Below are 57,671 nucleotides of genomic sequence, written 5' to 3' on the forward strand. Positions count from 1 at the left end.
GAAGAAGCTGAAGAAGCTGAAGAAGCTGAAGAAGCTGAAGAAGCTGAAGAAGCTGAAGAAGCTGAAGAAGCTGAAGAAGCTGAAGAGTTCGATCACAGCAAAATCCGTTTGTTTTTCTTAACAAGAACAATTCCATTAATTTCAAGCAATAATATAATTATTCCTAGAAAATATGAAGAATTAAAGGGAATGGTAACTCCTAATATCTTGATTTCTTGCCCTCCAAGTATGGAAAAGAGCATACAGGAGCAGTTTACTGATATTAATGGTGTGTGTAACTCTTATCTGGGTGATTTCGATTTGTCGATTAACTTTCCGGATAAGGTATCTACAAGTCTTCTGATAAAGAAGTTGATAAATTTCCGTGAAGACTTAGATCATAAGCCCGCCCTCATAGATACAAATACTTTTATTCAATGTGATCTTCCTTCTGATAAGTATATAGCTCCGTATAAAGTAGTAGAACCAGAAGAATATCCACCTGTTCAAGGTCTCTTGTATAGGGAGCGAAAAGCTCTTGCAGTGAGAATTCAGGCGTTTATTTATCAGTTATTTGCCAATTTGAATTTAGGTAGCGTTTATCTTGATGTTATAGATATGAAGGATTTTCCTTTACGTTTATTAGGTGAGGTAGATCAATATTTAGAAAATCCTTCGAGTAATTTTATGCAGATAGGTTATGCGATTCGAATGCTGGAATGTGCGGAAACTGGTTTATTACAAAGAACTTCTTCAGGATTCAATCCTTCATTATTTCTTCAGGACTCACCGGTAAATTTATCAAATGGGGTATTAAATTCAATAACTAGCATTAATCACACGGTCAAGTTTATATTTAATAGATTATTTTTGACAGATAAAATGCCAGATAAAAAATGGACTGGGTTTATAATATTTAATGATATTTTTAACTTCCAGTTATTACCAGGAGAGGTAATTAGTCTTCCTTATAGTGCAGCACTATCTCCAATATCACGATCAACGTCTTGGTTAATACTTACTCATGAGATTTCCCACTTTGAATGGACAAATTTGGATATCGATAACAAAGAAGAGAAACTTATTTTTGAGGCTGTAAGGTCTCTTGTGGAGAGGGAGAATGTTGATGCTTCAAAATTTGACAAACCAGATAAATTAAAAGAAATAATTGAAAGTGAGTTTCTGGTTGAGCTGGATAATGTTGCTGGTCAATTATGGGAGTTATTTGCACATTGGTATGATTACTTTCATTTTTTTGATGGGGATCATGATCATTACCAAAAGTTTATTTGGGATTCCTGGTTAAAAGTTTCGATTGGCCCAAATCACTTGGCAGATTATTTATTTAGATCATTTGTAATTTACTTAATTAATAATGAGGTCGAGTTTGATAAATCAATTAAGGAAGGAAATGAGGATAAGTTTTTAACTGAAACGTGGCGTAGTTTTCTTAAATTCCTTATCGAGGATCTAAATATACCAATTTCTCAAAGTGATTTAGACACATATTATTATGATGTTATGGAAGGATATGAAATTGTTGGTGGTCCTTTTATTGAAATGAAGGAGAATTACAAATCACCTGATTTTAAAAGAGAAATTAATAAGACGTATGATAATCTGGATAGCCATATTGAGATGATAGAAAACGGGATAGTTATTACTGATAAAATAGATAACCCCTATCTATTGTTGAGGGAGTCTAGAAGAAGAATATTAGATAAAAAAAATGTTGCGTATTTCTATAATAATTCAGCATTTATTTTAAGTATTATAAATCAAGTAAGATTTCTGCATATGAGTTCATGAAGATGAATGCTGAGCTAGTATTCATAAATCTTGGGGAAGTTAGTAATCAAGGCATATCTAACCATATAAATGCTTTAGAGTGTAATTTACGAATAAAAGAAGAGCAATCTTATGAAGGTGTCACAGTAGACGCTAAAAGAAATATTGATGCATCTTTATTAATCGATGAGTTCGATAATAAAACAGGTATCACTAAAGATAATAAAGTCCTTAGGATTGTTATATGTAAGTACTCTATTAAACAAACTCATAGATGGTTTTATCAAAAGAGTTCTAATACATTATTGATATCTTTAACTCGGCTAGAAAGCTTGGATGTCGGCACTATAGCAACAATTATATTGTCAGCTTACTATTGTAATTTAGAGTATGACAATCTATCTAATCACAGTGGTGACTGTTGCTTCAACTTGAAAACACATCAAAGGGTTACGAGTTCAATTTGTGATAATTGTAACAATAATATAGGTGATGATATTTATAGTATTCAAAATATCATGAATTCCTGTTGCAATGTTGAGAGACCCTCTAAGAATTATTCTTCTAGACAACTTGACGGTTCTTCTACTAATGAATCACACAAAGTAAATAGTGTAGCTAAAAGTAAGTGGGCTATATTTGAGGAGTGGTGGTTTAGAAGTTTTCTCTTGGCATTAATAATTGGATCATCTGTTTTTATTTATACAAGTTCTTACCCAATTTCAACATTTTCGTTTTTTCTTTCATGGTATTTGATTTATATTCTAAACCCGAAACGGAGATATTTTAGAACGGCACTATTTATATTGGGGATTTTAGGGTTAGGGGGTACCTCAATCTTTTCTGGAAAGTTTAGTTATAGTGAAAAGTTAGCTGATGGTGATGTGAATATTGAGTTAGCTTGGGGAGAACCAGCGTCGTTGATCTTTGTTGTGTTGCTGATTCTATTCGCTGGGTATTTAGTTTGGCTGGACAACGGGCAGAAATAATGAATAGTAGTTGTCAGGGCTGATTACAAGAAGCCATACAAACGTTAAACTATATAAACTCTGTTTGATTTCGTGCCGCATTCTAATCTTCGAAAAATTACAATTCCATCGGTTGCGTATGCATTTAAGCCCCGACACACACTTATAGGCACTTTTCCAAAACAACTAAGATTCTTCCTCCAGCAATCTAAAACACCAACCTAAATCATAATTTCACATAAATTTTCATTCCTCCCCTGATTTTTATGAGATATTCCTGTCTTGTACTATTAACAAAATTACTACTTCCTTTCTTTATCAATGAAGTTATATAAGTATTAATCGGCAATATAATCAGGACTATAAAATGTCAAAAAAATCAGATATGGGTTTAATCGGACTTGCGGTGATGGGGCAAAACCTGGCACTTAATATTAATGATCATGGGTTTGCATTGTCGGTTTATAACCGGACTGCGGCGAGGACGGATGATTTTTTGTTGGGGGAGGCTAAAGATACGGCTATAACGGCTCACTACTCTCTTGAAGCACTGGTTAGTTCGTTGGAATCACCGCGTCGAGTGATGTTGATGATTCAATCGGGTAAGCCTGTCGATCTTACGATTGATGCGCTTCTGCCTTTGTTAGATGAAGGCGATATTATTATTGATGGGGGTAATTCTCACTATCCTGACACTATTCGTCGTACTCAAGCGTTGAAGGAGAAAGGCATTGCTTATCTCGGTGCGGGGATTTCTGGGGGTGAAGAAGGCGCGCGTTTTGGGCCTTCTATTATGCCCGGCGGAAATCCCGATGCGTGGCCGCATGTTAAGCATATTTTTCAAGCAATCGCTGCTGAAGTGGATGGCGAGCCTTGCTGCCAATGGATTGGCGAAGGTGGCGCGGGTCATTATGTGAAGATGGTTCACAATGGTATTGAGTACGGTGATATGCAGTTGATTGCCGAGGCTTATCAGTTTATGCATTTGGGTTTGGGGCTAAGCCATGCCGAGATGAAAGAGACCTTTGCGGAATGGAATGAAGGTGAATTAAATTCGTATTTAATTGAAATTACCGCCGATATTATGGGCGTTGCCGATAAGATGAATAACTCTGAGGATCCTTTGCTAGAAAAAATTCTGGATACAGCGGGGCAAAAAGGCACGGGTAAGTGGACGGCAATCAGCGCATTAGAACAGGGTATGCCGTTAACCTTGATTAGCGAAGCGGTGTTTGCGCGTTTTCTGTCTTCTTTGAAGGATTCCCGTGTTGAGGCAAGCAAAATATATCCGCATGAAGTACCTGCGTTTCAGGGTGATCGTAAGCTTGCATTAGAACAACTTCGCGATGCGCTTTATGCGGCAAAAATCATGTCTTACTCTCAGGGTTTTATGTTGATGCAAAGCGCTTCAGAGCATTATGAATGGAATCTTGATTACGGCAATATCGCACTGACTTGGCGCGGTGGCTGTATTATTCGCAGTCGCTTTTTAAACGATATTAAAAAAGCTTACGAAACCAATCCTCAGCTAGAAAATTTATTGCTGGATCAGTTTTTCATCGATGCCGTGCAAAAATCCATGAACGGATGGCGTCAAACAGTCCAGACTGCAGTAGGTATGGGTATTCCTGTGCCCGCTTTCACTTCGGCATTAAGCTTTTTTGATGCTTATCGTTCCGAGAAATCATCCGCCAATTTGATTCAGGCACAACGTGATTATTTTGGTGCGCACACCTATGAGCGTATTGATCAGCCCCGAGGGACTTTCTTCCATACTGACTGGATAAAAGAAAAATAAAAGCTAGCTGTGTTTAACCCTCTGAACGAGGCTTTGTTTCTTCATAGATATAGTCAACGTAGTTATCTATCAGGTGGTCGCTGAAGTGATCAATTTGTTTATTCTTTAAACCGATAACAAAGCCTTTCCAGAGATCAGCTTTGCGTTGTACTGCGTTTAATTCTTTTAACCTTCCTTGCGCATCGAGATACATTTCTTTGCCCGCATGACGGTAGCCGAGCCACACCGGTGGCGTGCGTGTAACGATGTCATTGTTGTTTACCCAGCGGTAGTAATCGACTTTAGCGTGGTTTATATAACGTTTTGTGCCGACTCTTGGGCTACCGAAGGTATGTACTTGTTCTGGTCGTGTATCGATATGCGACAACAGGCAACGCCCCGCACAAATAGATGCCATCGCGCCACCCAGTGAATGGCCGGTAAACCAGAGTTTTTTATCCAGATTTTGTTTGTGTGAGATCAGCATTTTTTCTAATAGCGGCCACACATCATCCACTTCTTTTTTAAAGCCACGGTGTACGTGCCCAACGGTTTCGGCCAATGCTTTGGTCGCATCGATATCGGCTTTTATATCATTCCATTCGTTGGGTTCGGTGCCACGAAAGGCGATCACGATGTCCTGATCGTTGGCAAATGAGTAGGCTTGGGAGCCGTCGTTATTGTAGAAAGTGGTTCGGGTAAACCCAAGACGCAACGCTGCTTTTTCAGTTTCTTCAGGCTTTAGATAAGCAATCATGGAAAGCTCAGCAAACAACAGGGCTTTGTTGATCAAATCTTTTGAGTTTATGTCATGTCCGTTTTCAGGATCACAAGGAGCCGAACGTAGAGTGATTTGGTTAGCCTGTTGATTGGCTATGACGGGTGTTTGTTGGTCCATATTGATGTGCTTTGTGATACAGAAAGGCGTGTATTTTATAGATTAATGACCTAGGTGTCTGCGCTACATTGCTTACTTTCGATTAATGGTTTTGTATTGTGGGCTTTTCTTGTCGAAATTTTAATACTGTGATTTTCATCACAGATTTTGGCGGTGTTAAATGTTCCAATTGAATCACTGAACATTTAAACGTTAGGAGTCGAAATGAAATTCACACAATTAATGAAAAATTCTGTATTGGTATCAATGCTGACGATAGCACCAATCTTGAGTGCGCCTGTTTTCGCAGATGAAGTTTCGGATCAAATCACGGTGGCTCTGGAAGCGTATAACGAGAAAGACTATAAAGCAGCGGTTGAAGAGTTAAAGTTTGTCACGGCTCAAGTGCAACAACTGTATCAGGCAGAAATTCAACAGCTAATGCCCAAGGCTCTAGATGGCTGGAAGGAGAAGGAGCAAAAAGGTAATAACAATGCCGCAATGTCTATGCTGGGTGGAATGGGGGGCGGAACTGGCATGAAAAGCGAGTTTCAGCGTAGCAGGGAAACAGTGACTGTCGAAGTGATGGCAAACTCACCGATGATGGGCATGATGACAATGATGCTTAAAAACCCCGCAATGATGGCTGGCCAACAAAATACCAAACCATTCCGCTACAAAAAAGCCAAAGGTATGATTAAAACGGAAAAGAACAGATCAGAAATCACCTTGGTGCTTGCTGGTCAAATACTCATTACAGTGAAGGGAAGACAGCTAGAAGACGATGCTGTGCTAAAGGAATACTTAGAGCAGTTAGATTTTGCTAAGTTGAAAGACGCGTTGCTATAAAAAGTCGCGAGTTGGAGATGGTGTAGCGTAATCGTCATTAATTGGCGGTTACGCTCGCACCTATAAAGTCGTTAGTTATAACTAGATAATTATTCTGTACCCCGATCATTTGTTGAGTGAGTGAAACGTCTTATTTTAGAATTGGAAACACACACCCTACTTGAATGATATTTATGCAGAGCTAGCATATATTAGCTTCTTGTCGATTATTGACAGATAACAACGTAGCAATTAGCCTGTTAAAAAAATATTAGAAAATACAGGTGACAAAATGCGAAGCAGTATCAATTTATCCTTAACGAATGAGCTTCGAAATTTTATTAATGAAAACTCAGGTGGTGGAACCTTGTATTCAACGCCTAGTGAATTTCTACGAGATATTCTTCGTGAAAAAAAACAGCACTTAGAAACTTCAGAATTACGTGATTCTATTTTAGAAGGTCTTCAAGATGCAGTTAAAGATAGGACATTAGAGTATTCTGGTGATTTACGTGCAGATATGAAAAAGCATCGACAAACCCAGTAAAAATTAGGTTTATATTTTCAAAAACTCAGAAGTATTTGTTTATTGACACCCCCTACTTGAATGATATTACGTTTTCGTTATTTGAAAACGTTAATAGAATTTATGCAGAGCAAGGCACTTTTTTAAGCCCTTACTTCTAGTATCAATCAATAACAATGTAAGCAAATCCAGCAGAATCCGGCTAAATTTGCACATTTCGCCGTGCCTGCAACACTAGCGCTACATCACTTTACACTTCTTTACTTTCTCTATACCCAAGCTTGCATTTAGCTGGTGCAAACTACATCCATCGTTTGAACAAAAACAACAAACGGCTTTGAACCCACTAATTAAACAAAGGATGTATAAAATGAAAAACGTAAAACTAACTTTAGCGACAACTCTTTCGGTATTGGCTTTAACTTTTGCTGGTGTAGCGTCTGCGGATAACGGCAGCCGATACAATAATTATAAAAAACAGAATGAAGTTTCTTTTAACAAGAAAGCCAATAATCAAAAGACAAGCAAGCAACTGACAAACAAGCAAAAAGTCAGCAACAAGAGCTATACAAAAAACGCGAACAACTCGAATACAACCGCTAAGCGAGTGGTTGTGAAAAAGACAGTTATCAAAAGCCCGACCAAGAAGGTCGTTTTCACCAAGAATGTGAAGAAGCCAGCGAAAACGCAATACGTTTCGAAGAGTCGCGCCAATACAAAATACGTGACAAAATACGTGACAAAAGGAGTAACAAATAAAGTCGTTAAAAGAAACGTAAAACCTTTTGCTTACACAGTGCGCTCTGGTGATACTTTGTATCGTATATCGTTAAAAACAGGTGTTAGTGTGAATAAATTAGCTAAATTGAATCACATAACAAACTGGAATATCAATAACATCCGCATTGGTCAAATCTTGAGAATTTCATAATTCTGCAGCGACCGTATTGATAGGATTTAACTTAATCAAAATGTGTAACACACCCCCGTACTTTGGGGGTGTTTTTTTGTCTGCTATGAATCTTCCTTCTTCTGCACAAACACGCTAATCAGCGCCAACACTCCTGAAACGATCATTAGCAATAAAGATACCGCATTCAGTTCTGGTGTAGAGCCTTCGCGCAAGCGATCGAACATGGTGATGGTGAGTGGTGAGTCGGAGCTTGTCAGCATCAGAGTAGTGTTGAAGTTTTCGAAGCTCATGAGGAAGGCAACAATAGCTGCCCCAACCATTGCTGGTCTCAAATAAGGTAGTGTAATCGTTCTTAAAACTGCGGTTTTACTGGCACCTAAATTGTAAGCGGCTTCTTCTAATGAACGATCCATTTTGCGTAAGCGGGCACCGATAACCATTGTGGCGATAGTGGTGATAAAGGCGAATTGTCCGAGTATCACCAGCACTAAGCCCGGCCTGAGGAATTCAACTTCGAGATTAAATACTTCATCCATATAATTCGCCATGGAGTTGGATGAGATGAGTATCGAGATGCCTAGAATTACACCCGGAATAACCAGCGGCAATAGCATCAGCATGTAGAGAAATTCTTTGAAGCGAAAGTCGTAGCGTTCAAATAGAAATGCATTGGTAGTCGCGACAAAGATTGAAAGGGCGGTTACAAAGAAGGCGATAAAGGCAGAAACTCCAACACTTTCGAGCATTGCCGAATCACTAAACACACCTAAGCGTTGAGGCGTATCGCCAGTAAACCAATCAAGGGTAAAACCATTCCACGGTAGCGATGGGAATAGCGAGTCATTAAAGGCAAAAGTGGCGACCACGGCTAAAGGTGCAATCAGGAATATATAGAACAGCAATATATAAGCACGGTAGGTCCAGCGAAGTGAGGGGGGCTGTGAGATTGACGGTATCATGTCCTTCTTGTCTCGATTAAAAACATTCTCATGTCATGGTACTCGTTAGCGTTTGTCTGCTGAGTTTAAGCCCAAGCCAGACAATCAAAGATGATAGTAGTAGCAATAAAATACCAAAGGCTGAGCCAAGCTCCCAATTAAAGCGCGTAATGAATTGGGTGTAAATTTGTTCGGTAAACCACAGGCTATCTTTGCCGCCTAACAGGTTTGGCGTGAGGTAGTTACCCAAGGTCATCATAAATACGATAATACAACCAGAAACGATACCAGGCATCGCGTGCGGGATAACGATTTGGCGCATCGTCGTCCACATATTGCCGCCAAGGTCATAACTGGCTTCGATGATGTCATCGTCCAGACTTTCCAAAACGGTCACTAGCGGAACCACCATAAACAGCATCGAGGTATAAACCAGCCCAACCATAATCGCGGCATCGTTATAGAGTAATTCAACAGGCCCAGAAACCAAGCCTGCCCATTGGAGTGCGTTACTGATAACACCTGTTTCGCGCAGTAGAATCATCCAGCCGTAAGTGCGTACTAATTCGCTCACCCAGAATGGAATCAGGCAGAGTAAAAACAGGAATGATTTTGATCTGCCACGTAGCATTTTGGCGATGTAATAGGAGACGGGAAAGGCAATTAACAACGTCAGTGCAGTCGCTAGAATCGACATAACTGCGGTGCGCATAAAGGTGCGCCAATAGAGCGGTTCGGTAAAGAATTCGATAAAGTTTTTAAAGCTGAATGCGTACTCTCTGGGCGCTGTTTGCTCACGTAACGCGATGCCAAGCATATCAATATGTGGAATGATAACTAGCAGTATTAGCCATAACGCGAAAGGCGCTAATAACAGCCAGAAGAATATGGAGGTGTGTTGCTTCACTTTGAGGTGCTCTTTGAGCGGGCACTAAAGCAATGTGTCTGATCTTGAGACCAGGCGATCGTAAGACTTTCTCCCTTTTGCAGACCAATGTATTCGCCGGTTTGCGGTAACGCTACGTGGAGTTCTTTGCCCGTGGCGATATCTTCTAACAATGCCGCGCTATTGGCGCCGTTGAAAAGCAGGTCAACGACTCTGCATTGCAGACTATTGTCGCTTTCTTGCGGCTTATCTTCACCTTGGATAATTTTAATCGCTTCAGGTCGCACAAATACATCAACATCATCGCCGACAGCAATAGGTTTAGTGCCGGTGATTTTACCGCGTAAGGCAGGGCCATTAGCCACTTGTGTGGTGCAACGAACATGATCAACCTGTGTGACTTTGGCTTTCCAGCGATTAGCATCACCAACAAAACCTGCGACAAAAGAGGTTTCTGGGTGATAGTACAAATCGGATGGTGTGCCGACTTGCTCGAATGCACCGTTGTTCATTACCGCAACTTTATTCGACATTACTAACGCTTCTGACTGATCATGGGTAATGTAAATAAAGGTGGTACCGACGCGGCTTTGCATTTGCTTGAGTTCGACCTTCATGTGCTCGCGCAGTTTTAAATCGAGTGCGCCGAGCGGTTCATCAAGTAAGAGTAATTTGGGTTCGAGAACCAGACAGCGAGCGATGGCGATGCGTTGCTTTTGACCGCCTGATAACTGCGAGATTTTCTTCTTTCCTGAATCGCCAAGATCAACGCTTTCGAGCGCGTTTTTGACGCGTTTGCTGATTTCGGCAGGGTTAACTTTTCGTTGTTTTAAACCGTATGCGACGTTATCCGCCACTGACATCATCGGGAATAGCGCGAGGTGCTGAAACACCATATTCGCTGGGCGTTTATTTGCTGGTACGCCGAGCATTGAATTGCTTTGAATAAGAATATCGCCAGAATCTGGCTCATCAAAACCTGCAATCATGCGAAGCAGGGTGGTCTTGCCACAACCCGATGGGCCAAGAATGGAGAAGAATGAGCCTTTTTCGATTTGCAGGCTGACGTTATCGACTGCGGTGAAATCACCGTAATGCTTGTTAACATTGCGGGTTTCCAAGTCGATTATGGTGCTGGTGTTTGAATCTTTCGCTGTTACGTTTTTTGTCATTTATTAGCTCAACGTTTACCTCAGAAAAAAATACCCCTCTCAGTATAAACCTGAGAAGGGCGATTCGTCCTGCAAAAGTAATAATTTAAAACAGATTTTCTACGTTTTCTTCTTATCTGCGTTTTGTTATAAATTACTTCTTAATTATTTTGCCGCTTTAACGCGATCCAGAACTTTTCCTTCGATTTCTTCTAAGCCAGCAGGTACTGGTGGGTACCACTTAACGTTATCCAGTGCTGCTTGTGGGAAACTGCTCTGAAATTGTGCTTTTAAAACGTCATCAGCAAATGCATCAGCACCTTTAGATGCAGTGAAGTTACCCGCTGCTGCGGTGATTTTTGCTGCGATTTCTGGCTTCATGACAAAGTTAATCCACTTGTAAGCGGCTTCGTCATTCTTACCTTTACGTGGGATGGTGAAAGTATCAATCCAACCCAATGCGCCAGATTTAGGAGCTACAAATGTGATGTCTTTATTTTCTTTATTAAGCTTCCATCCGCCTGTATCCCAAGCCATTGCTGCTGTTACTTCACCTGAACGAAGAAGGTTTAATAATGCATCTCCACCTGTCCAGTAAGTTTTAACGACTGGTTTACACTCAACCAATTTTGCTTCAACTTTAGACATTAGCTCTGTGTATTTCTCTTTGTCCGCATAAGCTGCAAATGGATCTAAGCCCATTGCGAAGGCAAAACCGATTAGCGTTGGACGCTTTAAGCGGTAAGACACTTTGCCCATCAAATCTTTGCTACAAAGGTCGGTGTAATCTTTAACCATGCCCGCAGTTTTAGTGTTTAAAACTAATCCGCTGGTGCCCCAAATGTGCGGCACACTGTAAACGTTATCTTTCAACGTGGTGTTTGCTTTGGTTGCATCTAGCATTGAAGTGATGAACGAGCCTGCTTCAATTTTCGATAAATCCATTGGCTTGTAGATGTCATGATTTTCTTGTGCGCCTGTTACACGGTCCTGACTTGGTTGTGCTAGGTCGAATCCTGAACCGCCAGTTGCACGAAGCTTTGAGATCATGTCTTCGTTGTTTGACTTGGTAACTTTTACGTCAATACCTGTCTCTTCTTTGAATAGCTTGATCACATCATCTGGTGCGTAGCCGCCCCAGGTAAGAAGTCTCAATTCATCAGCATAGCTTGATGTACCGGCGAATAAGGTTGCACTGATAAGGGGTAATGTAAGAAGTATTTTTTTAAATTTTAGGCTTTTCATAAAATTCCTTTTTATTAGTTTGGTCGTAATGTAGACATAAAAAATAATGCGTAACATAGAGATTATAGGAAAAAATTATTACAGAAACATGAAAGACTTTGACTAAATTTAAAATCGTTGAAAAGTTGAGCATGTATAGGTGATTCTGGTAAGCGGGTTTTGAGGTGTAAAAGCTTATGGTTGAGCCTAGCCTGGCAGAAATGACTACATGTATAATTGTCTTAACTTATGACATTTGACTCCGAAACATTATCAATCAGAAAGCCCCTCTGGGTGGCGCTGTCTGATTTATTTCTGGATACAGAATTGCAGGAATATGATTTGGCATTCATCGCCAGGAAAATGCATGAGTCTGGTTATTCTATTGATGAGATTTACGATATTCTGATGCTGGAAGTGTTTCCCGTGTGTATCGCGAATTTGTATTTTGTCGCAGGAGAGTGGGCGGGATTTGATGAGAACTGGGTGGTTAATACTATTCTGTCAGCTAAGCGCCCAAATCGCTTCCGACGCTGGATGAATAACCGTCATTTTTGGATGATTGAGAAAAATTGGGAAGACTTGGTGAAGCGATTTAATGAATTACAAATAAAATAGGTCACCCCCTACCTTTTGAAGCGTTTTTCCGCTATCCGCATTATTTGAATAATTCTCTGTATGTGTTTTCATGCATTCCCAACAAAAGCAGACATTCATTTACATTTCTTTACTAAGTTACTACCCAATTTTTCATTTGGCTGTTGCAAACTTTATCCATCGATTGAAAACAACTTCAAACGGTTAAATTTTTAATTATTGTAATAACAACATCAAGGGTGAGAACCATGAAAAATATTAAATTAACATTAGCAACAACACTGTCAGTTTTAGCTTTATCGTTTACCGGTAATGCATTTGCAGATGGCGATAGAGAGCACAATAACTTTGAACGTCAGGTTAATAAAAGCCATGTCAAAAATGTTAAGAATAAGAGATACGCGAATCACAAAAGAATAACGAAAAGAGTTGTAGTCAAAAACTCACCGACTAGAAAAGTCGTTGTTACTAAGACGAAATTTAGAAGTCATGCTAAAAATGGATATGCGAAAAACAAACGTTTTCAGCATGTTAAGCGCTTCAATAAGCAATACAACAGATACCAGAAGCAAGCGAATTACCAGAGCAGTAACAAGCACAAGCGTTATAACCAAAAGAGAGTCAGTAAGCAGATTGCCTATTCAGTTCGCTCTGGCGATACATTGATTCAAATCTCTTATAAAACAGGCGTTAGCGTTCAGAGACTTGCTAGATTGAATCGTATTAAAAATAGAAACTTAAACCACTTGGTGGTTGGTCAGGTATTACGTTTGATTTAGATTATATGGAATCATAGATATACATCTAACTATAAATAAGTCACCTCCCTACTTTAGAGCCATTTTATAAAAAGTGCTTGAATACACGCTAAGTTATAGTATCTCCTTTTAGTCGAGCTATAACTAAGCTTTGGTATAAATTTGCTCTAACGTTTTAAAAAACAAAACGAAGAGCTCATTCAAGTAGGGGGGTGACTTTATCTTTTATTTACATTTCTACCCTATTCAATAGGTCCTTTATTTCTGACGTTTCGCTAGCATCTTCCCCATAGGTTAATTTGCTGGCTGCTAACGCCTTTGCGTAATACTGTTTTGCAATAGGGTATTCTTTTTTGATTTTATGAATCGCGCCTAATTTTTTTAAGGTATTAATAGTTTCTTCGTTATTTAGTCTTATGTAACTGAGACGAGACTCATGCATACCTTCGATCATGCCCTGTTCTTCGGTCTTTTCCTGGTCTGTTTCATTGCCTTTATTTCCTAATCTTATTGACAATGATTGCTCGAAATATTGTTGTGCTTGATCGTATTGCTTTTCTTCTTCAGTGATGAGCCCTAATTTAAAATAGGTTTTTGCAAACCCATACATATCATTTTTTTTCAGCTTCTTTTTGATATTTAATGACTTCAAATAATGATTTTTTTCTTCCGCATCATTGCCTAGCTTATAATATATATCCGCCATGCCTTCATACATAGTGGCGGTTTCAGCCGTTTTTTCATCGCCGTCGCTTATTCTTTCTGCCACCAATTGTTGGTAAATATTTAGCGCTTTCTTGTGTTCACCATTTTGCTTCGCTTCTTTTAAGGAGAGCTCTTCTTTGCTTTTAGAAAAGTCCTCAAAAAATTCTGGATAAGCATAGTTGATTATTAATGCATAAATTATTAACGATATAACGCTATAAAAAATGATGTTCGATTGACGGTTTGTCATTTAATTCCTGATGTTATTTTGAGTAAAGCCGATATGTTTGAAGTATGCATTTCTAATTTAATTATTGATAGAATACGATGTGTATTCTGTTCTGAAATTTGTCGATCTTATTTCTTTAGGTTTCAGAACAGTCAGTTGCATTGCTGTTAGAGAATTATTTCATGCTGTAAGTCGATGAGTTCTACATCTAGAAACTCAGCCAGCATTTGAGCATCGCTCGTTAACTGCTCTATGTCGTTGTGGTTAAGCACGTTTATTCGACGTCCATTTTTGGTTAGCATATTAAGCTCATAACAGGGGTAACTTAGGCCGTGCTTACTAGTCACCATTTTATTCAGAATTTGGAATGTAATAATGTTTTCTAACTTTACTGCACGATCAATATTATTCTTAAATGTGCCCCTGTCTTTATCAAAAGTCACTTGTTTGACGAAAGGCATGACTAAGGTTATGCCAAAAGTCAGTATGGCTATGCCAATGCCTCCGAGAAAGAGTGTGAAGTCGAGTTGTTTTTTGTTGTGATAAACGATGGCAGCAAGCATTAATAAAAACAAACCAACAACAATATATACAAGACAAAACCACAATGAACTCATAGTCGGCTTAAGGTCCGCAACATTTTCTTCAAATATAACTTTATGAGATCTGAATTTTGGGCCTTTTTGCAATATGGCTTTATTCAGGTCTATGGGTGTATCTTTTATCTTCATTCTGGTTATTCATCCAAATTAGCTAATTTGTGGTTAATTTGTGGTTAATTAAAAGTCATAAAAAAAGCCCACCGAAGTGGGCTTTAATTGTTACATGAATCAATATTTATTAATGCTTATTAATAATTATCGATTACTTGTACTTCTTGATTTCACCTGATTTTACACGTGCTACAAAAGAAGTTAATTCATCTTTAACAATCGGCATTAAGAAATAAAGACCGATGATGTTGAAGATAGACATTGCAAAGATCGCTGCATCAGAGAAGTCGATTACCGCGCCAAACTTAATAGTTGCGCCAACTACAACAAAGATACAGAAGATTAGTTTGAAAATCATTTCCATCGCCTTGCCTTCACCGAATAGGTAAGTCCAGGCTTTGAGTCCGTAGTATGACCATGAAATCATTGTTGAAAATGCGAACATGATGACTGCTAATGCCAGGAAGTATTTAAAGAAACCAACCGAGTCTGAGAACGAAGCAGCTGTTAATTGAACACCTGTTAAGCCAGCACCATCGAATGGCGCTACGTTCAAACCAGCAATGGTAATTACCAATGCAGTCATTGTACAAATAACAACGGTATCGATGAATGGCTCAAGTGTAGCTACTAAACCTTCAGTGATTGGCTCTTTCGTTTTTACCGCTGAGTGAGCAATTGCCGCAGAACCGACACCTGCTTCATTAGAGAATGTAGCGCGTTTCAGTCCTTGTATCATTGCACCGATAACTCCACCTACAACACCTGCACCTGTAAATGCACCATCGAATATTGCACTGAATGCAGCACCGATGTGACTCGCATTAATCACAATAACAATTATACCCATACCAAGGTATAAAGCAGCCATGTACGGTACAACCTTCTCGGTTACTGATGCAATTGAAGGCATTCCACCGACAATTACAGAGAAAACTAACGCAGCTAGAACGACACCAGTGATAACTCCGTACTCAGCAGGGACATCAAATGCGTAGGTTAACATCGCATGAGCTTGGTTAGCCTGGAACATATTTCCGCCACCAAGAGCACCCAAAATACACATCAAAGCAAAACCAACGGCAAGTACTTTACCAAAACCACCAAAACCTCTTTCTGCCATTGCATCACGAAGGTAATACATTGGACCACCAGAAATAGCGCCGGAGGGTAACACTGTTCTGTATTTAACACCCAAGGTACACTCGAAGAATTTAGAAGCCATACCAAAGAGGCCACACATAATCATCCAAAAAGTAGCACCAGGTCCACCGATTGCTACCGCGACACCAACACCCGCGATATTACCTAAACCAACCGTGCCTGATAGGGCTGTGGTTAAGGCCTGGAAGTGAGAAACCTCACCATCTTCTTTAGAATTTGGATCAGAAAATTTACCACTCACAATACTCAACGCTAAACCAGATCGTCTAAATTGAACAAATCCGAAGTAGAATGTGAAAATTATCGCTGCAATAAATAACCAGCCTACGATTAATGGGAACTTGGCTTCACCAACGGGAACACTATAGAAAATAAGGTTAACAAACCAACCAAAGTAAGTATTAAAAAAGGTATCTACCCCACTACTTATGCCTGCAAGTAATGCACTGAATCCACTTGGATCTCCTTCAGCGGCAAATGCGCTGAATGATATTATTGTTAAAAATATCCCTATGAGATATCGATGTAGTTTTTTCATAAATAACAGCCTTTAGTTTTGTTTTGTAGGGTTGAAAACGATTACGACTGAATAAGGAAAACAGAAGTAATCACTGTAAGATCAATAGGTTGAAAAAGTGAATGTAAATATTTATCGATTGAAGCTTTGTGAATACACATCAAGATAGGAGAAAACTCATATCTTCATAGGGTTTACTGGATATTCATCTAGTGGTTGGAGAAATGCATTGATTTCAGTCTCTATTTCTAATGCAAATTTAAGAGTGCGGGCTGATTCGTTACTATCAAAAACACCTATTTCATTTGTTTTAATCATAGAGATTCCTTCTCTGCCTAATTAATAAAAATTTAAATACTCAATTATTAAGATGCACAAGCTTGTGCATTAATTAATACTATAGTAAACATTTTGGGAAGTTCTGTAGTTAATTTAAAAATAAGTAGATATATCTAGAATAAATTAATTTAGCAATATTAAATTTAAATATTTGGGTGAATTAGCAGATATAATATGGTTTGGACGGTGAATGACTGGTGAAAGTGCTGTAATCGATGTTTTTCTTTGATTAGCGTAGGCCGTGAGATTGAATTAGGCTGACTTATAAGGCGCGAGAATTGTCATTAGATTATCAATAATTATTTTGAAAAGTCCCTTTTTAAAAGGCTTATGCCCACCTAACTTTCTTAACTTCATCGAGTAGCCATTGTCTAAACACTTTAATTCGAGTCAGATTAGATTTGGCATGTGAGTAAATCAGGTAATATGAAAATTTCAGCGGAATATCGGTATCTTCAAAAAGCTTAACAAGCTGTCCTGTTTTTAATTCTTCATTGACAACAACGTCTCCCACAAGAGCAATTCCCTGGCTTCGAATAGCTGCTTCTACTAGCAAATTATGTTGTGAAAAGTGCAGCCCACGTCTGGCGTCGATTTCTTTTATGCCGACAGTGGCGAACCACATTTCCCAGTCTACATGTGTTTTGTCTATGAAAAAGTAATCTCCGTGTGCGTGTAACAAGGTATGGTTTTTAAGGTCTTCTGGCGTTTCGAGTTTTTTCTGTCCTTTCAATAGCTCAGGATTACAAACAGGAATGACATTTTGTGAGAATAAATAATCGGCTTCCAAGCCCGGATATTCTCCCGTGCCAAAACGAATGCCGACATCAATATCATCATTAACCAGATCTGCAAGGTCATTGCTGGCATCGATGCGCACATCAATATCTGGAAATTTTTGTTGAAAGTTAGTCAGGCGTGGCATTAACCAGCGTGAAGTAAAGGTGGGCGATGCGGTGATGGTTAGCGGTTTGTCGTTACTCTGCTCGCGAATCATGTCAATCGATTGCGCCAGTTTATCTAATCCTTCGGTGAGTAACGGCAAGCAAACTTGCGCCTCATCTGTTAACAAAATCATACGATTTTTGCGCTTGAAGAGTTTCAGGTTTAAATAATCTTCCAGTACTTTTACTTGTTGACTAACCGCGCCGGGAGTGACATTTAACTCTTCAGCCGCTTTCGAAAAACTTAAATGGCGCGCGGTGGCTTCAAAGGCCCTAATTGAATTGAGTGGAGGAAGACGACGCATGATTTCGGTGTTCTTAATCTCATTCGCAATAGAATTTCTAAAGCATAGCTTAGATCTAATCGTTTGTTAAGCGCCCTATATTCATTGATTATTCTCACATGGCAACGAAAAGCCAAACCTAAAGTTAGAAATTATGAGGAGAATATCTAAAATGAAAAACAGTAACAGCAATTCTAATAACAACCTTGATAGAAAATTCGAGAAGCAGGTAAGTCACTTATCTGGCTTTATTGGAATGCCTATGTGGAATGGACGTAACCCAACTCTTTCAGAAATTCGTGAATATGATCGGCGTCTACTGGAAAGGCAGAGCATGGGTTTTGAATCTCGAAAAAGTTTGCTGAAACAGTTAAGTAGTTCGGTATCAGCAGTTATCGTGAAGTCTTTTACTCGTTTCAATTCTAAAGATAGGGCTGAAGACGTTGTTGCTGTGAGTGAAAGTAATCTAACTAAGCAAACAGTTGCTTCCAAAGTGACAAATAGAAACGCGTATAAAAATATAAGTAAAAGAAAAGATCCTGTAACAGCTATAACAACTTCAGGTTCTGAATGTTGTGGCTAGTTATTGGGTTTTAGAATATGGAAAGAATATCGAAACTTTTTGTAAAAGTTGCGTATCCATCAGCGTAAAGACAGTAGCTATAATCATCACCAATATCGCTACCAATACCGGTGGTGATATTGATAAATAATTCCTTTAAACAACATTGGTATGTACCTGCCTCATCATTGCTGAAAGCAGTATTTCCATACTCTTTTATGGCTTTATCTCATTGATAAATATCAATAATAATAATTATTAAATCATTGTTCTGTTTCTGATCTGTGTCAATAAAATAATGATTGGGTTCCATTAGATTTAAGGCTAATAGTTGATATTTGTAGTTCACTTATATAAGGGAGTTAAAAAAATGAGCATTCAATTAAAGGCAATCTCTATAGCGGTTGCTTTGGGTATGGTTGCTACAGCCGCAGTAGCGGTAACACAAGAGCCAATTACACCTATTCAGCCGGTTAAAAACATTAATCTTGCGCAAGTTGAACTGGGTAAAAAGTTATATTTTGATCCGCGCTTATCCAAGTCGGGTTTTATATCGTGTAATTCATGTCACAACTTAAGCATGGGTGGCACCGATAACCTCAAAACTTCAATTGGCGATCATTGGCAGCAGGGTCCTATCAATTCACCTACAGTGCTAAATTCCAGCTTAAATGTTGCACAGTTCTGGGATGGTCGTGCGGCAGACTTGAAAGAGCAGGCAGGCGGCCCGATAGCAAATCCTGGTGAGATGGGTTTTACCCATGAGTTAGCGGTAGATGTATTGAAGTCGATTCCTGAATACGTGGTTGAATTTAAGCAGGTGTTTGGCACCGATGCGATTAATATTGATGAAGTAACTCAGGCGATTGCAGAGTTCGAGAAAACTCTGGTGACACCAAACTCTCGCTTTGATCAATATTTACTGGGCGATAAAGATGCAATCAATGCTACTGAGCTAGCGGGTTACACCCTGTTTAAAAGCAGTGGTTGTGTTGCTTGCCATAATGGTGAAGCAGTAGGCGGTAATTCGTTCCAGAAAATGGGATTGGTTGAGCCTTATAAATCTACAAACGCGGCAGAAGGGTTGTCTGCAGTTACTGGTAAAGATGCGGACCGTTTCAAATTTAAAGTACCGACTTTGAGAAATGTTGAAATGACTTATCCTTACTTCCATGATGGAGAAGCCAAAACACTAACGGAAGCTGTCGATGTTATGGGTAGACTTCAGTTAGGTAAAAAGTATACGGAAGAAGAAAATGCACAAATCGTGGCATTCCTGAAAACTCTAACAGGTGATCAGCCAGCCTTCCAATTGCCTATTTTACCACCTTCAACAGACAATACACCTGCACCTAAACCATTTGAATGATCAGGCACTTAGTTGAAATATAAAAAAAAGGGACACTTTCTGTGTCCCTTTTTTTATACTTAAAAGTATTGAGTCACGAAATGACTAAGAAACAGTTAGCGCTTTACTGCCTCTATGGTTGCCGCAACCACGTAATTTTCCACGCCAATTCCGGGTGCCCAGTCCTGAATAAATTCCTTAGAGGAATCTTTTGGTTGTATCGCAATATCCCTAAACCCTGCTGCTTCTAAATCATTCTTTAGATCATCAATAAGTGCGGCATTCCCCATGCAGCCCGCGATTAGTAGTGGGTCGTTGCGCATTTCTTCAGGTAGTTCAATCGTTGCGACAACATCAGATATGGCAAGTCTGCCGCCAGATTTTAAAATGCGATACGCTTCTTTAAATACCTGGCCTTTATCGGGCGAAAGGTTGATTACACAGTTTGAGATAATCACATCAACACTGTTATCTGATACTGGCAAATGCTCTATTTCGCCTAAACGGAACTCAACATTACTGAACTTGCCAGTACTGGCATTATTTCGTGCTTTACTGATCATGTCGGGTGTCATATCTATACCGATCACTCGACCTGTCTCACCTACTTCTGGTGATGCAAGAAAACAGTCAAAGCCACCGCCAGATCCAAGATCGACAACCGTTTCGCCCGCTTTTAATGCCGCGATAGCTTGTGGATTGCCACAGCCTAATCCCATATCTGCACCTGAAGGTACGGCATTTAGTTCTGCTTGTGAATAACCTAAACGGGTTGATATCAGTGTGTTTATGGCTTCATCATCCGAGGTTCCACAGCAACTTGCAGCGGGTGCATCGCAATCATCTTCAGTCACTGCATTAGCAACTTTCGCATATTTTTCACGGACACTTTCGCGGAACGTGTTGTTTTTAGCAGCAGTATCGGACTGTGTTTCATCACAACAGCTTGGAGCACAGCAATTTTCATTTTCACTCATGATTTCACCTTTTGTTTGTTCTCGGTTAGTTCGCTTTGATTATTTAAAAAGTCAATGTTGAAGAATCCAGATAACTGCTCGAGTAGTTCGGGTTCAATCCAGCATTCGATGGATTTACCGTTGCGTCTTGTTTGTATCAAACCTGCTCGAAACAATTCTTTGAGATGATGAGATACGGTCGAAGGAGCAATCTCTAGTTCTTCGCCAATTTCGCCGACAGTAAAATGCATGGCATCTTCCATTTCGCAAACAGTTCCCGGCACGCAACAGGTAGTGAGTCGCTGAAAAATGGCAAGACGATGCGGATTACCTAATGCTTTAAACATCTCGGCGCGTTTTTGAATATCAATACTATAATTCGACATATTTCGAAGTGTAGTATTGATTGGCTTATTTTGTCAAATACTATATGTAAACGATGATAAATCGAAAATGAGGTGATAATCGTTATCAGTAGATGACGTGATGTTCTAGATTGGACTTTTTCTAGGCAAAAAAAGGAGCCAGTGAAAACTGGCCCAAGACATGGAATCGAGATTTAAATGTGTTAGACAGAATTTGTTACTTTTCGTTATTTGATAGGTTGTTGCTGTTACCGCTAAGGATGAAGGAAATTGCAGCACCTAGTAGTAATAACTGGAATTCAAAGCCACCCATTGGGAACTCTTCAGTTGGTACAAAAGAGAAGCGTGGAAAGTGAACCATAAAGATAGCGCCAAGCATTACTGGTGCTCCCGCTAAACCTGCAAGACGTGTTACAAGATCATTCTTCGGGAAGTTTGGTATTCCGCCAACGATTGCGCCGACGCCTGCTAAAACTTCTGCAACAGCAACTAACGCTAATAGAAAAACGGGTATTCCCATCATTTCAGCAGAGCCTGTTAAATTGCCGAATTTACCAAGACCATGAAAGATAAAAGTAGCTGCAAAAGGTACGCGGATAAACCAGTGTGCGTGTTTGTTCATTGTGTTATTTCCTATTTAAATTTGAGTTGCTGTAATTAACGCGGAGGAATTATTTGTAGATGCATGTCTGGTGGTTTGGTGACAGGCGGTAGAAGATAAGCCGGTATAAAAGTAAGAAAATTTAAATGTAAAATCGGCTATGAACGCAGTGGTGACGATACGAAGTAACATCAAAAATTATAGATGAAAATAACTTCAAAATAATTGAGAGACTCTTGTATCTAAGTGGGAATTGAGTCATTTCTAAAAGTTAAAAGTGGTTTTTTGGGTGGCATATTGCATTAAAAATGAATAAGAGCTTCTGATTGTGGAATTTTAGGGAAATAGTCGTCATTAAAAAAACAAAGAGTGGGGATTTGGGGTAATAAACAACCTAAGTGAAAAAAACGCGTTAAAGTAGGGGGGTGATCATTAGATGACATCATTATCTATACAATGATGTGGTGCTTTCGGAATCGTCTCCATTCTCGCCTCTATTTAAGATAATTAGACGTATTAACGTTGCATGAATAAATTAGTCATTAAAAAACATAACAGGAAAAGCTATGGCACGGACAAAAGTTGAATTCAAAAATAATCAGGGTGAAACTCTGGCTGGCTTATTAGAAACACCGGAATCAAATCAGCAGGCGTTACGTTATGCAATATTTGCCCATTGTTTTACCTGTAGTAAAGATGTGGCAGCCGCATCGCGGATTAGTCGTTCTTTAGCGGATAAAGGCATTGCAGTATTTCGCTTTGACTTTACTGGTCTTGGTAATAGCGATGGTGATTTTGCCAATACCAATTTCTCTTCAAATATTGATGATTTAATTGCTGCTGCGAAAATGCTGGAAGATGAATATCAGGCTCCCAGTTTATTGATCGGGCATAGCCTCGGTGGTGCTGCGGTTTTGGGTGCTGCTCATCAATTACCTTTGGTTAAAGCGATCGCGACGATTGGCTCGCCTGCCACGGCAGATCACGTGCAGCATCTATTTTTAAATGCAGTCCCAGAGTTAGAAGCAAAAGGGGAAGCTAGGGTAAAAATAGGCATGCGAGAATTTAATATCAAAAAGCAGTTGCTCGATGATTTAAACGAGAACGCTTCGGCTGATCATATTGCTAATTTAAAACGACCTCTGCTTATTTTTCACTCGCCTGTTGATACCATTGTTTCAATCGATGAAGCGGCAAAGATTTATCGGGCGGCGAAACATCCAAAGAGTTTTATATCGCTGGATAATGCGGATCACTTATTGAGTAATCGCCACGATTCGGAATACGTAGGTTTGACGCTAGCTGCCTGGGCGAGTCGCTATCTGGAAATAGATTCAGCCGAGTTTGAAGCATCACAAGGAACCGCACCAAAAGTAGAGCATGGTGAAGTGGTTGTAACCGAGAAGAATAAGAAATTCTTACGTGGTTTATACAGCGATAGTCATCAATTCTTGAGTGATGAGCCAATCAGCGTAGGTGGCACGAATCAAGGCCCTGCACCGTATGATTTGTTACTCATGAGTCTGGGTTCATGTACCTCGATGACGATTCGCATGTACGCTAATTTCAAAAAACTACCGCTGGATGACATCACGGTTCGTTTAAAGCATGAAAAAATCAACGCCGAAGACTGCGAGGAATGCGAAGGCCGTAAGGGTAAAGTCGACCGAATCACGCGTTTTATCAGTTTTAAAGGTGATTTAACAGACGAACAAAAACAGAAGATGATCGAAATTGCAGACAAGTGCCCAGTGCATAGAACGCTGGAGAACGATCCGATTGTTTTGACGCAGATGGTTGAAGATTAATATCAATTTCAGTGAGTTAGATATTCACTGTTTATAGTGGCATCACAAAAAAGCCCTCAAAGTAGGGGGGTGACTTTTTAGTTTAAACTCCCCTACGTCAAAATAACGTTAACAATTGCACTCAACCGACTTTCTACGATTCATAATTTGTCGGTTTTAAATCAGCAAATATCTCAAGATTGCGCTACCCTTACTTTTTTATCTGACTTGCGTTTGTGTTGTCGTCTACAACACGCCGCAATGAATAATCATGGAGCATGAAAAAGAATGAGCATAGTACGTAAACAATCTACCGATAGAATGAGCAAAATCGTTATTAACAATAACAGCAATATCTATCTTTCAGGCCAGGTTGCAGATGATGTAACGGTAGGCATTCAAGAGCAAACAACAAGTTGTTTAAACAAAATTGATGCATTACTTGCAGAAGCAGGTAGCGATAAGAATCACATTTTATCAACGACCATTTTCATTAAAGACATGAAAGATTTTGCAGCGATGAATGAAATCTGGGATGCATGGGTTGCTGATGGAGAAAAACCAGCAAGAGCGTGTGTTCAGGCTTTGATGGCGCGCGAAGAAATCCTTGTAGAAATCTGCGTGACTGCTGCGGTTAAATAATCTAATAGAAAAAATAATATAGAAAATACACCCCCCCACTTTCAGGGCTTTTTTCAGAATGACAGCATTGCTCTATATTCAATAATTATTTGAGACCGCACTTTCGAGCAACGGTCTTTTTATTACACACTACCAAAGGAAAAGAATGTCGAAAGTCGATTTCAATAATAGTTACGCCAAGCTACCCGAGAATTTTTACAGCACTACAAATCCAGATCCTGTTGAGCAACCTGGCTTGATTAAATTTAATCACGAACTGGCAGAACAACTTGGTGTGACTGGTTTATATACGGATGAAGCGGAAGCGGTGGAATTCTTTTCCGGTAATAAGATTCCAGAAGGGGCCGAGCCAATTGCAATGGCCTATTCAGGACATCAATTTGGTGGTTTTTCTCCGCAACTTGGAGATGGTCGTGCGATTTTATTGGGTGAAGTAAAAGACAAAGACGGGATTCGTCACGATATTCAACTCAAAGGTTCGGGAAAAACACCTTGGTCACGCGGTGGCGATGGTCGTTCGGCACTGGGCCCTGTGATACGTGAATATTTACTCTGCGAGGCTATGCATAAACTCGGTGTACCAACTACACGTGCGCTTGCGGCTGTCACCACCGGTGAAAAAGTCATGCGTGAAACGCCGAAGCCTGGTGGAATCTTGACACGAGTTGCTACCGGTTATGTGCGCGTAGGTACTTTTCAGTATTTTGCTAGCCAGGGCAATATTGACGATTTGAAAAAACTTGCGGCGTACGAAATTGGGCGTCACTACCCGCAAGCGAAAAGAGGTTTTTCTGACGCTAAAGGCTCTTCTGCAGCTGATGGCTCTAAACAGGAAGTGAAAAAGCCCTATGTCGCTTTCTTGAAAGAAGTCGTGAATGCACAGGCTAAATTAATCGCTAAATGGATGTCACTCGGTTTCATTCATGGCGTGATGAATACCGACAATATGTCGATTGCGGGCGAAACCATTGATTATGGACCATGCGCATTTATGGATGAGTTCTCGCATAGCCGCGTATATAGTTCCATAGACCAGCAAGGCCGTTATGCGTATAAAAACCAGCCACAAATTGGTCAATGGAATTTAATCCGCTTTGCGGAAACGTTATTGCCGTTATTTGCCGAATATGTCACGCCTGAACAAGGCAAACCAGAAGAAGTAGTGGTGCTGTTAGCGCAAGAAGTTTTAAATGAATATGAAACTATCTACAAACATTATTGGTTGAATGAAATGCGTCAAAAGCTCGGGTTGCCGACAACAGAATTTTTGTTAAATCCTGAAAAAATCATGGAACAAAAACTCAAGAAAGCTTCTGCTGAAGGTGCTGCAAAAGCTGCTGCTGAAGGCTCTTCTCAAAGTACCTCAGATAAGCCCACGCAAACCCCTTCACAAGAGGAGATTAAAGAAAATCGTGTTGAAATAGCAAAAGCGCAGCAAACAAATGCAGACGATCATGCGTTAATTGCACGATTGCTGGATGTGATGCAAGCAGGTAAAGCAGACTTTACGCTGACTTTTTATCATCTTTCGCAAGATTTTGAAAACCTGGAAAATGCGCGTAACTTGTTTGAAAACCCAGATGATTTTGATGCGTGGGCAAAGAAGTGGTTGTATCGTCTAAAGCAGGAAGACACAACAGCAGCTGAGCAACAAGCGCTGATGCAAAGTGTCAATCCTGTTTACATTCCACGTAATCATCAAGTCGAAGCAGCGATAAGAGCCGCTGAAGATAATAACGATTTCAGTGTGTTTAATGAATTACACGACGTGTTACAAAACCCTTTTGAGTTTCAAGAGGGCAAAGAAAATTATATGTTACCGCCGAAACCTGAAGAGGTTGTGCTGCAAACGTTCTGCGGCACTTAATGTTCTTGCAGGAGTGGTTAGAAGACAGGATTAGCTTAGATTGTAATCTCATCACAAACAGATAAAGTTAGGAGGAAATCAATATGTTGAACTGGAATGATGTTTTGAAATATGCCCGTGAGGGTAATTTAAAACCGGCCAAACGAGTCGAAAAAACAGAAGAAGAATGGAAGTCAGTGTTAAGCGATGAATCATTTCGAGTCACGCGTAAACACGGCACTGAAATGCCAAACAGTTCTGATATGTGTAGCCTCTTCGAAGAGGGTCTTTATGGCTGTGTTTGCTGTGGCACCTTATTATTCGATGCGAGTGAGAAGTTTGAATCGGGTACCGGTTGGCCTTCATTTACTCTGCCGTTAGAAGACAATGTGATTAATTATATCGAAGATAATTCACATGGAATGAGCCGCGTCGAAACCACATGTAGTACCTGTGATGCGCATCTTGGTCATGTCTTTCCTGATGGGCCAAAGCCGAGTGGTTTACGCTACTGTATGAATGCTGCTGCACTTAAAAAACAGTAATCATAATAATTACTTACTATTAGGTTATACAAACGTAGGGACGGTAATAGATCACCCCCCTATTTATCAGCCCTTTTTATTCAAAAGGGACAATTTATTATTATTTTCCACTGAAACAATAGCTTTTCCAGAAACTTTTAAATAGCTGTTCTATATAGTGGTTATGGTTACGCTTGCTAATAACTTACTTTCAATTAAGTCGCTCTCTGGTTCTGGTACCAAGAGTGAATTCAATTATGTTTGGTTGCGGGATAATTGCCCATGTAGCGAATGTTTTCACCCTGATACCCACGAACGTACCTTGGTGACTGCAACCATCCCAGAGAATATCGCGCCAAAATCAGCAAATATTAATGATTCAGTATTAGAAATAATCTGGAATGAAAATAATCACCGAAGTGAATACGACCTCGATTGGTTGCGTCAGCACGATACAAGTCAAACATTCTACTCAGATGATCCCGCACAAGGTGAAATGACACTGTGGGGAAATGAGCTGCAAGACTCTATCCCTACTTACGATTACACAGATCTACGCACTAACGATGAAATCCTGCTCGCGTGGTGTGAAGCTATTCGTGATATTGGTTTGGCGATTGTAAGAGGTGCTCCGCTAGAAGAAGGTGAAATTGAACGGTTTGCTGATCACGTCGCCTGTGTGCGTGAGGTTATTTACGATCGTTTGCATAATGTACGGGCAACGCCTGGTGCCTACAATGCCTACAACGTTGCCTCTACCAGTCTCGAGTTGAAACCACATACTGATATGCCCAACTATAATAATCCGCCAGGGGTGCAGATGTTTCACTTTTTGGTGAATGAAACCGAAGGTGGGATGAGTACTGCGGTAGATGGTTTTCACGTAGCTGCGCAACTCAAACAACAAGATCCAGAGGCATATGATGTTCTCACCAAAGTAGCTGTTCCATTCAGAATGTTCAGTAGCCGAGGGGATGTTTATTCAGCCAATCCAATGCTCACACTCGATTGTTCAGGTGCACTAAAGGTATTTCGTTATTCTAATCAGCTTGCTCAAACATTGAATATTTCAACGTCTCAAATGGATGACTTTTACCGTGCCTATAGAAAACTGGGTAAGCTCGTTGAAGCCTCAGAAAATATGGTGAAATTCAGACTCAATAGCGGAGACATGATGGCAACCAATAATCTCCGCGTTATGCATGGACGCACTGCCTATGATGCATTAACAGGCGATCGACATTTGCAATTATCCTATATGGATTACGATGATGTGTTGAGCCGTATCCGAATGATTAAAAAGGCGAGAAAACATGGAAAAAGTTAACTTTATCAAGATGGAGGACGGTACAGCTGAGGAGTATCTATTCCTCGATAAGCTCGAAGATGAATACAAAAAAGATCTGCCAAACAAGATCATTGCTTCATTAGAGCGACTCGAAGATTCTTTATCAGGCTATCAGATATCACGTCTGGATCATGTGCTACAAGCAGCGACCAGAGCGCATCAAGCGGGAGAGTCCGAACAGTGGATTATTGCTGCTTTACTGCATGATATCGGTGATGAATTAGCGCCCTATTCACACAGTGAAATGGCTGCTGCGATTTTAAGGCCATTCGTCAACGAAGAGGTTTATTGGGTGGTTAAGCATCATGGAATTTTCCAGATGTATTATTACGCGCATCACAGCGGTGGGAATCGAAATGCTAGAGAACGATACAAAGATCATCCTTTTTATGACAGTGCGGTGCGTTTCTGCCATGAATATGATCAAAACTGTTTTGATCCTGAGTACGAATCCAAATCTCTGGATTTTTTCAAACCGATACTTGAACGAGTGCTTGATAAACCACTAGCGGGAGATGCAGAACATCAGGCGCGATATGGTTCCTAAAATAGATTGAGAGCACACTTCGCGTTGCTAAGATGTTTTTCGGCAGAAATCAAACTACTATTTTATATTTCTATTCGCCTTGCTATAGATATTCTAGCGTCGGGTTAATCATTTGTGGTTAATCGTTATCTTTTGTTGCTTTCAGGACGATTCTGGCGCATCGTTTCCTCTGGTTTATAGGTTTTCATAACCCAGTACAGTAAGTAAATCTTTGCGATGTTGCTCGCGATTTTTCTTATTCTGATCGCGTAAAGATTTAATCTCTTAATGAAAACTGCGCATTAAAGCTTTTAGCTTTTTTGCCGTAGCATGCTCAATTTGCAAATTAGCAACTATTATCTAGATATCTGGGCCGTTTGGAGCTCCTCTACCTTCTGATCCATCAGTTCTATTTGCATTGAATGTGCTTGTCGCAAGCAATGCAAATAAATATATTGATGTGATTGTTTTCATTTACTTTTACTCCTTAGCTTTATTTGTTTAAGTGAGTATATTTTTTCTGATAAATAAGTAATAAATATGAAACCAATAGAGAAATAACAGAAGAACTTAGTCTTAAACATTTATTTAAAAGATGCCCATAAATATGCCTATAAGTAGGGGGGTGTGTTTAAGGAGATCCTGATCAAGTCTAATTATATTAAGCTAGCTAAAATAGCGATTTTTTTTTATACGCTTGAATTTAATCGACTAAATTAGATTCTCCTTAAGGATAATTTGCTGCAGCAACTAGTTAGTTTTTAAAGAATACTGTTGAACTAGTTACAGATTAATTTGTCATTGCAGAATGATATTTTTTCTTTGATAGATAAAACCTATCGTTACCATGCAGAAATACTGTTTTACAGTGCTTATTAAATATTCAATTATGATTTCAACGTTGTTTAGAAAGTAACACTTTAATACTAAGCAATTTCTTAATACCAGCAAGAGGAGAACAAATTATGTCACAAGGTAAATGTCCTGTAATGCATGGTGGTGCAACAGAAACTGGCATGTCTAATATGGAATGGTGGCCAAAGGCCCTTAATCTAGATATTTTACATCAGCACGATAACAAGACTAATCCAATGGGAGCTGATTTCGATTATCGTGATACCGTCAAAAGCCTTGACGTCGAAGCGCTAAAGAAAGATATGCACGCACTGATGACAGATAGTCAGGCATGGTGGCCAGCAGATTGGGGTCACTATGGTGGATTAATGATTCGTATGTCCTGGCATGCTGCCGGTACTTATCGTATTTCTGACGGTCGTGGTGGAGCTTCAACGGGCAACCAACGTTTCGCACCATTAAACTCTTGGCCAGACAATGTAAACCTGGATAAAGCACGTCGTATCCTTTGGCCTATCAAAAAGAAATACGGCAACAAATTGAGCTGGGCTGATTTAATCGCGTATGCGGGCACTATCGCTTATGAATCTATGGGCTTGAAAACCTTTGGTTTTGCCTTTGGACGTGAAGATATCTGGCATCCAGAAAAAGATATTTACTGGGGTTCTGAAAAAGAATGGTTAGCACCAAGCGGCAGTGAAGGCTCTCGTTATTCTGGTGAACGCGATTTAGAGAATCCGTTGGCGGCAGTAATGATGGGACTCATCTACGTAAATCCTGAAGGTGTAGATGGTAACCCAGATCCATTGAAAACGGCTCACGATGTACGCGTTACATTCGAACGTATGGCAATGAATGATGAAGAAACAGTCGCATTAACAGCCGGTGGCCACACAGTTGGTAAATGTCACGGTAATGGTGATGCTGAAATACTAGGAGAGCCACCAGAAGGTGCTGAACTGGAAGATCAGGGCTTTGGCTGGTTGAATAAGACCAAGCGCGGTATTGGTCGTGATACTGTCTCTAGCGGTATCGAAGGTGCATGGACGACAAATCCTACGCAGTGGGATAACGGTTACTTCCAACTATTGCTTAACTACGATTGGGAACTAAAGAAAAGCCCAGCAGGCGCATGGCAGTGGGAACCAGTAGATATCAAAGAAGAAGATAAGCCAGTTGATGTTGAAGATATGGCAACTCGTCTTAACCCAATCATGACTGATGCTGATATGGCGATGAAGATGGACCCTGAGTATCGTAAAATCTCAGAGAAATTCTACAACGACCCTGCTTATTTCTCAGAGGTGTTTGCTCGTGCATGGTTTAAATTAACTCATCGTGACTTGGGACCAAAAGACCGTTACATCGGTCCTGATGTTCCTCAGGAAGAAATGATTTGGCAAGATCCTGTACCTGCAGGCAACACTAACTATGATATTGAGGCTGTAAAAGCGAAAATCGCAGCCAGTGGGTTGAGTGTTAGCGAGATGGTTTCGACAGCATGGGATAGCGCAAGAACTTTCCGTGGCTCAGACAACCGTGGAGGTGCTAATGGTGCTCGTATCAGACTAGATCCGCAGAAAGACTGGGAAGGCAATGAGCCGACTCGTTTAGCTAAAGTTCTGTCTGTATTAGAAGGCATTGCGACAGAAAGTGGCGCAAGTATTGCTGATGTAATCGTTCTTGCCGGTAACGTGGGTGTTGAACAGTCTGCCAAAGCGGCGGGTGTTGATGTAACCGTTCCTTTCTCTGCAGGACGTGGTGATGCAACGGCTGAGATGACAGATGTTGACGCATTTGATGTACTAGAACCTGTGCATGACGGTTTCCGTAACTGGTTAAAAGCTGATTACATTGTTAGCGCAGAAGAGCTGATGCTTGATCGTACCCAGTTGATGGGTTTAACTGCCCCGGAAATGACAGTACTTGTCGGCGGCATGCGCGTTATCGGTACCAACCATGGTGATACCAAGCATGGAGTGTTCACAGATCGTGAAGGTGCGTTAACCAATGATTTCTTCGTTAACCTAACCGATATGAACTACTCATGGATTCCTACGGGTAGCAATTCGTATGAGATTCGTGATCGTGCAACCGATAAAGCGAAGTGGACAGCAACACGTGTAGATCTTGTGTTCGGTTCTAACTCAATTCTTCGTTCGTATGCTGAAGTTTATGCGCAAGATGACAACAAAGAAAAGTTTGTTAATGACTTTGTTGCTGCATGGACCAAGGTAATGAATGCAGATCGTTTTGATCTAGCCTGATACTAGGCTCTGAATTCCCCACACCGTAGTTTGTGATGGTGTGGGGATGTTAATTTTAAGAGTCAGATCCCTCTCCATTTCTGTATTAATTTCATTTATCTTTAAAATTATCCCTAAAAGAAGGGGGGTGACCTTTATTAATTTATTCTGTGGTTAATGCGGCTTTTGAAAACGATAACCAACACCATAGACCGAATGGATAATTTCCTCATCAATAGATAAAGCAGTGAGTTTTTTTCGTAGCTTTTTAATATGACTATCCACCGTTCGATCGGTGACGATTCGATCATCGCTATAGGCTTTAGACATTAATTGATCGCGCGAAAAAATCTGCCCTGGATGTTGATACATCACCTGGAATAATTTGAATTCAACAGCCGTTAAATCAACTTTTTGATCTTCATAAAGTATCTGATAGCTTTTTTCATTCAGCGTTAGTTTGCCTTTTGAATTATGTTCCATTGTATCGGTACGTCTGAACACTGATTTAATGCGGGCAACCACTTCACGCGGGCTAAACGGCTTACAAATATAATCATCCGCGCCTAGTTCCAAGCCGATTAAGCGGTCAATCTCTTCAACTTTCGCGGTGATCATAATAATCGGGTTATTAGACTGTCGACGAAAGTCACGGCAAATGCTGATACCATCGACTTCTGGCAGCATTAAATCTAACAGGATCATTCTGGGCTCATTATTTTCAAGCCACTCTTGCGCCTCGCGGCCGTTATGTATCATTTTGGTTTCAAAACCCGCTTCGGTACAATAATCTCTCAGTAATTCAGCGATTTTGACTTCGTCTTCAACGATTAAAATAGGAGCTTTTTCAGACATATTTATATCTTCTTAAATAAAATTAAGTACTACTTATGGGAAATTCTATAACAAATGTAATTCCACCCAGCGGCGATTGTTTTGCTGATACTTTACCATCATGGGCAATCACTATATTTTCGGCAATCGACAAGCCTAAGCCAGAGCCACCAGCATTTCTATTTCTGGAGGCTTCAACGCGATAGAGGCGTTCAAATAGTTTCTCTAACTCTTCATCAGATACACCCGGTTCAGAGTCAGACCATTCAATAATGACATTTCCAGATTTTTTCTTGAGACTGATTTCTAATTGGCCAGGCGTCGAAGTATAGTGTTGGCTGTTATTCGCAAGATTCGCAAATAGTTGCTCAAGCCTTTGTCCATCGCCATTGATGAAAATACTCTTGCAGCTAGTGTTGAAGTTTAGCGCTATTTGTTTGTCATCAAATTGATGTTGGTGCTGGGAAATAACATCTTCAACTAACTCAACAATATCCAGGTGTTCTTTGTGGTAACTTAATGCACCAAGATCAGATAAAGATAATTCATTCAAATCACTGATCAAGCGACTCAGCCGCATCACTTCCTGATGTAAAGAATCAATAGATGAGGGCGTCAGCTCTCGAACCTTATCCTGTATTGCTTCTATTTCACCTTTTAGCACCGTTACAGGTGTTCTTAATTCGTGGGAAATATCAGAAATCCAACGTCTTCTGGAAGAGCGGTTTTCTTCAAGTGTTTCACCCAGAATATTCAGTTTTTTACTCAGCTGACCTAATTCATCCTGACTTTTATCTAAACTCTGGTGGCTATAGTCTCCCGACGTTAACAAGCCCGCCTGATCACCGATTTTATTGATACGCGAACGTAAGTAAGTCGCAAATAAACCCGCTCCGATCAGCACAATACCGAAGGCCCATAAGGCAATTTCAATGAACGCATGATTTTGATGTTGCACAAACTGCTGATCTAATTCATCAGTAATTTCATTAAATGGTTCAGAGCGAATATATCCCACCACTTTGCCACTAAATTTTAGTGGTTTTAAGGTAGCGTTTTCCGATGCCTGTGTTCCACCGACCAGGAATGATTTATTGGCATCCAATAAAGCCATCGATTTTGGCGGTGGCTTCGGTGCTCCTCTGCTGAGTGATCTAGGTTGTTCTGAGCGAAAATCATTGTCCTCGATGAATAATGGAGGAGGATTACCAATGGCTTCGAGATGTTTTTTACGCTGAGGAGGAGGGAAGTTTCCCGGAGGGGGGCGCCTATCTTCGGGACGTTCTGCAGGACCTTCACTTTCTTTTGCCCTTTTTCCTAGTGTGTTTACATCAGGCAAGGGTTTTTCTGCTTCTTTACTAATGTTTATATCTCGAGATTGATAAAAAGAACGCTCCCAGAGTGGTCTATTTCCTTTTATAAAATCCCAGTTTCCATTTTTATTGTATTGTCTAAGCAATACCACGGAGAGGCTATCTGACCTTTGTTCTTCAATATCGTTTAGATACGCCAAAAATCCAGATTTGACACTTTGATTGGAAAGAAAAATCGCCAGAATTAACACTATCCCGGTAATACATACGATAGTTAAAACCAATTTATGCCACAGCTTAAAAGTCACTCAATTACGCCTAAATTACTGTATCGATAGAAAAGAAAAAGAAAAGAAAAATTATCATCCACCAAGGTTAACATATTGTCTTTAGGCGTTGTTTAGAAAGGCCAGACAAAGCGTGATGTTGAATATTGATATTATTTTAGTATGCACTTTAAGGACGTTCTTTTGATCTGTCCCTAAAGTGCACGAAGCTTTTTACGCCGTACTATTTTGCTTTAGTACTTGCCCATTTCCAGTGTTGTTGTCGCTGTGACCTTGTCATCTTTAACAGCTTTGATAGTCACATAATAGGCATGTCCCTTTCCTCCCGAACACGGTGGCATGTAAGCACCTGCTGTATCCCAGCCAGGACTACGCTGTGCTTCAATAACTTTGAAATCTTTAGGGATGTCAAAGGTGTGTCCAAAAATAGAAGGTATTTCTACCTCAGTTGCTGACGAATCAACCGTAAAGCTCATTCTGCCATGGCCACCGTTATTCATTTTCTCTGAATCGCGGTCGCTGTATTCCAGCACGATTGATTTTGTACCAGCGGGAATATCAGTCACCATCATTTTAGGTGTCGAAGGGTTTTTGCCACCAAACTTCTGGCATTGCTGGCCCGTAGGTATTTTCGTTCCATCCCATACGGCATCTGCAAATTTTGCATCCATTGCAAAAGCACTTGTACTAACTGCTGATAATAATAACGATGTAAATATAAGTTTTGTCTTCATGTTGTTAACTACTCCTGTAGTTTTTATATGGGTTAATAAAGTAAATGGGTATAATGCTGGTTTTTACTTATCTATTTGTTAATTAATTTGTTAATTGATTTATTAATCAATAGCTTATTAAATAAAATTGCTTCTGGTATTTCTGGTGTTAACACAACTTTGAACTTTTGCGCTTTCGTGTCAGAAGGGAGTTTTCTAGTGGCATTAATAGCGAGTGATTTTTCAGTCAATGTTTTACCAAATAGGTTTGAATGGAACGTTAGTTCATTGGTATTTGATTGCTTTTTAACTGAGTCATTATTCGATTCTTCATTTGACAGGCTAAAGCGACCCATGACTACCAATTGGTCGGTAGGATCCCTCGGTGAACTGTGTGCAGCAACAGGTGATAGTAACAATCCGCGAAGAGGTCTAGCGCCTTCCTTATCCGATAATAAGACATTCTTTTTCACCGCGGAGATAATATCAAGTCGGTGTTTAGTGAATTCCCCTTTTGACATTTTGCTGTCACCATCATCATCAATATTGTTAAATGCCGATACAGGAATAGAAAGCACCATAAAGACGTAATCGCCTTTAAAATTTAGCGTGCCACGCTGAGCTACCATCAAGTGGGCCGATACATGCGGCACAATGGCCGCACTTATCACTAGACTTGATAGCAGTGTTTTAGCCCATTTGATCAGGCTTTTAGTTAAACGTTGCTTAGTCATTTTATGTTCTGTCTATTTGAAGATTGCTACTAAGCTGGAGGTCCGCCAGCAGGAGGCCCACCTGCACTTTCAACTTCTCCTTTTACACAGCGTTGAAAGTAAGGATAGCTATCTGTCGCAAAGTAATGATAGATACCATTAGGGAATTCAGGTGTAACACCAAAACGTCCATTGCATTCATCCAGATCTCCAGAGCCTTCTACGTATTCCCAATCTTGTTTAAACATACCCATTTCGTAGATGTCTAAAGAAGGTCTTGCGTCACTCACTGTGGTGATATGTTGATAGCTTCCTGTTATGCTTTTAATGGCTGAACTTGAATTCGTCGCATCGCTATAGCCGTATCTAGCGTAGATAGGGAAGCCATCTGCAGCCCAGCCAATGTGAGTCATCTTAGTGCTATCACCACCTTGTTTAGTAATGAAACCTTCTGGCATACCATGATAGTGATACTGACCATCTGGTTGAACATGTGCGTTACTTTCATCAGCTCCAAAAAAATCAAAACTTGTGTATCCCAGTGCTTCCAGACTCCATGCGCCACTGTTATCGCCACCGCTACAATCACCATCGGCTGCATAATCAGGACAAGATCCACCTGTACCCGCGTCTATCTTGATACCGTTGAGTACGTGACCCTGAGCGCCAAGTGGACCGCCAAGTTCAGTGGCAGTATCAGTTTCTACAGGTGTTAGTGTGTAACTAGCTGTTACGGTTTGTTCTGAAATTGTATTTGGATTGGCGTCATTTGGGAAAGTGCCCGTCGCATGATCTGGAATACCGTTTGCAGCAAGGTCACGTGTAGTATCAGAGCATGTCCATGCTGATGTACTTGTGGTATTTACCGAGGCAGAATCATTAAATTCGCTATAGCTATAATCACATTCAATACCATCTGTGGAACTTGTACCCGAGATAGTTACGGTAGTTGCTGTAATTGTGACTTGATCAGTAACTGTTTCAGCGCCATCGCTAACAGCAACCTGGAAAGTATAGCTTCCATCAGTATCTGCTGTGAATATTGGGCTAACGACTGTCGTTGAATTGAGAGCTGAAGCACTTCCGCTTGGGGAGGAAATTGCAGCCCAATTATAAGTAAGAGTATCACCGTCAGCATCCGAACTACTGCTGGCATCCAGGTTTACGATACTGCCGGTGCTTACACTTTGATCGACACCCGCATTGGAAACAGGCGCAGTGTTAGTCGTTTCTGTTGTATCAGTAGTTTCAGTTGAGTCTGTATTGTCAGTTGTATCTGAACTGTCGGAAGAAGAACCCCCGCAAGCACTTAAAAAGAGAGCCATGGTAATGACTGATAGGTAACGCATATTATTCCTTATTTTTAGATATGATGTCTCTTAATTACTGTTAGCTTAGAGGTGAGCAGGCCTGACTGTTTAAACAAAAAACTATTGTCCGCTTAAATAATTGCTAACTGCGGTTGCTCGCTCTTCTACATGTGAATTTAGTTCGTTAATTGCCGTGCTAAAATCCGAGCTATTTCTTAAAAAAGTATAACCATTTACTTCAGTTGTGGCGTAAGGCTCAATTAAAGTTGAATATGAATTGTATAAAGCTTGCATCTTACTAGTGTTAAAAGCGCTATCAACAGTATCTTGAACATAGGCATTGTACTTAGCTTTATAGGTATCATCTTGATATAGATAGCCTATTAACGGCCATTCTGAGCTTGTTACATCTGAAAAATCTAATGCTACCGCCCCACCTTGATTTCCTTCTTCTAAGGCTTCGTTATTATCCCAGGGAATCCAGGTTAGTTTACTGGTATCAGGGGCATTGTATAAGAAGTAATTGTGAGTCATGCGTCCGTAAGTGTCCCAGTTTTGAATTACCGTATTAACGGCTAAGTATTTTAAAAACACATCGGTATCAAAAACAGCGTCTAAGCTTTCTCTCCAGGTTTCAGCATCTGTGGTTCTTGAATCATCATGTAAGATCGATAATAAGCTTGAAACGTCTGAAAAATCTGCTTCGTCTTCATTCGTTTTCTTTACGTACTCATCTTCATCATAAGTACCAGCAGCAAAGCTTGCAGCGTCTCCATCTGGTTTGTATAAATTACCATCGTTATCGGAAAACTGAGTGTCAATGACGGTGTCGTCTACTTCCTCTACTAACGTATAAACGCCAAAATATTCCGGACCATCACCGTGGTCTACATATACTGTATAAAATGCTGTGTGAGGGGCGACTAGGCCAGCACTTCTAAATACATCAGTAGCCACTTTTTCACGGAGCATAGAGCTATCGTTATAATTATTTTTAACGCTTAATTTTTTAAAGCCATAAAAACGCTGGTTTTTAATTTGTGGGTAATCATCTTCAAATTCATCAAAATCGAGCTTGAGTGATAATTTTAATATTCCCGCTTGCCAGCTCGACACCAAACTTGAATTGCCTTTAAAACGAACGCCAACTTTGTACCATTCTTTATCTTCATAGAAAACTTCTGCGGGTACAAATATAGGGTTTTCATCAGAGAATTCTGCATTGCCACGTTGCCCGAAAGCACCATAAAGGCTTGTCATATCGTCAAGCATATCTTGCCAATAACCTTCTGTGATGACGATATCTAGTCTCTTGACCGTATTGTCCTCAAAAACTTCGTCAAAATTTGGTTCGGCATCTTTACTATGTGTCGCTTCAGTCCAGTCTGTTGCCACAAAATCATTGTCTGTGGTATCAGTGGTATCAGTGGTATCAGTGGTATCAGTGGTATCAGTAGTATCAGTGGTATCAGTAGTATCAGTAGTATCAGTAGTATCAGTAGTATCAGTAGTATCAACCGTATCAGAATTGTCGGAAGACGAAGATCCCCCACATGCACTTAAAAAGAATGCCAGTAAAAGAATAGATATAAATTTCATAAAGATTTCTCTGCTTGTTTTTATGTTTAAAGAAATATGGCGGAGTCTAATTTATGAATGTGCAAGAAATATGACTTTTTTGGTACAGATGAAGCCTAATAGAGAAGTGTTTATAGAATCGAGTTTAAATAAGTCACCCCCCTACTTATGGCTTGTTTTTATAATCGATGAAGTAAATCGAGTTTCTTATAGTTACTATCTTTTGAATTTATTACACAAAATTACATACTTTCACTTGAATTTATAGATGGATAGATTAAATAATAACCACTTAACTAATAAATAAGAGGGCACCCAGTGAAAATAACTAGAATATTACTAACGATCGCTTTGACATCAGCAGTTGCTTTTACAGCTGCCGCTCATGGTGATAAAAAAGATAAGTCACCAGAAGGTCAAGCGGCTAAATACCGCCACAACGCATTTAATATGATTGGTTACCATTTTGGCCCAATGGGTGACATGGTTAAGGGAAAGGCTGATTACAATAAAGATGCTTTTGCAAAGAATGCTGATGCCTTAGCGTCACTTGCTGTACTTGCAGCTAATGGCTTCGAAGTGAAGGGAACTGTAAAAGGATCACGTGCTAAGAAAAAAATCTGGGAAGAAAAAGAAAAGTTTAATGCTGGAATGAAGATGTTTCAGGAAAATACGGCTGCCCTTGCTACAGAAGCTAAGTCGGGTGATATGGCAACAATTAAACCCGCTTTGCTTAAAGTTGCTGATAACTGTAAGCAATGTCACAAAAGCTACCGTGCCAAGAAAGACTAAGCTTACTTAATTTTTTAAGATAGCTTTAAAAAGGCCTGATATTAACAATTGCAGGCCTTTTTTGTATCTGTCGCTTTATTAAAATTACTGTTAGATTTATATCAGATTTGTATCAAAGATTACTTAAATAGGTAACACTGCCAAATACTGCTACAACAGAGAGAATCAATACAAATAAAGCAAGCAGTGGACTTTTGAATATTAGCTTTGGCTCAGGTGTTTTCTCCGGCCAAACTGTTTTTCCCGTGATCATCGGCTTGAGTAGGTTGGTTCGCTTAATCACTCGATAAAACACGATTGCCGCAACGTGCAATCCTGTTAAAAACAGTAATACATTGAATCCTAAGTGATGAAAATCTGTCATTTCTTCAGCCGTTTCTTCATCGACCAAATTGAATAATGGACCCTCGGTGAGAACCAGGTCACTACTAAATAATCCCGCACTCGCCTGTAATGCGAGCATTATCAAAAGAGCAATGACCATTAAGCCACCTAGAGGATTATGTCCCGCGTGAATTTCTGGATCTCGTTTAAATAAAGTAAGTGCATGTTTGATCGCGCCAATCGGTGAAATAAATGAACTAAAACGAGCACTGCTACTGCCAATAAATCCCCATATTATCCGATATAGAATCAACGATAAAATAAGCATTCCCGCCTTCATATGAAGATCGAGATAGTTGCCTGTTTCGCCGCTAAACCACATGAATCCAAAGAGAAGAACTAATCCCCAATGGAATAAGCGTGTTGGGGAATCCCAGATTTTTACTAAATGTTTCATGTTGAATAAGATTCGGTTTATTAATTTCTCAATTATATCTTCAAGCCAGAAATCCCGATACTTTATTTCACTAGCTTCCTGCTTGATAGATACCAGCATTCCTTGATCTGTTGGTCGTATTTATATTGTTAGAAAAACAGCCTAAAAGTAGGGGGGTGTCATTAAATATAAAAGACACCCCCTACTTTTAGGCTGTTTTTGATGGATCCTAGTAATTACTTCAAAAGTAGAATGTCTCAAAAGCAAAAGCCATTATCACTGGCTTCGCATGCCAGATTTTCTGGTGCATTAGCATCACTGGTTTGATTGTATGTCGTGATTTTAAATACAACTACGGAGTTGCCATTACCGATAAGGTTTAATAAATTAATCGTTAAATCAACATCGTTAGCAACGGTAATGATGTTGTCATTACCTATAATATTGATCTCGTTGATATTGGTATCACTATCAATAACCAGGTAATTGCCATCACCCTGAATGGTAATGTCAGAGATGTCATCTTCTAATGTTAAATAGGTGCTATCAGCTCTTAACAGCAGCTCATATTGGTCATCATTACTTAGAATACCTCTGCCATCATCAGTACTATAAGCGACTGTTTGAATGATGTCCGTACTTTCAGTATCGGCATCTGACTGACAGGCTTGTAACAAAACGGTCATGAACGTAATCATTAACAAACGATTCATGAATGACAGTAAAGATGTTTTCTTTCGTGTATTTACTGCGCTTATGTTTTGGGGTATTTGATTGTTCATAATGGGATTTATTGTGGTTAAACAGCGAATCATTGAGGCTTATTTGTTTCTGTTAACTTTAGAGAAAATATGCAGCGGGATTTCTAAAGAAATAAGTAATTTATGTAAAAATCTAAATGAGGGGAGAAGGTTTTTTTGTGAGGTGTGAAGAATCGATTTCGCCTCTCAATAGCTTTATCTACAGCCACTCGGACATTTTATCTCTGACGGGATTTGCCGCTATTTTATTGAATTTACGATTGACGAATTTTACGAACTCAGGATCGTACATTCCGTTACCAAATTTTTGCCACCATGATTGAACTCTCGGCAAAACTAACTGATTCTCTACATTTTCCAGATAAGTTTTAAAGGTGCTTTTATCCAAAACGCCATCTTGATATTGCAACCAGACAAATTCTCGCACACCATAAAAAGATGAGAGCCAGGAAAATAGCTCGGTTTTTTCCTCCAGTGTTAATGGTTCTGGTTTTCTCATGCTAACTGCAATCCGTGGAACTTCGATTAAGCTTGCAGTATTCATCTGGCTAATTTGCCAGATTGCAGTGCGTGTAGTTGCATGAGTCGCTCTGTTACTTTGCCCAAACTGCATCGTTAGAAAAATTAGAGTCACTAGAATAGATATTGAGCTTAATATTTCGCTTATCGCAGACCATTTAACCCAGTCCATTTTTTTAAATATCATGGTTTACCTATCGGCTTTAAGTGTTGAGTTAACTAAGGGGTTATTGCATAACATATGTAATGTAAATCATGTGTAATGCAATTAAAGATAATCTCTTATAAACACTCCAAGAGGGAGAGACTCCCGAAGTGTTTACAGAGATATATCTATAAACTATTACTGCGGAGGGCGTCCGCCTTCTGGTGCGCAAACGAGCTCTTCGTCTCCGCGAGGTGGTTTTATACAGCTACCAGTAGCATCGCCTCGAGAAGCGGAGAAAGAGCAACTGTCCCCAGCACTCTTATCTGCGCATGCTTCAAAAGCTTCTGTAGGTGGCTTTCCACCACCGGGAGGGCCTTGACGTTCGGCAGCACTAGCAGTTGATATTGCAACCGCTCCTAAAATTGTTAGTAGCGATGATGCGATTATTTTTTTATTCATTTCTTAACCTCAAAAAATTTTTCATGGATCACTTTATGTGAGATTTAATTATGAAAAAAAATTATGTCAAAAATAGGGATGAATAAAGGAACAAATGTGAAAGGTGTATTTATTCATGGCGTAATGCATCGATAGGATTAAGGCTCGCCGCTTTACGCGCCGGAACAAAGCCAAACAGTACGCCTATTCCCGCCGAAAATAGAAACGAAACGACATTGATCATGACATTGAATGTATAGGGCACTCCCATGACTTGGGAGAGTACTACGGATGCAACTGTTGCCAGAGCAATACCGATTATTCCGCCGAGTCCGGCCAATACCACAGCTTCTATTAAAAATTGCAGTAATACTTCTTTTTCTAGCGCGCCGATAGCCAATCGAATACCAATCTCGCGGGTGCGTTCGGTGACTGACACTAGCATGATGTTCATAATGCCAATTCCACCTACCAGTAAGCTTACAGAAGCGACAGCACTCAATAGCATGGTCATAACTTCGGTAGTGCCGGAAAGGGCTTCAGCAAGCATCCGTGTATCCAGTATATTGAAATTATCGTCTTCGTTGTCTGTCAAATGGCGTTGCTCGCGCAGTAGTTGGGTCAATTGCGTTTGTACCTGAGTTATATCACTTTCATTTTCAACTGAAACCTGAATGCCTGATACTTCACGGTTACCGGCAATTCGTCGTTGAACGGTACTCATAGGCATTACTATGAGGTCATCGCTATCTCGACCATTACTCGAAGTACCTTTACTCTTTAAGACACCAATAATGTCACAGGAAAAATTCTTAACTCTTATTTTTTCCCCGATAACATTGGCATCGCCATAGAGTTCTCGGCGAATCGTATTGCCAATAACGCATACCGCTTTACCCGATGTTAATTCGGCATCGGTAAACACTCTGCCATCAGCCAGAGTCCAGTTCCCCGATATGAAAAAGTCGTTATTACTTCCTGTTATTGAGGTTGACCAGTTGTTTGCCATTGCGACCACTGTTGCAGATTTGTTCACCTGTGGTGCCACAGCCGCGAGCCCAGAAATCTGTTCGCGAATAGCCTTCACATCAGCCAGAGTGAAGTCTGGAGTACCTGCGCCGCGTGGACCTCTCATACGTGTTCCCGGTCGGATCATTAACAGATTACTACCCATACTGGAAACCTGATCTTTAACTGCCTGAGTGGCGCCATTACCGAGTGTCACCATTGTTATAACGGCTGCCACACCAATCACGATACCGAGAATAGTGAGGAATGAACGCATCAGATTACGCCGGATTCCCTTTATGGCTAAAAGAAAACTATTCCACAGCATTGAAGTCTCCTTTTGAATTACCTTCTATTTCGGCTTTTTTTTCACTTTCAGTTTTTCCATGTGTTCTCTCATGTGGTGGATTTATTGTGTCACTATCCACTTTGCCATCAACAAACACTACGGTACGCTTTGCATATTCAGCCATATCAGGCTCATGCGTAACCATCAGTACAGTGATTCCTTTGTCTTCATTGAGTGATTGCAGGAGTTGCATAATTTCATGGCTGGTTTTGCTGTCCAGATTACCAGTAGGCTCGTCTGCGAGTAATAATGTCGGATTAGTAACGATGGCGCGGGCGATTGCGACACGTTGTTGTTGGCCGCCAGAGAGTTCCCCTGTGGTATGATGCCCCCATCCAGTCAGGCCCACTTGTTCCAGTGCAGCAGTCGCCATCGTATGACGAACAGCCGCGGGTTCACCACGATACAATAAAGGTAGCTCTATATTTTCCTTGGCTGTTGTCCGTGCAAGCAAATTGAAACCCTGAAAAACGAAACCCATATAGTAGCGCCTGAGTAAGGCTCGTTGATTGCGGTCGAGTAGTTCAACATGTGCATCTTGAAACAGGTATTGGCCAGTAGTGGCTACATCCAGACAGCCGATAATATTCATGGCCGTGGACTTACCTGAGCCGCTGGGTCCCATAATGGCAATGAATTCACCTTCATCCACGCGTACATCTACACCTCGTAACGCCTGGAAAGCAGCTTGCCCATGCCCAAATGTCTTGGTGACACCGCTTAGCTCGATCATTGCACTCACTTGTTGCCTCCACTGCTGCCTGTGATTACCTGCATACCGTTACTTAAATCGCCAGCAACTATTTCGGTGTTTTTACCATCTGAAATACCTGTTTTTACGGTAACAGCTTTGGGCTTTCCATTCTCGAGAACCCAGATGGTTTGTTCGGCATTTTGGGGGTTAGTTGTCGCTTCTGAACGCTTCCTCTTCTTCTGACGAGGGGGGCCGCGGGACGTCAACTTGGAGAGAATGCCATTTTCGGCAGATGAGTTAGCTGCTGAATCTTTCTTGGCAGGGCTTGTTTCCTGTGCCTCGGGTTCAAAACGCAGCGCTGCAGTGGGGACGAGCAATACGTCTTCTCGAGAATTGGTGATAATATTTGCAGTTGCTGTCATCCCGGGGCGTAAGGTCAAATCGGTGTTTGTTACGGCTAACACGGTAAGATAAGACACCACATTATCGGTAAGGGTTGAACCCAGACTGACTCGTGTAATTTCTGCCGGATAGCTTCGTCCGGGCCATGCATCGACGGAAAATTCAGCAATTTGCCCTTTTTTTACCTGACCAACATCTGCCTCATCTACACTCACTTCCAATTCCATCTTGGAAAGATCTTCAGCCAGAGTGAACAAGGTAGGTGCGGATAAGGACGCAGCGACAGTTTGCCCGGGTTCAACCGCGCGATCCAATACCACTCCATCAATCGGCGAAGTGATAATAGCTTTACCAAGATTGGTACGTGCGGATCTTAAGGTCGCAGTAGCCTCCATTACCCCCGCTTTTGCTGATTCTAAATTAGCTTGAGCATTCAGTTGCTCGGCCTTTATTGATTCGGCACTGGCTTTGGTTCCGGATATATTGGCGCGTGCTGATACAGCGCTGGCTTTTGCGGCGTTCTCTGCTGCCAATGCGCGCTTCCAGCTAGCAATAGCACTATCAAGGTCGCCTTTTGCTGGAAGCTTGCCACCACTGGTTTTGTTTAGTTGTTGTAATCGATTGAGGTGAGTACGTGCTTCAAGCGTGGTAGCGCGGGCCTGTTCTAACTGAGCATCTGACTGAAGTGCGTTAGCTTCGGTTTGGTCTACACTTGCTTTCGACTGAGTAACATTGGCAGCTGCCTGAGTAATTTGAGCTTTGGCCTGAGCGACTTTAGATTCGGCAGACATTAGGGCTGCTTCCGCCTTGGCCACCGTATCTTCGAGCTGTTCGGTATTCAGACGCGCCAATTCCTGATCTTTTTTAACCACATCGTTATTGTCGACGTAAACCTTTTCTACCGTGCCCGACAATTCTGTACCAATGTCTACCTGGTTAACGGGTTCGAGATTGCCGGTTGCGGTTACACTTACCGTGAGATCACCTCGGCTTACGCTGACTGTTTGATAGACGGCTTTTGGTTGAGAGCTGACTTGATTGGTGTATTGCCAAGCGAATCCCCCAACTATTGCTAATAAGACTAAAGTAATCAGCCATTTTTTCCATGGAGAACCTTTGGCATTAATCGTTTTCTTATTAGCGATATCCGCTACAGAAGGAGTGGTTATAGTATCTCTGTTTTTCATTTTTGGTATCTCCTACCAAGCGCCGCCAACGGCTTTGTAAAGACTAATTAGGGACAAGCTCTGCTCTGCCTGAGCTGTAAGTAGGCTTTGTTGTGATGTTAATACGGTTCGTTGTGCTTCCAGTACATTCTGAAAGTCATCGGTACCTGCGTTGTAACTTAAATTCGATAAACGTTCGGTGCTTTGTGCCAGTTTTATATTATTTTGCAGCAATGGTGTCTGCCTGGCATATGATTGCAGGCTGGCAAACGCATCAGCCACATCCTGAAGAGCAATTAATACGGTTTTTTGATAGTTTGCGACCGCTTGCTCGCGTGCTGCATCTTGTACTATTACCTGCTGGCGTAAACTGCCTCCATTGAATAAGGGAGCACTGATTGATGCTAATAGAGACCTCGCCAGATTGGCTGGATCAATTAAATCAGACAGCTTTACACTGCTATAGCTAAGTGAACCTGATAGTTTGAAACTCGGGTAAAGGTTGGCTTTTGCCACACCAACATGTAGCTCTGCTGCCGTAATCTGGTATTCGGCGACACGAATATCAGGGCGCTGACGGATTGCATTGGCAGGTATATTTTTAGCCAGATTTAGATTTGCCGTTGGAATGGGTTTAATACTACTGAGGCGTGCTTTAACTATTTGAGGTTCTTTTCCTAGTAGCATAGCCAGAGCATGTTGAGAGCTTGAAATACTGTTCTCCAATGCCGGAATTTCTGCCTTAACTTGACCTAGACTAAGCTTTGCCTGTTCCTCTTCCAAACCACTGGCAAGACCAGCCTGTTGTTTCAGTGTAATTAATCGTGAAGTTTCCACTCGCGAGGCTAAGCTTTGTTGTGATACTTTTAGACGAGCTTGAGCGAGGCGTAAATTAACATAAGCGCTAGCAACTTCGGCAGCCAGTGATGCTTTAACATCTTCCAGACTCACTTGGGACGCTTTTAGATCCGCTTCCGCCGCATTGCTGGCAAACCGATTGCTACCAAAGATATCTGCTTCCCAGCTAGCATCGAGCCCAGCATTATAGCTTTCTTTACTACTCACACGACCTGCTGAGCCACTTGCTGATAAAGTCGGTAACAAGCTTGATCTGGCAATAATGGCTTCTGCTCGAGCTGAACGTAAACTGGCTTGAGCCGTTTTAATATCAGGGTTAGCTTGCAATGCTTCCTCAATCAGTGAAGTCATCAAGGAATCGCCAAACTTTTGCCACCAGACTGAATTAATAGGCGTGCGTTTACTCAGCTGTGTCGTCTGCAAGCTACTCGATGCGGTGCCTTTAGAATAAGCACTGCCAGTGAGTACGCTATTAGAGGAACAAGCCGTTAATGATAGCCCTGTTATTACGATGGCTATAAGTGATGGTGATTTTCGCGAAATCATTTTCTACCTATATAATTTACGATTGAATTTAGGCCAATTCTAATCCTCAAACGAGCAAGGATGTGTCGGCAACATGTAAATTATTGTAAATGTGTTTTGTCTTCAAATTGGTCATATATTGGAGCGTTCAGAATACCAAAATCCAATATTGTTTTTCTTGATGTGTATGAGGTTTTATGAAGATATAAATTAATTAGGGAAAAGATTTATATCTTTGTGGCTAGATTAAGTCGCTGTCTATTTTAGCTTCTAAAATTGCTTCAAAAAAAACCACCTTCTGAAGACAGAAGATGGTAAAGGGTTCAAGGGAAGGAAGACCTCATGAACCATAAGGAGAGTTTATTGTTTTGGGGTTAATCTAAATTAAAAGCTCCAGCGAATATTAGTTGAGACTGTATCGACATCTTCTCTAGAGGTGGAATAACCTAAACCTGCTGAAATTGATTTATTAATGTAATAACGCGCACCCACTTTTAAACGTGTGTCGTCGCTATTATCAATATCGTAATAGTCGATATTTGCATCCAGCTCTACTTTGTCATTCAATAAATGCCTTACGCCTACTCCGGCACTGTAACCATCTTCATCGTTTCCAGTATCAATGTCCTGGTTTATGTATTTAATGTTGGTGGTGATATCTGTTTTCGGAGCAATAGGGGTGTGATACTCGAGGCCAACGGCACCGTTTTGAAAGTCCAGATCAGATCCATCTGTTGGGTTATCAATATTACCTGCAGCATATTCACCAATTATATTTAGATTTGGTGTCATTTCATAAGAACCGGCAAGTTTGCCTGCATCGGCATCCGTTCCATCTAAGTCATAGTGTTCATAAGAACCTTCTACAAAGTTGTAGTTAAAATCTGCAGCTTGAGCATTGAAAGCAGCTCCTGCTAAAACCATGCTTGTGAGTGAATATATTAATTTGGTTTTCATCATTCTATACCTGTAATTTTTTCCTATTATTAATGTTTAAAATTTAATTAATAAGCTGCTTTCTGTTGAAGCACTGTAGGTAATTTAGATCAGAAATATGAACGCAATATGGAAGTAATGTGAAGGTTTGTAATGAATGTAAAGTTGTGTAATTTAGGGTTTCTAACGTCAATATTATCGCTGTTATTTTGCAATGACACCCCCCTACTTATAGCTGTTTTTTTGTTTATTTGACGGAGTAAAGACAATCGTCTTCTGGTGGGCTTATGGTTTATGCTGTGCGGGTAGTGACTGGATATTCATTATTTTTTTAATAGTTAACAGGCAATAAAAAACCGAGCAAGGCCCGGCTTTTTTATTGAAATATGATTGTGTTTTACTACTGGCAAGTACCAGTAATTTCTTCACAAGCAAGGTTATCAGGTTCATCAACATCACCTGTCTGAGTGTAAGTACCAATATCATAAACGGTTACTGAATTACCATTACCTTGTATGGTCAGTTGGTCCACTGTTAAATTCACGTCATCATCTACGGTAATGATGTTGTCATCACCGTTTATGCTTATTGAATCAATACTGGTATCACTATCTATCACAAGGTAGTTATCATCACCTTGAATGCTAATTTCGGTTAGATTGTCTTCCAGAATCAAATAAGTACTATCGGCTCTTAAAATTAATTCATATTTGTCGTCATTATCCAAGGTGGCTGTTCCACCATCAGTACTATAAACAACGGTTTGCTCATCATCATCAGTACTATCTGTTCCATCATCTAGTTCACAGCCTTGTAAAAATAACGCGAGAAAAGCAATGGTTAATGTACGGCTGATTAATGTGCGTAAGGAGTTGGAGTTTCCAGTGCTTACTTGTTGAAATTCTGTGTTTAGTATATTCGACATAATGTAGTTCTTATTTAAATCTAGTTTAATCCGGTTAATGATGAATAAATGATGAATAAAATTATAGGATGAGACAGGATTGTACAAGAAAAGTGCCCTGAGTTTATTCTATAAAATCATTTAGTGAGTTTTTTTGAGTGTAAATCTTATTTCTAACCGTTTCCTTATTTTAATTATTAACTTGGAAGCTACAAATCAACGACCTGCAATAGTCAATATTCTGTTAATTAAACACTGTTATTTAAATTCTGTTTAAAGCCTAACTCGTAATAAACGCTGTTTAATAATAATCGAATAGTAAACATCAAATGTGCAAACAATATGGAAAAAGCCATCGAAAGTAGGGGGGTGGCATTACGAATCACCCCATGACTTATTTAACTTTCTAATAATTTATCCATTAGCGACAGTAGGTACCCGATTCAACTGCGCCGTTATTACTAATCGTTTTTTGCTCAAAATCATAACAATTCGCTTTGCTTTCTGACGGTTTGAATCGCGTGTAATACTCAGTACCTTTGTAGGTGTAATTAAGCGTGCGAGTACCATCTTCTTTTTTAACATGTTTAAGGTTTTCGACACCTTCTCTAGGTGGTCTTAAATCTGCTCGCGCTGCAGCACCTTTTAATGGCGCGACTCTGGGTAAAATACTGGTGTCTACTTTTCCCACTAAACATTGGATAATATAGGGCGCTTCAACCGAGGTATGATAGCGATAACCGAATTGTTTATCAGATTGGCCATTACACACGTCCAGATCACCTTTAGTGACTGCTGAACCGTCTGGATTTGCATCACCATATAATGGGAAGCCATCGTAACCCCAACCGATGATTGTTGCGTCGGTGACATTCTTCATTGAATCAATCATGCAAGTGGGTTTAGCGTGATAGTGATAATCATCACCGCGACCAGCATGGCCACCACATTCATCAAGCTGCCCAAGTTTTGTAGTATCTTTAGTCGCATCGTAACCGTGTAAATCAATCTCACCTTGAGCCGAATAATCGTAGATTGGCACACCGTTAATCGCCACGCCTAAAGCAGCATCAATACTTGTTTTAGTATCAGATATTTCAGGATTTAACAGAATAGGCGCTGCATAATTTAACGCAGGGACGGGTATTTGTTCATTAGTTCCGGTGATTCCATTCATCAAGCTATGATCAGGGTAGGTGTCTGATTGAACATAGGCATAGGTTTTATCACAAGTAACCGTGACCTTAGTGAACCCCGCTTTTCCTACAGATGCGCGAACACGAGAACAAGCTTCGCTATCAATGCTCTCGCTTACGGTAGGTGCTTTTAGTTGAGCTTCAGGCCTTTTGGGCGGGCGTTTGTTCTCTCTTCTATCTTCTTTTTTAGGGCTTGGTGGTTCTGCATTATCTTGTGAAAATGCAGTAGCGCTTAAAAATAAACCTGCTAAAGCGATAGGAATTATGGCGCTTTTTCTCATTTTTATATTTCCTCGATTACTTTATTTAACTGTTTTTCGAAGAAGTACCACATTGTCCAATACCAGATTTGAAGACCAGATAAATTCTGCATCCGCACCTTTTGTGTCAAAAACATTGGTGAAATTCGTATAGGATCTTTTGTTATCAACACCGACAGTCTCGTTGGTGAATGTTGATGCAGCAGGCCACGAACTATCATCGAAATTAGCCTTCATCCAGTTTTCAGGAAATGTCCAATGTGCTGCAGAAGTAGTTTCAAAACTAGTTATCGTTTGTTGATTACAGGCAGAGCTATCGCGAACTTGCCCTTCGACGACTAAACATTTTCTATTTACGATGGGTGCGGTGTAAAAGGTTTGAGCTTTCCAGCTACCATCAGTGAGTGCAATGGTTTTACCAGAGGCGTCCTGAAACTGCGCGACTAGACCACCATCTCCTGGGTGAAATTGAGTACCTCGATTACTTTCCATGCCTAATCCAAGTGTTTCTTCCCAATCCACCATTTTTACGGCGATGTTGAATGGATAGTCGGCTTTAAATCTGACTACATTGGCATTGAACGGTGTAAATGGAACGGGATCGACAGCAATTAAAACGCCATTGATGTATAGCTCAAAATAGTTGTCGGGGAATATGTAGGCGGTGAATATTTCCTTACCAGCGCCATCCCCACTTGCATCAACTACCGGTACTGTTGATAAGTCCAGATCTGCCAGAGAATCTAATTTTTTGCCACCACATTCATTGTATAGGTCTGTGGCTTTTGTTGCTGTTTTAAATTGAGTGTCAGCGGGAACAGTCCAGTTTTTTCCATCTTCAGATTTTATTTCGCCTACGGCACTAACTCGAGACCTATCTCCACAATCAATTAGGCCCGCATTGGTTTGAGTGGCAACACCGGTTGTAAAGCTTGGTTGCTCTGCTTTTGTTGATGCGGATAAAAACATTGTGACTGTAATTGCTGTCATCATCGCCACCGTTGTCGCGAATCTGATTGCATCAGTAGATGAGTGCTTTGTCATAATGTGTGATTTCATAGTGTATCTATTGCCTTTGAAAGACTTTTCAGTTTTTATACAATGAGTTTAGAAGACTAAAGTAAAAGAAAATATGGCTGCTATGTAAAATTGTGTAAAAGTAGTGGGGGCAGAGAATTCTCTAAGCATTGCTTGATCGCGCAACAATAGCGGTTTTAGCCGCTATCATTTTTTCCGTTGTTGGCGATGTGCGTCGTCTGCCTAACGCATATTGAATAATTCTTGATGGAAAGCACCTTTGGGCAAACCATTAGCCGACATATCTTTACGTAATACTGAGCCGAATCCCGCAGGACCGCAGAACCAGAAACTGGCTGATTGCCAATCAGGTACGGCATTACGTATTTTTTCTCCGGTTAGAAAACCGTCACGACTGTCGATCATCACATGTAATGTTACATTTGCCGCCGTGGCATCTGCGGTTAACTTTTCCAGCGCCTCTGGTGCCAATTCTGTCGCGCTGTGGAAAAGATCGATGGCTTGGCCGCCTTGATGTTGAGCGAGTTGTTTCATACGAGCGATAAAGGGCGTGATACCAATACCACCGCCAATCCAGATCTGGCGTTTTTTATTATCGTCGAATGTAAAGCAACCATAAGGGCCTTCCACGTTTACCTTGTTACCGCTGTGTAATTGTTCAGGAAGTAAATCAGTGTAATCCCCCAATCCTTTGGTAATGAAAGTGATATGAGGATCTTTAGCGTTCCATGCAGAGGCAATGGTAAAAGGGTGTTGTCCTTCCTTGGCATCAAAATTAACAAAAGCGAATTGCCCACTTTTGTGACCTTTCCAACCGTCTTTCAGCAGAATGGAGGTTTCAAGTACCTTCATTTGAGGGAAGTGGAGTTGCGTTTCTATTGTCCCTTCTACCTGTCGCTTCTTGCCTATTTGATTTGTCAGAACTAAAACCGCCGACACCGTACCTGCCAATAATAAAAGTCCCATAAAAATGCCTAGTGGTTTGGTCCACGCAGCAAAGTCCAATAGCACGATTGTGTGGAATACTAGCGCTAAATAAGCAACTGCAAGCAACTTATGTGTTTTGGCGAAGAGTCGATAAGGAAAACGTTTAATTAATGCGAGCGCGATCAGAAGTACCACTGCATAGAAAACCCACTCACCAACAAATTCAGCGGGTTTGCGCAGCTCATTAAAGAATTGCTGAGCTGCGCTTAATGTAGCGGGATCTGGTCGTGGTCCACGTGCGCCACGTTCCATTAAACCCAGATCAATCGCCCAGTGAGGCACATTTTTGGCAAGCCAATGTAAAACTGAACCGGTGAGTGCGGAAATACCCAGCCACTTGTGTAATCGATAGGATTTATCCAGACCACCTAGCCAGGGTTCTAGCCAAACCGGACGAAGCGCTAATACCATCGCGATACTCATAGTGCCCATAGCGATTACACCAGAGTACTGAATAAACAGATCGCGGATGGCTTTGAAGTTCAGTGTTTCCGGGAGAGACAAATTTGCCAGTATCCACAAACCGCTCAATCCAATGAGAAAACCCCATAGACTCAGTTTGATATTTCTAAGCATTTTATTTGCCTCTCACCCGTCTTGCTTTGTCCTAAATTTTCTTGGTTTGTTGATTAATTTTTAGTCGTCGCTCTTAGCATCCATGCTGTTTTTTCATGAATGACCATGCGATCAGAGACCAAAGACGCTGTAGATTCATCTTCAAACTCCTGAGCAATCTTCAAAACTTCACGACAGGTTTTTATCACTTGTTCGTGCCCTTTTGTTAATAACTCCACCATTTCTGTAGAGCTTGGAACACCTTCAACTTCAGCAATAGAACTTAGCCTAGAAAATTCGATATAGGTTCCAGGAGCGGGAACATCCAGAGTACGAATACGCTCTGCAACATCATCTACAGCAGTAGCTAATTCCGTGTATTGTTCTTCAAACATTAAATGCAGCTCACGAAATTGCATGCCTGTTACATTCCAATGGAAGTTATGGGTTTGTAAATAAAGGGTGTATGAATCAGCTAAAAGTTTTTTTAAGCCTTCGGCTATTTTCAATCTGCCTTCTTCATTAATTCCGATATTTATACTAGTCATTTTTAATGTCCTCATTGTTCGTTTTATCGAGATATGAAGATACTCGGATTCAGAGGTTTAGATAATCCGTAAATAAACGTAGTTGAATTGTTACAAATACGTAGTGTGAAAATACTATTTGGGCTGCATATAAGAAAATAGTAAAAACAAGATATGAGGTGTTTAGTGAATATTTAGCCAATCACTTTTCAGCGTAAATGATCGCTTAAAAAAAGCCCTCCAAAGTAGGGGGGTGGGTATGGAATATATTGAGAGTAAATTGTTTGGTTCTGTAAATAGTTAAGACAAGAATGACGCTTTAGATAAATGTGTGATCGATTAACCTAAATTCCTTTCAAAATTCACCAGTTCCGCATCTTCTTTTAATCGGTATAACATTGCTGCTCTTGCGCCTGTTGCTAATGTTTCTCCGGTTTCTTCGAACATATTTGAGGCTTCAAAGCGGCGATATAAGGTTTTTTTCTGAATAGACTTTCCCAGAATTATTTCAATCAATGTGTGATATTCACCAAGCGTGAATTCCTTGGGTAAACAAAACACGGGTAGCATCGAATACAGCGCTTTTTGCTTTAAGCGTTCCAATGCGAATTGAAAGATCTGTTGGTGATCAAAAGCTAATGGCTGGTAATTAGCGGTTTCATCCATAAGGCTTTCTACATCCACCCATTGCGCACTTTCATCATTTCTAGGTGTTACGTCTAGATTGGTTTCTTCATGTGCGATCAACGCAAAATAGGCGATTGAAGCACTCCAGCCTCGCGGGTCTCTACTCTTGGATGAAAACGTATTTAACTGCTCTAAGTAGGGGGGTGTCACGCCTGTTTTATCCGTTAATTTACGACAAGCAGTGTCTTCTGCAGAACCATCTTTATCCACATCGATAAACCCACCCGGTAGTGCCCAGCTATTTTGAAACGGTGAATTCTTCCGCTTTAACAATAGAATTTTCAGCGAGTTATCTTTGATGGTGAATAGCACACTATCAACGGTGAGTAAGGGGGATTTGAAGTTTTCTTGTGTCATAGATTTTGGATAAATCTTATAAAAATGAGTTTATTTGTCGTAAAGACAAAATAGCAAGTCATTGTTTAAAAAGCAAATAATTAAAAATTCACAAAAAACATTTGACAAATAGTGTCTCAAGGACAATTATCTATCTAAGCATTAAATGTCTCTGGGACAATTAATCTATTTTTCATTTAACAGGAGGTCAATCATGTTTGGAATTAACTACATAAAATCAGACCCTTCAACTCACTTGATTCAGTATCAAAAAGGTCGAGCAGTTAAACAGGGTGTCGGTATGAGCTTTTATTACTTCGGCCCAAAAACATCACTGGTTGCCGTACCTGTAACCAGCAAGGAATTACCATTTGCGTTTCGTTTGCAATCGGAAGATTTCCAGAAAGTAACGGTGCAAGGGCAGGTGACTTATCGTATTTCTGACGCCGAAGCGGTATCGAAAATGCTTAATTTCACTATCGATAAGAAAGGTAAGTACTTATCAGAAGATCCGCAAAAACTGGATGAGCGTGTGTTGAGAAGCGTACAGGTATTGCTTAGGGATAACATCCAGCAGCAACAATTGAAAGCGTCATTAAGCATGGCACCGAAGTTGGTGAAAGAGCTTGATACGGCCTTACAAAGCAATAAAGCGCTGGCTGATTTAGGCGTGACCATTGTCGATGTATCAATCGTGGCAATTTCGCCGACACCTGAAACTGAAAAAGCGTTAGAAGCGGAGATTCGTGAGCAATTATTGAAAGAAGCGGATGATGCTATTTATGAACGTCGCTTAGCCAGTATTGATCAGGAAAAACGAGTAAAGGAATCGGAGCTTGAAACAGAAGTGGCGATGCAGCGCAAAGAGCAGGAGATTCAGGAAACGAAAATCGAAGCTGAGCGTGCGGTGATGAAAAAACGCAATGTGTTAAATGAAGAAAATATGCAAGCCGCCATCGCCGAAGAAGAGCAACGTCAAAGTTTGATAGAGCTTGAAACAGGCAATGAGAAAGCGAAGGCTGATACGTCTGCCTACAGCATCGAAAAGCAGCTTAAAGCTTACGATTCGGTTCCTGCTGAAGTGTTGAAAGCATTGGCAATGAGCAAGATGGCGCCAGCACAATTAATCGCTCAATCGTTCGAGAACTTAACTCAGGAAGGCAATAAGGTGGGCAACTTGAATATTTCACCAGAATTGTTGCAGTCACTTATCAAATAGCAAATAGCTTATTTAATTGAAAGAGGTGATCACAATGGAAACTGACAGAAAATTGATATTGGTAACCCGTCACACTCGTTTGCACGAGTTGAAACAGAAGTACGGCACCTTAGGGCAAGCTAAGTTTTACATTGAGCATTTAGGCGAATCCTTTGAGCAGTATGAGGTGGAAGATGGTTTGTTCCATACCGTGCATAAACAAGTGCTTAGTTTTTTAAAAGCATCGGGCAGGGTGCAGCAGTTAGATCGTTCGTACTTACCAACCTATAAATTTTCTCGAGATGACATTGTGGTTGTACTTGGCCAAGATGGATTGGTAGCAAACACGTTAAAATACCTTACAGGTCAATCAGTGATAGCTATCAATCCCTCTCCGCAGAGCTTTGATGGTGTGTTATTGCCATTTACTGCTGGGGATTTACCGTTAGTTTTAGCTGATGTTTTAGCAAAGAAGATGAATTTCAAAACTATCACTATGGCTGAAGCAACAACAAATTTGGGCGACAGTTTATTAGCGGTTAATGATTTGTTTGTTGGCCCTAAATCGCACACTTCAGCACGTTATGATGTGGAATGGAATGGCAAAAAAGAAAGCCACAGTTCCAGTGGAGTTATCATCAGCACTGGTCTAGGTTCGACGGGTTGGTTTAAAAGTTTAATCGCAGGCGCTTCAGGAATTGCGGGTAGACCAGTGCAAAAAAAGATCGCCAATGGTTTTGAATGGGATAGTGAGTATTTGTATTACACCGTTCGGGAGCCATTCCCTAGTCAGCAATCTCAAACCGATTTGGTATTTGGTAGAGTGGATCAGCAAAAGCCGTTAGTTCTCACCTCTAAGATGGCGGAGAATGGCGTAATCTTTTCAGATGGCCTGGAAAATGATTATCTCAATTTTAGTGCAGGTGTCAGCGCGACAATATCTGTAAGTAAAACTCAGGGAGTACTGGTCGTTTAAGGAATATTGATTTCAGCCAAATAAATAATGCCAGATCAATTTAAGGCTCCTATACTTCGTTTCTTTGCGCAGCTGTAATCATGTTTATGATTAGTCTGGAGCGTGTAGGAGGCTTTATCTTTGATTTTAGGCTAGAATATTTATGGTCATTAGGATACTTGGTTCTGCTGGGAAATATCCTGACATTAGCTGTTTATTTAAGCTTATTGCAAGAATAGGTGCAAACAAAACAGCCTATGCTACAGTATTATTTCCAATAGTCGCACTGACTATTTCTGCCTTTGTTGAAGGTTATACTTTCACCCCCATTGCAATAATTGGCTTAGTGCTAGCACTTTTGGGTAATATCATTGTGTTTTATAAGCGTACACCTTTATCTTCAGAAAAGGTTAAGGGAGATACCTAGCTTAAGACTGGGTAAATCGCTTACAGATGAGATCTGTATGTTTTTACACCCCCCCACTTTTAGCCTATTTTATTATAAAGTACTTAAAATTTAGTATGGAGAAAGTTTGATGAATCTTACATTGTTTAATTGGATAACCCTGATTAGTGGAACTTTGGGAGTACTCTTGATAATTATTTTTTTGTTAACAGGTAAAAAGAATCAAGTGCTTCGCGTATCGGGAAGTGTCTTAATAATTGTGACAGTCATCAGTAGTTATATTTCACGTATGTGAGTACTCCAGCAACATTTATTTACATTTAAACGTTCGCGTTATTTAGTTTAATTCTTGTCTGGTCGGAAACAGAATAAGGGATTATTCTATAATATCGTTATTTAACATTTAGTAAGGATTCACCATGACTCTAACGCCCTTTCATTTAGCCATACAAGTACGTGATATTGAAGAAGCACGTGATTTCTACGGGAAAAAAATGGGCTTCCCAGAAGGAAGGAGCACTGCAGACTGGATTGATTTTAATATGTTTGGTCATCAGCTGGTTGTTCATTGCAATAAGGAATTAGGGCCAGAAGGAAAAGTGAATGCATTGAATAATGCTGTGGACGGTCATGGTGTGCCGGTGCCGCATTTTGGTGTCGTATTAGAGTTTGATGAATGGCATGCGCTGGCTGAAAAGGTTAAGGGATTTATCGATGGGTTTATTATCGAACCTTATATCCGTTTCGAAGGAGAAGTAGGGGAGCAAGGTACGATGTTTTTTGCGGACCCTTCTGGTAATTCATTAG

Annotated in this window: 57 protein-coding genes (1 of these 57 running past the window's edge); 23 read left to right on the plus strand and 34 right to left on the minus strand. The window is 40.5% G+C overall.

What is annotated here, in order from left to right:
* The 3 genes from Q1A31_RS15825 to gnd form a co-directional block, all read left to right on the plus strand.
* On the plus strand, window positions 1–1,788 hold a 1,788-nt coding region (locus tag Q1A31_RS15825; RefSeq protein ID WP_299878898.1), incomplete at its 5' end, for a hypothetical protein.
* Entirely contained in the window at window positions 1,785–2,756 is a 972-nt protein-coding gene (locus Q1A31_RS15830; RefSeq protein WP_299878901.1) for a hypothetical protein, read from the plus strand. The genes Q1A31_RS15825 and Q1A31_RS15830, both read left to right, overlap by 4 nt.
* Window positions 2,757–3,102: 346 nt before the next feature.
* Complete coding sequence (gene gnd, locus Q1A31_RS15835) at window positions 3,103–4,533, plus strand: decarboxylating NADP(+)-dependent phosphogluconate dehydrogenase (RefSeq protein WP_299878904.1); 1,431 nt, start codon at window positions 3,103–3,105, stop codon at window positions 4,531–4,533.
* A 13-nt stretch (window positions 4,534–4,546) separates the two neighbouring features.
* Here gnd and Q1A31_RS15840 read toward each other — a convergent pair whose 3' ends face one another.
* Window positions 4,547–5,410, minus strand: coding sequence for a lipase family protein (locus tag Q1A31_RS15840; RefSeq protein ID WP_299878907.1), 864 nt, complete (start codon window positions 5,408–5,410; stop codon window positions 4,547–4,549).
* Window positions 5,411–5,614: 204 nt separating this feature from the next.
* On the opposite strand from Q1A31_RS15840, the gene Q1A31_RS15845 reads away from it, so the two are divergent.
* The 3 genes from Q1A31_RS15845 to Q1A31_RS15855 all read left to right on the plus strand — a co-directional run bounded on the left by Q1A31_RS15845 (window position 5,615) and on the right by Q1A31_RS15855 (window position 7,674).
* Window positions 5,615–6,238 (plus strand): hypothetical protein, encoded by a 624-nt coding sequence (locus tag Q1A31_RS15845; protein WP_299878910.1) that lies wholly within the window; start codon window positions 5,615–5,617, stop codon window positions 6,236–6,238.
* A 271-nt stretch (window positions 6,239–6,509) separates the two neighbouring features.
* A complete protein-coding gene (locus tag Q1A31_RS15850) occupies window positions 6,510–6,764 on the plus strand; it encodes a hypothetical protein (RefSeq protein WP_299878912.1) in 255 nt (84 codons plus the stop codon).
* Window positions 6,765–7,113: 349 nt separating this feature from the next.
* Window positions 7,114–7,674, plus strand: coding sequence for a LysM peptidoglycan-binding domain-containing protein (locus Q1A31_RS15855; RefSeq protein WP_299878914.1), 561 nt, complete (start codon window positions 7,114–7,116; stop codon window positions 7,672–7,674).
* Between the two features lie 83 nt (window positions 7,675–7,757).
* Here Q1A31_RS15855 and Q1A31_RS15860 read toward each other — a convergent pair whose 3' ends face one another.
* The 4 genes from Q1A31_RS15860 to Q1A31_RS15875 form a co-directional block, all read right to left on the minus strand.
* Window positions 7,758–8,615 (minus strand): ABC transporter permease, encoded by an 858-nt coding sequence (locus tag Q1A31_RS15860; RefSeq protein WP_299878916.1) that lies wholly within the window; start codon window positions 8,613–8,615, stop codon window positions 7,758–7,760.
* A gap of 28 nt (window positions 8,616–8,643) precedes the next feature.
* Window positions 8,644–9,501, minus strand: a complete 858-nt coding sequence (locus Q1A31_RS15865; RefSeq protein ID WP_207906932.1) for an ABC transporter permease — start codon at window positions 9,499–9,501, stop codon at window positions 8,644–8,646.
* Window positions 9,498–10,652 carry an ABC transporter ATP-binding protein gene (locus tag Q1A31_RS15870; RefSeq protein WP_299878927.1) on the minus strand — a complete coding sequence of 385 codons (1,155 nt, stop codon included), beginning with the start codon at window positions 10,650–10,652 and terminating at the stop codon, window positions 9,498–9,500. The genes Q1A31_RS15865 and Q1A31_RS15870 overlap by 4 nt, the downstream gene beginning before the upstream one ends.
* A 144-nt stretch (window positions 10,653–10,796) precedes the next feature.
* A complete protein-coding gene (locus tag Q1A31_RS15875; RefSeq protein WP_299878930.1) occupies window positions 10,797–11,876 on the minus strand; it encodes an extracellular solute-binding protein in 1,080 nt (359 codons plus the stop codon).
* Window positions 11,877–12,104: 228 nt separating this feature from the next.
* Here Q1A31_RS15875 and Q1A31_RS15880 point away from each other — a divergent pair, with 228 nt between their 5' ends.
* Window positions 12,105–12,473, plus strand: coding sequence for a hypothetical protein (locus tag Q1A31_RS15880; RefSeq protein WP_299878933.1), 369 nt, complete (start codon window positions 12,105–12,107; stop codon window positions 12,471–12,473).
* Window positions 12,474–12,700: 227 nt separating this feature from the next.
* Complete coding sequence (locus tag Q1A31_RS15885) at window positions 12,701–13,231, plus strand: LysM peptidoglycan-binding domain-containing protein (RefSeq protein WP_299878936.1); 531 nt, start codon at window positions 12,701–12,703, stop codon at window positions 13,229–13,231.
* Between the two features lie 208 nt (window positions 13,232–13,439).
* Here the strand turns inward: Q1A31_RS15885 and Q1A31_RS15890 are convergent, their stop codons facing one another.
* The 5 genes from Q1A31_RS15890 to Q1A31_RS15910 all read right to left on the minus strand — a co-directional run bounded on the left by Q1A31_RS15890 (window position 13,440) and on the right by Q1A31_RS15910 (window position 18,126).
* Window positions 13,440–14,165: a tetratricopeptide repeat protein gene (locus tag Q1A31_RS15890; RefSeq protein ID WP_299878939.1), complete on the minus strand. Its 726-nt coding sequence runs from the start codon at window positions 14,163–14,165 to the stop codon at window positions 13,440–13,442.
* 146 nt (window positions 14,166–14,311) lie between these two features.
* Window positions 14,312–14,875, minus strand: a complete 564-nt coding sequence (locus Q1A31_RS15895) for a hypothetical protein (protein ID WP_299878942.1) — start codon at window positions 14,873–14,875, stop codon at window positions 14,312–14,314.
* 133 nt (window positions 14,876–15,008) lie between these two features.
* Window positions 15,009–16,559: a sodium:alanine symporter family protein gene (locus tag Q1A31_RS15900; RefSeq protein ID WP_299878945.1), complete on the minus strand. Its 1,551-nt coding sequence runs from the start codon at window positions 16,557–16,559 to the stop codon at window positions 15,009–15,011.
* 156 nt (window positions 16,560–16,715) lie between these two features.
* Window positions 16,716–16,856 (minus strand): hypothetical protein, encoded by a 141-nt coding sequence (locus Q1A31_RS15905; protein WP_299878948.1) that lies wholly within the window; start codon window positions 16,854–16,856, stop codon window positions 16,716–16,718.
* A gap of 349 nt (window positions 16,857–17,205) precedes the next feature.
* Window positions 17,206–18,126, minus strand: coding sequence for a transcriptional regulator GcvA (locus Q1A31_RS15910; protein ID WP_299878951.1), 921 nt, complete (start codon window positions 18,124–18,126; stop codon window positions 17,206–17,208).
* 151 nt (window positions 18,127–18,277) lie between these two features.
* Here Q1A31_RS15910 and Q1A31_RS15915 point away from each other — a divergent pair, with 151 nt between their 5' ends.
* The 3 genes from Q1A31_RS15915 to Q1A31_RS15925 all read left to right on the plus strand — a co-directional run bounded on the left by Q1A31_RS15915 (window position 18,278) and on the right by Q1A31_RS15925 (window position 20,036).
* Window positions 18,278–18,688, plus strand: a complete 411-nt coding sequence (locus Q1A31_RS15915) for a hypothetical protein (RefSeq protein ID WP_299878954.1) — start codon at window positions 18,278–18,280, stop codon at window positions 18,686–18,688.
* Window positions 18,681–18,818 carry a hypothetical protein gene (locus tag Q1A31_RS15920; protein ID WP_299878957.1) on the plus strand — a complete coding sequence of 46 codons (138 nt, stop codon included), beginning with the start codon at window positions 18,681–18,683 and terminating at the stop codon, window positions 18,816–18,818. Before Q1A31_RS15915 ends, Q1A31_RS15920 begins: the two co-directional genes overlap by 8 nt.
* 219 nt (window positions 18,819–19,037) lie before the next feature.
* Window positions 19,038–20,036 (plus strand): cytochrome-c peroxidase, encoded by a 999-nt coding sequence (locus Q1A31_RS15925; protein ID WP_299878960.1) that lies wholly within the window; start codon window positions 19,038–19,040, stop codon window positions 20,034–20,036.
* Window positions 20,037–20,131: 95 nt separating this feature from the next.
* Here Q1A31_RS15925 and Q1A31_RS15930 read toward each other — a convergent pair whose 3' ends face one another.
* From Q1A31_RS15930 to Q1A31_RS15940, 3 genes are all read right to left on the minus strand, one after another.
* Window positions 20,132–20,992 (minus strand): arsenite methyltransferase, encoded by an 861-nt coding sequence (locus Q1A31_RS15930; RefSeq protein ID WP_299878962.1) that lies wholly within the window; start codon window positions 20,990–20,992, stop codon window positions 20,132–20,134.
* A complete protein-coding gene (locus tag Q1A31_RS15935; RefSeq protein ID WP_299878965.1) occupies window positions 20,989–21,357 on the minus strand; it encodes a helix-turn-helix transcriptional regulator in 369 nt (122 codons plus the stop codon). Before Q1A31_RS15935 ends, Q1A31_RS15930 begins: the two co-directional genes overlap by 4 nt.
* Window positions 21,358–21,553: 196 nt before the next feature.
* Entirely contained in the window at window positions 21,554–21,958 is a 405-nt protein-coding gene (locus tag Q1A31_RS15940; RefSeq protein WP_299878968.1) for a DoxX family protein, read from the minus strand.
* 545 nt (window positions 21,959–22,503) lie between these two features.
* On the opposite strand from Q1A31_RS15940, the gene Q1A31_RS15945 reads away from it, so the two are divergent.
* From Q1A31_RS15945 to katG, 7 genes are all read left to right on the plus strand, one after another.
* Window positions 22,504–23,745: a bifunctional alpha/beta hydrolase/OsmC family protein gene (locus tag Q1A31_RS15945; protein ID WP_299878971.1), complete on the plus strand. Its 1,242-nt coding sequence runs from the start codon at window positions 22,504–22,506 to the stop codon at window positions 23,743–23,745.
* A gap of 267 nt (window positions 23,746–24,012) precedes the next feature.
* Entirely contained in the window at window positions 24,013–24,366 is a 354-nt protein-coding gene (locus Q1A31_RS15950) for a RidA family protein (protein WP_131904459.1), read from the plus strand.
* A 145-nt stretch (window positions 24,367–24,511) separates the two neighbouring features.
* Entirely contained in the window at window positions 24,512–26,233 is a 1,722-nt protein-coding gene (locus Q1A31_RS15955; RefSeq protein WP_299878976.1) for a YdiU family protein, read from the plus strand.
* A gap of 83 nt (window positions 26,234–26,316) precedes the next feature.
* Complete coding sequence (gene msrB / locus Q1A31_RS15960) at window positions 26,317–26,757, plus strand: peptide-methionine (R)-S-oxide reductase MsrB (protein ID WP_299878979.1); 441 nt, start codon at window positions 26,317–26,319, stop codon at window positions 26,755–26,757.
* 163 nt (window positions 26,758–26,920) lie between these two features.
* Window positions 26,921–28,063: a TauD/TfdA family dioxygenase gene (locus tag Q1A31_RS15965; protein WP_299878982.1), complete on the plus strand. Its 1,143-nt coding sequence runs from the start codon at window positions 26,921–26,923 to the stop codon at window positions 28,061–28,063.
* On the plus strand, window positions 28,050–28,631 hold the full coding sequence (locus tag Q1A31_RS15970) for an HD domain-containing protein (protein ID WP_299878985.1): 582 nt from the start codon (window positions 28,050–28,052) through the stop codon (window positions 28,629–28,631). Before Q1A31_RS15965 ends, Q1A31_RS15970 begins: the two co-directional genes overlap by 14 nt.
* A gap of 944 nt (window positions 28,632–29,575) precedes the next feature.
* Complete coding sequence (gene katG / locus Q1A31_RS15975; protein ID WP_299878988.1) at window positions 29,576–31,732, plus strand: catalase/peroxidase HPI; 2,157 nt, start codon at window positions 29,576–29,578, stop codon at window positions 31,730–31,732.
* 153 nt (window positions 31,733–31,885) lie between these two features.
* Here the strand turns inward: katG and Q1A31_RS15980 are convergent, their stop codons facing one another.
* The 6 genes from Q1A31_RS15980 to Q1A31_RS16005 form a co-directional block, all read right to left on the minus strand.
* Complete coding sequence (locus Q1A31_RS15980; protein WP_299878991.1) at window positions 31,886–32,566, minus strand: response regulator; 681 nt, start codon at window positions 32,564–32,566, stop codon at window positions 31,886–31,888.
* Window positions 32,567–32,588: 22 nt separating this feature from the next.
* On the minus strand, window positions 32,589–34,166 hold the full coding sequence (locus Q1A31_RS15985; RefSeq protein ID WP_299878994.1) for an ATP-binding protein: 1,578 nt from the start codon (window positions 34,164–34,166) through the stop codon (window positions 32,589–32,591).
* A 212-nt stretch (window positions 34,167–34,378) separates the two neighbouring features.
* Window positions 34,379–34,879 carry a hypothetical protein gene (locus Q1A31_RS15990; protein ID WP_299878997.1) on the minus strand — a complete coding sequence of 167 codons (501 nt, stop codon included), beginning with the start codon at window positions 34,877–34,879 and terminating at the stop codon, window positions 34,379–34,381.
* A gap of 71 nt (window positions 34,880–34,950) precedes the next feature.
* Complete coding sequence (locus Q1A31_RS15995; protein ID WP_299879000.1) at window positions 34,951–35,592, minus strand: hypothetical protein; 642 nt, start codon at window positions 35,590–35,592, stop codon at window positions 34,951–34,953.
* Between the two features lie 29 nt (window positions 35,593–35,621).
* Window positions 35,622–36,920 carry a YHYH protein gene (locus tag Q1A31_RS16000; RefSeq protein WP_299879003.1) on the minus strand — a complete coding sequence of 433 codons (1,299 nt, stop codon included), beginning with the start codon at window positions 36,918–36,920 and terminating at the stop codon, window positions 35,622–35,624.
* 81 nt (window positions 36,921–37,001) lie between these two features.
* On the minus strand, window positions 37,002–38,480 hold the full coding sequence (locus Q1A31_RS16005) for a CotH kinase family protein (RefSeq protein WP_299879007.1): 1,479 nt from the start codon (window positions 38,478–38,480) through the stop codon (window positions 37,002–37,004).
* A gap of 297 nt (window positions 38,481–38,777) precedes the next feature.
* Between Q1A31_RS16005 and Q1A31_RS16010 the strand changes: the two genes are divergently transcribed.
* Entirely contained in the window at window positions 38,778–39,251 is a 474-nt protein-coding gene (locus tag Q1A31_RS16010) for a cytochrome c (RefSeq protein WP_299879010.1), read from the plus strand.
* A gap of 112 nt (window positions 39,252–39,363) precedes the next feature.
* On the opposite strand, the gene Q1A31_RS16015 is transcribed toward Q1A31_RS16010, so the two are convergent.
* From Q1A31_RS16015 to Q1A31_RS16085, 15 genes are all read right to left on the minus strand, one after another.
* Complete coding sequence (locus Q1A31_RS16015) at window positions 39,364–40,131, minus strand: cytochrome b/b6 domain-containing protein (RefSeq protein ID WP_299879012.1); 768 nt, start codon at window positions 40,129–40,131, stop codon at window positions 39,364–39,366.
* Window positions 40,132–40,268: 137 nt separating this feature from the next.
* Window positions 40,269–40,793 carry a hypothetical protein gene (locus Q1A31_RS16020; RefSeq protein ID WP_299879015.1) on the minus strand — a complete coding sequence of 175 codons (525 nt, stop codon included), beginning with the start codon at window positions 40,791–40,793 and terminating at the stop codon, window positions 40,269–40,271.
* A gap of 178 nt (window positions 40,794–40,971) precedes the next feature.
* Window positions 40,972–41,478 (minus strand): hypothetical protein, encoded by a 507-nt coding sequence (locus Q1A31_RS16025; RefSeq protein ID WP_299879018.1) that lies wholly within the window; start codon window positions 41,476–41,478, stop codon window positions 40,972–40,974.
* A gap of 156 nt (window positions 41,479–41,634) precedes the next feature.
* Window positions 41,635–41,898: a hypothetical protein gene (locus Q1A31_RS16030; protein ID WP_299879021.1), complete on the minus strand. Its 264-nt coding sequence runs from the start codon at window positions 41,896–41,898 to the stop codon at window positions 41,635–41,637.
* A gap of 109 nt (window positions 41,899–42,007) precedes the next feature.
* Window positions 42,008–43,213 carry an ABC transporter permease gene (locus Q1A31_RS16035; RefSeq protein WP_299879024.1) on the minus strand — a complete coding sequence of 402 codons (1,206 nt, stop codon included), beginning with the start codon at window positions 43,211–43,213 and terminating at the stop codon, window positions 42,008–42,010.
* The gene (locus Q1A31_RS16040) at window positions 43,200–43,967 is read right to left on the minus strand and encodes an ABC transporter ATP-binding protein (RefSeq protein WP_299879065.1); all 768 of its coding nucleotides are present in this window, start codon (window positions 43,965–43,967) and stop codon (window positions 43,200–43,202) included. Before Q1A31_RS16040 ends, Q1A31_RS16035 begins: the two co-directional genes overlap by 14 nt.
* A 5-nt stretch (window positions 43,968–43,972) precedes the next feature.
* On the minus strand, window positions 43,973–45,517 hold the full coding sequence (locus Q1A31_RS16045; RefSeq protein ID WP_299879027.1) for an efflux RND transporter periplasmic adaptor subunit: 1,545 nt from the start codon (window positions 45,515–45,517) through the stop codon (window positions 43,973–43,975).
* A 12-nt stretch (window positions 45,518–45,529) separates the two neighbouring features.
* Complete coding sequence (locus Q1A31_RS16050; RefSeq protein WP_299879030.1) at window positions 45,530–46,900, minus strand: efflux transporter outer membrane subunit; 1,371 nt, start codon at window positions 46,898–46,900, stop codon at window positions 45,530–45,532.
* A gap of 363 nt (window positions 46,901–47,263) precedes the next feature.
* Entirely contained in the window at window positions 47,264–47,839 is a 576-nt protein-coding gene (locus Q1A31_RS16055; RefSeq protein WP_299879033.1) for an outer membrane beta-barrel protein, read from the minus strand.
* Window positions 47,840–48,215: 376 nt separating this feature from the next.
* Window positions 48,216–48,740 (minus strand): hypothetical protein, encoded by a 525-nt coding sequence (locus Q1A31_RS16060; protein ID WP_299879035.1) that lies wholly within the window; start codon window positions 48,738–48,740, stop codon window positions 48,216–48,218.
* 400 nt (window positions 48,741–49,140) lie between these two features.
* Entirely contained in the window at window positions 49,141–50,196 is a 1,056-nt protein-coding gene (locus Q1A31_RS16065; protein WP_299879038.1) for a YHYH protein, read from the minus strand.
* 21 nt (window positions 50,197–50,217) lie between these two features.
* On the minus strand, window positions 50,218–51,234 hold the full coding sequence (locus Q1A31_RS16070) for a hypothetical protein (RefSeq protein WP_299879041.1): 1,017 nt from the start codon (window positions 51,232–51,234) through the stop codon (window positions 50,218–50,220).
* A 201-nt stretch (window positions 51,235–51,435) separates the two neighbouring features.
* Window positions 51,436–52,776, minus strand: coding sequence for a ferric reductase-like transmembrane domain-containing protein (locus Q1A31_RS16075; protein ID WP_299879044.1), 1,341 nt, complete (start codon window positions 52,774–52,776; stop codon window positions 51,436–51,438).
* Between the two features lie 53 nt (window positions 52,777–52,829).
* Window positions 52,830–53,303, minus strand: a complete 474-nt coding sequence (locus Q1A31_RS16080) for a Dps family protein (RefSeq protein WP_299879047.1) — start codon at window positions 53,301–53,303, stop codon at window positions 52,830–52,832.
* Window positions 53,304–53,621: 318 nt separating this feature from the next.
* Window positions 53,622–54,326, minus strand: coding sequence for an NUDIX domain-containing protein (locus Q1A31_RS16085; RefSeq protein ID WP_299879050.1), 705 nt, complete (start codon window positions 54,324–54,326; stop codon window positions 53,622–53,624).
* 193 nt (window positions 54,327–54,519) lie between these two features.
* On the opposite strand from Q1A31_RS16085, the gene Q1A31_RS16090 reads away from it, so the two are divergent.
* The 4 genes from Q1A31_RS16090 to Q1A31_RS16105 all read left to right on the plus strand — a co-directional run.
* Window positions 54,520–55,524, plus strand: a complete 1,005-nt coding sequence (locus Q1A31_RS16090; RefSeq protein ID WP_299879053.1) for an SPFH domain-containing protein — start codon at window positions 54,520–54,522, stop codon at window positions 55,522–55,524.
* 34 nt (window positions 55,525–55,558) lie between these two features.
* Complete coding sequence (locus Q1A31_RS16095) at window positions 55,559–56,479, plus strand: sugar kinase (RefSeq protein WP_299879056.1); 921 nt, start codon at window positions 55,559–55,561, stop codon at window positions 56,477–56,479.
* Between the two features lie 142 nt (window positions 56,480–56,621).
* A complete protein-coding gene (locus Q1A31_RS16100; protein ID WP_299879058.1) occupies window positions 56,622–56,885 on the plus strand; it encodes a hypothetical protein in 264 nt (87 codons plus the stop codon).
* Between the two features lie 398 nt (window positions 56,886–57,283).
* A protein-coding gene (locus Q1A31_RS16105) for a VOC family protein (RefSeq protein ID WP_131904430.1) crosses the window boundary here: on the plus strand, window positions 57,284–57,671 show its 5' portion. 47 nt of this gene lie beyond the right edge of the window; 388 of the gene's 435 nt are visible here — the first part of the coding sequence; it begins with the start codon at window positions 57,284–57,286; its stop codon lies off the right edge, out of view.

Origin of the sequence: uncultured Cocleimonas sp. (genome assembly GCF_947495625.1) — a bacterium.
Classification (GTDB): domain Bacteria; phylum Pseudomonadota; class Gammaproteobacteria; order Thiotrichales; family Thiotrichaceae; genus Cocleimonas.

Bases quoted from the DNA above. Each gene is read 5' to 3' on its own strand.
- Q1A31_RS15900 (WP_299878945.1), bottom strand. From the start codon at position 16,559: ATGAAAAAACTACATCGATATCTCATAGGGATATTTTTAACAATAATA.
- Q1A31_RS16090 (WP_299879053.1), top strand. From the start codon at position 54,520: ATGTTTGGAATTAACTACATAAAATCAGACCCTTCAACTCACTTGATT.
- gnd (WP_299878904.1), top strand. From the start codon at position 3,103: ATGTCAAAAAAATCAGATATGGGTTTAATCGGACTTGCGGTGATGGGG.
- Q1A31_RS15935 (WP_299878965.1), bottom strand. From the start codon at position 21,357: ATGTCGAATTATAGTATTGATATTCAAAAACGCGCCGAGATGTTTAAA.
- Q1A31_RS16045 (WP_299879027.1), bottom strand. From the start codon at position 45,517: ATGAAAAACAGAGATACTATAACCACTCCTTCTGTAGCGGATATCGCT.
- Q1A31_RS16015 (WP_299879012.1), bottom strand. From the start codon at position 40,131: ATGCTGGTATCTATCAAGCAGGAAGCTAGTGAAATAAAGTATCGGGAT.
- Q1A31_RS16000 (WP_299879003.1), bottom strand. From the start codon at position 36,920: ATGCGTTACCTATCAGTCATTACCATGGCTCTCTTTTTAAGTGCTTGC.
- msrB (WP_299878979.1), top strand. From the start codon at position 26,317: ATGTTGAACTGGAATGATGTTTTGAAATATGCCCGTGAGGGTAATTTA.
- Q1A31_RS15885 (WP_299878936.1), top strand. From the start codon at position 12,701: ATGAAAAATATTAAATTAACATTAGCAACAACACTGTCAGTTTTAGCT.
- Q1A31_RS15980 (WP_299878991.1), bottom strand. From the start codon at position 32,566: ATGTCTGAAAAAGCTCCTATTTTAATCGTTGAAGACGAAGTCAAAATC.
- Q1A31_RS15945 (WP_299878971.1), top strand. From the start codon at position 22,504: ATGGCACGGACAAAAGTTGAATTCAAAAATAATCAGGGTGAAACTCTG.
- Q1A31_RS16065 (WP_299879038.1), bottom strand. From the start codon at position 50,196: ATGAGAAAAAGCGCCATAATTCCTATCGCTTTAGCAGGTTTATTTTTA.
- Q1A31_RS16070 (WP_299879041.1), bottom strand. From the start codon at position 51,234: ATGAAATCACACATTATGACAAAGCACTCATCTACTGATGCAATCAGA.
- Q1A31_RS15940 (WP_299878968.1), bottom strand. From the start codon at position 21,958: ATGAACAAACACGCACACTGGTTTATCCGCGTACCTTTTGCAGCTACT.
- Q1A31_RS16075 (WP_299879044.1), bottom strand. From the start codon at position 52,776: ATGCTTAGAAATATCAAACTGAGTCTATGGGGTTTTCTCATTGGATTG.
- Q1A31_RS15970 (WP_299878985.1), top strand. From the start codon at position 28,050: ATGGAAAAAGTTAACTTTATCAAGATGGAGGACGGTACAGCTGAGGAG.
- Q1A31_RS15830 (WP_299878901.1), top strand. From the start codon at position 1,785: ATGAAGATGAATGCTGAGCTAGTATTCATAAATCTTGGGGAAGTTAGT.
- Q1A31_RS15930 (WP_299878962.1), bottom strand. From the start codon at position 20,992: ATGAGTGAAAATGAAAATTGCTGTGCTCCAAGCTGTTGTGATGAAACA.
- Q1A31_RS16025 (WP_299879018.1), bottom strand. From the start codon at position 41,478: ATGATATTTAAAAAAATGGACTGGGTTAAATGGTCTGCGATAAGCGAA.
- Q1A31_RS15910 (WP_299878951.1), bottom strand. From the start codon at position 18,126: ATGCGTCGTCTTCCTCCACTCAATTCAATTAGGGCCTTTGAAGCCACC.
- Q1A31_RS16055 (WP_299879033.1), bottom strand. From the start codon at position 47,839: ATGATGAAAACCAAATTAATATATTCACTCACAAGCATGGTTTTAGCA.
- Q1A31_RS15955 (WP_299878976.1), top strand. From the start codon at position 24,512: ATGTCGAAAGTCGATTTCAATAATAGTTACGCCAAGCTACCCGAGAAT.
- Q1A31_RS15925 (WP_299878960.1), top strand. From the start codon at position 19,038: ATGAGCATTCAATTAAAGGCAATCTCTATAGCGGTTGCTTTGGGTATG.
- Q1A31_RS16035 (WP_299879024.1), bottom strand. From the start codon at position 43,213: ATGCTGTGGAATAGTTTTCTTTTAGCCATAAAGGGAATCCGGCGTAAT.
- Q1A31_RS15850 (WP_299878912.1), top strand. From the start codon at position 6,510: ATGCGAAGCAGTATCAATTTATCCTTAACGAATGAGCTTCGAAATTTT.
- Q1A31_RS16030 (WP_299879021.1), bottom strand. From the start codon at position 41,898: ATGAATAAAAAAATAATCGCATCATCGCTACTAACAATTTTAGGAGCG.
- Q1A31_RS16095 (WP_299879056.1), top strand. From the start codon at position 55,559: ATGGAAACTGACAGAAAATTGATATTGGTAACCCGTCACACTCGTTTG.
- Q1A31_RS16060 (WP_299879035.1), bottom strand. From the start codon at position 48,740: ATGTCGAATATACTAAACACAGAATTTCAACAAGTAAGCACTGGAAAC.
- Q1A31_RS15915 (WP_299878954.1), top strand. From the start codon at position 18,278: ATGAAAAACAGTAACAGCAATTCTAATAACAACCTTGATAGAAAATTC.
- Q1A31_RS16005 (WP_299879007.1), bottom strand. From the start codon at position 38,480: ATGAAATTTATATCTATTCTTTTACTGGCATTCTTTTTAAGTGCATGT.
- Q1A31_RS16020 (WP_299879015.1), bottom strand. From the start codon at position 40,793: ATGAACAATCAAATACCCCAAAACATAAGCGCAGTAAATACACGAAAG.
- Q1A31_RS15870 (WP_299878927.1), bottom strand. From the start codon at position 10,652: ATGACAAAAAACGTAACAGCGAAAGATTCAAACACCAGCACCATAATC.
- Q1A31_RS15890 (WP_299878939.1), bottom strand. From the start codon at position 14,165: ATGACAAACCGTCAATCGAACATCATTTTTTATAGCGTTATATCGTTA.
- Q1A31_RS15880 (WP_299878933.1), top strand. From the start codon at position 12,105: ATGACATTTGACTCCGAAACATTATCAATCAGAAAGCCCCTCTGGGTG.
- Q1A31_RS16080 (WP_299879047.1), bottom strand. From the start codon at position 53,303: ATGACTAGTATAAATATCGGAATTAATGAAGAAGGCAGATTGAAAATA.
- Q1A31_RS15995 (WP_299879000.1), bottom strand. From the start codon at position 35,592: ATGACTAAGCAACGTTTAACTAAAAGCCTGATCAAATGGGCTAAAACA.
- Q1A31_RS16050 (WP_299879030.1), bottom strand. From the start codon at position 46,900: ATGATTTCGCGAAAATCACCATCACTTATAGCCATCGTAATAACAGGG.
- Q1A31_RS15860 (WP_299878916.1), bottom strand. From the start codon at position 8,615: ATGATACCGTCAATCTCACAGCCCCCCTCACTTCGCTGGACCTACCGT.
- Q1A31_RS15905 (WP_299878948.1), bottom strand. From the start codon at position 16,856: ATGATTAAAACAAATGAAATAGGTGTTTTTGATAGTAACGAATCAGCC.
- Q1A31_RS15965 (WP_299878982.1), top strand. From the start codon at position 26,921: ATGGTTACGCTTGCTAATAACTTACTTTCAATTAAGTCGCTCTCTGGT.
- Q1A31_RS16040 (WP_299879065.1), bottom strand. From the start codon at position 43,967: ATGATCGAGCTAAGCGGTGTCACCAAGACATTTGGGCATGGGCAAGCT.
- Q1A31_RS15845 (WP_299878910.1), top strand. From the start codon at position 5,615: ATGAAATTCACACAATTAATGAAAAATTCTGTATTGGTATCAATGCTG.
- Q1A31_RS15895 (WP_299878942.1), bottom strand. From the start codon at position 14,875: ATGAAGATAAAAGATACACCCATAGACCTGAATAAAGCCATATTGCAA.
- Q1A31_RS15875 (WP_299878930.1), bottom strand. From the start codon at position 11,876: ATGAAAAGCCTAAAATTTAAAAAAATACTTCTTACATTACCCCTTATC.
- Q1A31_RS15950 (WP_131904459.1), top strand. From the start codon at position 24,013: ATGAGCATAGTACGTAAACAATCTACCGATAGAATGAGCAAAATCGTT.
- Q1A31_RS16085 (WP_299879050.1), bottom strand. From the start codon at position 54,326: ATGACACAAGAAAACTTCAAATCCCCCTTACTCACCGTTGATAGTGTG.
- Q1A31_RS16100 (WP_299879058.1), top strand. From the start codon at position 56,622: ATGGTCATTAGGATACTTGGTTCTGCTGGGAAATATCCTGACATTAGC.
- katG (WP_299878988.1), top strand. From the start codon at position 29,576: ATGTCACAAGGTAAATGTCCTGTAATGCATGGTGGTGCAACAGAAACT.
- Q1A31_RS15840 (WP_299878907.1), bottom strand. From the start codon at position 5,410: ATGGACCAACAAACACCCGTCATAGCCAATCAACAGGCTAACCAAATC.
- Q1A31_RS15855 (WP_299878914.1), top strand. From the start codon at position 7,114: ATGAAAAACGTAAAACTAACTTTAGCGACAACTCTTTCGGTATTGGCT.
- Q1A31_RS15990 (WP_299878997.1), bottom strand. From the start codon at position 34,879: ATGAAGACAAAACTTATATTTACATCGTTATTATTATCAGCAGTTAGT.